We start from the raw sequence: 47,271 nt of genomic DNA, 5'->3' as shown, positions 1-47,271 counted from the left end.
GGCGCCATCTACGCCGTCACCAGAGGGCGGCTCAGAAACGAATACCGCCAGATTCTGAAGGAATACGGTCAATCGACAGACGTCAGGGAAGATGTCGACAAGCTGAGCCTTGTGACGACGTTGATATTCTATTTTTTCCTCGCCGGCGAGAGCGAGGAGGCGATCGCTCGTTCACAAAAAAACGAAGACGAAGATCGTGCCCGGCCTTTCGGCCAATCCAATTCCCGACCATCGGTAGTCGTTGTGCAAAGCGAGTCGTTTTTCGATGCTCGCCGTATCATGGAACAGGCGCCGCCTGGATTTCTGAAACACTTTGATCGCATGGTCGGCGCCGCGCGTTATAGTGGACGGTTGCGCGTTCCCGCCTGGGGCGCCAACACACTCAGAACCGAGTTTGCCTTTCTCTCAGGCATACCGGACGAGGCTATGGGCGTCGATAGGTTCAATCCCTATCTCGGTTATTGCGCCAAGCCCGTATGGACGATCGCATCCTATCTGCGCAGCATCGGTTACCGCACCATTTGTATTCATCCCTTCCACAAATCTTTTTTCCGGCGGGACAAGGCTTATCCCCATCTCGGTTTTGACGAATTCGTCGATATTGCGTCGTTCGAAGAATCTGACCGCATAGGGCCCTATATGTCGGATGCGGCGGTGGCGACAAAAATCGAAATACTGCTCAGGGAAACGAAGCAACCGCTCTTTGTTTTCGCGATTACAATGGAAAATCACGGCCCGTGGTCGAAGCCGCGTATTGAGGTGCCGGCGACAATCCGCGCTGCGACGCCCGTCAGATCAAGATCGGTTCAGCAATACCTCAGCCACGTTCAGAATGCAGACAAAATGATCGGGCGAATTCGCAAAGTCTTGCAAGAGATAAAAGGGGATGCGGTTTTTTGCTTCTACGGGGATCATTTGCCCAGCCTGCCAAAGGCGTTCCGGGCAATTGGGTATGATGACCCGCGGACAGATTATTTTATCTGGTGCAAAAAAGCACGGAGCGACGCGCGTGCCGTAAATGTCAGCGCCGATGCACTGAATCGCCTCCTTCTCGAAACTGTGACGGCGGCGCTGACCGATGCCGACGCGAGAGCACATGACAAAGACGAGGGCAGCGTGCTGGGTCTTGGCGGTGACGGCTGGAGCGATGAAAGGCGTACAGGAGAGTCTCGATGAGCCGTGCCTTTCTCTTTCTTCAAGGAAACAGCAGTCACTTCTTTCCTGCGCTCGGCCGTGAGATGGCCGAGCGCGGTTACCGGGTGAAACGAATCAACGTATGTGGTGGAGATCGCTTCTTTTGGGGAACATGGAATGCGGTCGACTATCGCGGTGCTGCGGATGATTTCGGCACTTTCGTGCGCAATCTTGTCGTGTCGGAGGAGATATCCGACATCGTAATGCACAATGATTGCCGCCCTCTCCATCGAGCGGCGATCGATGCAATTCGTAACATTGCATGCCGCGTCTGGGTATTCGAGGAAGGCTATATCCGGCCGCACTGGCTCACCCTGGAAGAGGGCGGGATCAATGGTCATTCGCCTTTGCTGGACGACTCGCTTCTGCTGTCTGACACCGGTGAGGGCGGAACATCGGAGGAGGCGGACTTTGTGTCCGTCAGACCTGCCATGCGTCGCCGTGTCATCTATGACTTTCAATGGCAGATTTGGAACTATCTAAGGTGGTTGCGCTATCCGAAGTATCGGACGCATCGCCCTTTTCCGATCTGGGCGGAATATGCGACATGGATGCGGCGGCTCGCGACGTTGCCTCTTCGTGGCCGCCAGGCAGGCAGAATTGTCAGACGCCTTGCTGCGATGGGGGAGGATTTCTTTGTCTTCCCGATGCAGCTCGACAGCGACTCGCAAGTGCGCTTGCATTCGTCCCATAGCAGCATGACCGCAGCCCTCGAATACGTGATAAGAAATTTTGCGGCGCATGCACCCGGAACTGTGCGGCTTGTCGTCAAGGCGCATCCCCTCGATAATGGCTGGACGAACTTTCGACATCGCGCCCGGCTTCTTGCCGATCGATATGGGGTATCTGGCCGGGTCGATTATATCGACGGAGGCGATCTGCAAACGCTCATTCGCAGTTCGCGTGGCGTTGTAACGCTGAACAGTACGGTCGGGCTGATCGCACTTGACCTCGGACGGCCTCTGATCTGTCTTGGCAGGGCGATTTTCGATAGACCGGGGCTGACCTTCCAGGGTGAACTGGAAGATTTCTGGCTGAATGCGGCGGCGCCCGACAAAGCCCTCTTTGCAGAATTTCGACGTCAGCTTTTGAAGCGGAGTATGATTAATGGTGACTACTATACTCCCGTCGGAATTCGCCTTGCTGTTACAAATGCCATCGCTAGATTTGAAGATGTCAGCCGAAGAAATGTCGAAGTAGCGTCGTCGAAATCTATAGTGGCGCCAAAGTCGAAACATAATGAGCGACGGGCTGTTGCCGACCGAGCTCAGGACGCCACTACAGTGGTCGTCTCGCAGCAGCCGAGCGTTTCGGCAGGCCGTCTCTGACCGGGTTCGCGCCCGAATCGCGCGTGTCCGGTAGGATCGGAGCGAAGGGTGCGCCCTGTATGTTTATTTGGATGTATTGTGAGCGCAGGCTTGGAGTTCTGCGGCGCTCGCTAAAGACAGGCGGATTTATCCGGTGAGCTTGAGCGTTGTCGAACCTGAGCAGCCTTCCGGCCGAACGGAGGAATTCTCGCGCGCTTATGGCGCCGGCGACGAGGTCGCGGCCGTCAAAATTGCCATTGAGGCACTTGAATCGAGATCGTCGTTCGTGCCTCCGTTCGAAAGCCTGTGGTGGCTGTGCGGCGAATTGCTGGCGCGACGGCGCTATGGACTCGGTCTTGATCTGACGGAGCGAGTCTGGAAGCGTGGATATCGCGGCTGGCGGGCGATGTATCTTCGCGGTGTTTTTCTCGCGCTGAATCGCGACATTGAAGCCGCAGCGGAAACATTGGCAAGCGCGCGGGAACTTGCGCCAGCAGACAAGAAGCGGGAGATCTCCCTGTTGGAGGCGAGACTGCGCGCGCTGCTTGGGCAAGACAATGCGGCGTTGAAGTTATTTACTGAAAATCTGAAATTTGACCGGGAGAGTGCCCGCTATATCGATGCTGCACTGCGTGTAGCGCAACGCTCAGAGAAGAAGGCGCTTATCGCCCGTTGGCTCACAAAGGCGAACAGCGCGCTGGGGCCCAGCATTGCGCGCATGGCATTGCTCGCGAAGCTGCACTACGAACGTGGCGAATGGACAGAAGCTCACAAGGCTGCCACTGCTGGCATTCGTCTGGCACCCGAAGACAAGCGGTTTGGACGAATTGCAGCCCGAAGCGCCTATCGAGGAGCTCGTCTGGTCCAGGCCATCAGTCAGCTTGAGCAGCAGGTGGCTCGGGATGCCGAATGGACCGAGGGAAAAATTCTTCTCAGCAGGGGACTGCTCGCCGGTGGCCGTGAATCGGAAGCGCGGCGTGTTCTGAGATCAATCGAGCCGGGGACTAAATATGAGGAAGAGCGGCGGGAGATGCTCACGCGGCTCGGTGAAAGAACGGAGGATGACGTCCCGGTCGATGCGCAGGCGACGGGGAAGGCCACGGGGGCGGAGACGAAGCACCGCCGGAAAAAAACGAACCCTCTGGATGACCCCGAGGTCAAAAAAATCATGTCGGATATTCCAGCGGATTTTGCGCCGTGCTGGACGCCTGCAACACTTGCGGAACGTGGAAATCTCTTTGTAGCAATTGGACGACTCTTTCATTCGGTGCGAACGCTTATGTTGCGCGAGACGATGGCGCGTTTCGGACGCCACGAACTTGGTTACCTATGGGCGGTTATCGAGCCCATGATTCATGTAATGGTTTTTTCCTTCGTCTTCTCCTACATCCGGATGCGAGATTCGCTCGGCATGAACGTCATTCTCTTTGTGACGACCGGCGTGGTGCCGCTCTTCTTCTATCTGAAGACTTACAACCACCTGACCAATGCGCTGAAACAAAACCGCCCGCTTCTAAACCATTCGAGTGTTCAGCCGATGGACATATTTTTCGCGAGAAGCATACTCGAATTCTTCACGCAGATGTTCGTATTGATTTTGTTTGTTTCCTTCATCTATGTCTTTGTCGAAAAGTATGCGTTCGGCGATGCGCTATCGGTGTTGGCAAATGTGTTCGGTCTCTGGATGGTCGGAGTTGGTATGGGACTCGCGATGGGTTCGCTGACGACCTTAGCCGAGTCGCTCAAGAATGTGATGGACGGCTTCAACCGGATAATTTACCTCACATCCGGCGTATTCTTCACGCTGGATATGATGCCCGCCTCTGTCGCCAAATATGCTTCCTACAATCCCTTGCTGCATTTCGTTGACGGTGTGCGGGGTAATTTCAGCCCGCTCATGGGCGGCAGCCGTGTAGACATTACATACGGCTATTCTTGGGCGGTCGGAATTTTCGTATTCGGTCTCGTCGCCGATCGCGCGCTTCGAAGGCGAGTACTAGATCGATGATCCATCTGATTGGTATTGAAAAACATTTCGATACGGATGTCGGCGTACGTCAGGTGCTGAACGAAACCAATCTGTCAATACCGACTGACAAGCGTGTCGGCGTGTTGGGCAGAAACGGCGCGGGAAAGTCGACGCTACTCAATATGATTGCCGGCGTCGATCAGCCGAGCAAAGGCATGATCGTGAGAAGCGGACGGTTGTCTTGGCCGCTGGGCTACGCGGGCGGGTTTCATGGCGATCTTACCGCGCGAGAAAACATTTCATTTGTCGCCCGGCTATACGGTGTCGACTACAAGAAGACGTTCGAGTTGACAGAGGAGTTTGCAGAAATCGGCAGTTATGTCGATATGCCGGTGAGAACCTACAGTGCCGGCATGAGATCGCGGTTGGCCTTCGGCCTCAGCCTCGCCATCAAGTTCGACTGCTATCTGATCGACGAAAGTATTGGCGCCGGAGACAGGTTCTTCCGCGCAAAATCACGCAAGGTATTCCTCGAGCAATCGAAGGGCGCAGGCATGCTGCTTGTTTCGCATAGCGACAATACAATTCGCGAGTACTGCGAAATCGCGCTGGTTCTCTTCGAGGGCATTCTGGTGCCATTTGCCGATATCGAAGATGCAATCGATTTTTATATGAGAAGGTGCGCGCCATGAATTCATCGTTCGGCAAGGAGCGTTTCGAGCGGTTGGTTCGGCCTGGTGGGCCCTACGATCGTTTTCGGGCATTCGTTAGGGAAAGGGCGCGGCCGTTTGTTGAACAGGAACTGGCGGAGGTCGTGAAGCTCGGCGTATCGAAGATATTGTTTGTTTGTCTTGTGATCGCCCCGACCTTTGTTGCATTTATCTATTATGGCTTCTGGGCCTCGGATCGTTACGTGTCGCAAACGTTGATGACGGTGAGGACCGCCGACTCGCAGATCGCCACAGCCGTCGGCGGGTTGCTGGGGTCGATCGGTGCCACCCCGGGGGTTGTCGATGGCCATGTCGTTGAGGAATATATTCAATCCCGCGAAATCGTCCGGAAGCTTCAGGAAGCGGTTGATCTGCGTACAATCTACGTGGCGCCGGAAGCTGACGTGTGGTCCCGGTTAAGCTCTGATGCCGGCTTCGACGACCTCTTTCAGTATTATCTGAACCGTATCGATGTCTACTTTGACAGCACCGCGAATGTCGTCCATCTCGACGTTCAGGCATATCGCCCCGAAGACGCAATGCGGATCGCGGCAGCGGTCGTCGAAATCAGTGACGATATGGTCAACCGGATTTCGCAGGAGTCGAGGTCCGATGCGCTTCAGTTTGCGGTCGACGAGGTGAAGCTGGCGGAAAACAGATTGAGGGACAATCGGATGTCTCTCTACAGGTTCCGCGAGGAACACGGCGATCTCGACCCTGTTCGTTCTGCCGAAGCCATTGGCGGAATCGTTGCAAGCCTCGAAGGCGAACTGTCGCGGTACAAGACTGAGTTGGCGTCGCTCAGGAGCTACATGCGTGAGGACAGTGCGCAAATCGCGGGCGTCAAAGCCCGAATTGCCGCTATCGAGCAGCAGATGCAAGCGGAGAGGGGCCGTTTGACCAGAAACGAAGACCGGCCGGGAATGACTTATTCGGATTTGCTGGCTGATTATGAGCGGCTGCTAATCGAGGAAGAATTCGCCAAGGCGGCTTACACTTCCACAGTGTCCGCGCTGGAGTTGGCGCGCGCCGATGCCGGCCGCAAGCAGGCCTATCTGGTTGCTTTCGTCGAGCCGTCCTTACCGGATGATCCTTCCAAGCCAGAGAGATTGTTGATTATCGTGTCGTTTCTCGTCTGCGGCCTGTTAGCATACGGGCTGCTGATGTTGATCGGGGCCGCTATCAGGGAGCACGCGCGTATATGAGAACTTGGGGGGCGATTTTTATCGTTGTGCTGCTGACGGCGCTTGGCGCCGAGGCACTCCATGCACAGGGGTCGACGAGTGGGCAGGGGAACAACGCTCCGTTGCGCGCGCCATCGACCTTGGCTGAGCCGGAGCCGCTGGGCGACATCTTCGACGACCCGGGCGGTTACGAGCAGCCGCAACCGGTGCAGACGAGTCCTTCGGGGGGTGATTTGCTTTTGCGTGAGCAGAGCGGTTCGCGCACGGATATACCAAATGCCGTTCCTCCGATTACGACTCAGGGTCTGTTGCCCTTCGGCTCTCAGATTTTTACCAATTCCGGTCTGGTCGATCGCAGCGTTGGTGTGAACCCCGACTACCGGATCGCACAAGGTGACCGCATCGCTGTCAGAATGTGGGGGGCGAGAACGTTTGACGGCATTCTTGTGGTCGACATTCAAGGCAACATCTTTCTCCCGGAAATCGGGCCCGTCAAAGTAGAAGGTGTCACCAACGCACAGCTCGCGCAGAGAGTACGAAGCAGTGTTGCGAGCGTTTTCACCGACAACGTGAAGGTCTATACAAATCTCCTCGGTACACAGCCGCTCGGTGTTTTCGTTACGGGGTCCGTTCCGTTTCCCGGACGTTACCCGGGCTCGAAAGACGACAGCGTCCTCTACTATCTGGCGCGCGCCGGCGGTATCGATCTCGACAGCGGCAGCTTCCGGAACATCAGGGTGGTCAGACGCGGCGCGACGGTCGCGACAATTGATCTCTACAAGTTCCTGAAGGACGGCGAGATGCCGCCGGTGCGTTTCTCTGACAACGACTCGATTGTTGTCGGATCGCAAATGCCGACCGTCGCAATTTCGGGCGATGTGAGAAGCGAGTATCGTTACGAATTCGACCCCGGTCGCTCGACCGGCGGCGAGCTGATTGCATTGGCGCAGCCCAGGCCGTCAGCCAGCCATGCATTGATCCGCGGCATTCGCGCGGGAAAGCAATTCAACACATATGTTCCGCTGAGTCAGATGACGGCCTACAAGCCGATTGATGGAGACTCCATCACCGTCGAGGCCGACCGGGAAAGCGAGACGATTGTCGTCACAGTCGACGGCAATGACATGGGACCGTCTGCATTTGCGGTTCCGCGCGCGACCAGATTGGGCGCCGTGGCACAACTGGTTGAGATCGATCCAACGCTTGCGGATATCGATTCAATCTATCTTCGCCGCCAATCGGTGGCGCTGCGGCAGCAACAAGCGATTGATCGGGCTCTCTATGAGCTGCAACGATCTGTTTTGACCGATAGCTCCATAAGCTCGACGGAGTCGGCAATGCGTGTGCAGGAAGCGGCATTGGTCGAGCGTTTTGTGTCGCAGGTTCGTACGGTTCGGCCGGAAGGGCGCGTTGTGTTGGCCGGCAACGACTGGCGGGAAATGCTGTTGGAGGACGGCGACGAAATAGTGATTCCGAAAAAGAGCGATGTTGTGGTGATTTCCGGTGAGGTAAAGCTTCCGCAGACCGTTCTTTGGCAATCACGCCGGTCGGTGCGCGCATATATCGAGGATGCCGGTGGCGTAAGCAACAGGGGTGATGCAGGACGCATTCTGGTCATGCGAAGCGACGGGTCGGTGCATGACGGTGGCGAGCCGATTCGTCAAGGCGACCACATCATGGTACTTCCCGCCGCCAACCAGAAGACCTTCGCGGTGTTCAGGGATATTGTTGAAGTCGTCTTCCGCGTGGCGCTGGCCGCCGCCGTCGTCCTCGACGCAAACTGATCGCGACGATGAATTCGGCTATGGACGATTATCGTCCGCTCATCTCCGCGTCGTCTTTTCGCTGCCGCGGCGAGTATACGCGTGCTCCGGAGCGCATCGTCGTGCTCACATGGGAGCACTCGCCCACTTGCGACATATATCTACGCGATCGACTTCGGCACGCCACTTTGCCCGTACACTATTGGATATTGGGAAAAGCACCACCCGTCGCCCTGGACAACGCGTTTGTAATCGTAGTGCGATATGTCGATACCGCATCGCTGGCGGCGCTTGAGCGCGCAAGGAGCGGTCTCGGGGGCGTCGCATATCTGCTTGACGACGATCTGGTCGGGGCGATCGGTGACAGCAGCCTCCCGCTCCATTACCGGTTCTACATGGCGCATTTCTGGTTCCGCTATGCGCGGCGTATAGGAGCGCTTGCAAGCGAAATGTGGGTTTCCTCCGGCGTTCTGGCGCGTCGCTATGCCGAGGCAGGCGTCGTCTATCGCATTGATCCCGCACCTGCCCGATTCGCATTGCCCAGCGCACGTCCGCCAAATGAAAGGCCCGACATCAGTATCTTTTATCACGGGCAGAAGACGCACCGGGCGGACCGGCGATGGCTCAGGGATGTGATGATCCCGGTCCTCGATGATTGTCCGACTTGCGGATTCGAGATTGTCGGCGGTCGGGAGGCGCGGCGATCCTACGCTGGCTTGCCGAGGGTTACAGTTCTGCCGCCGATGCTTTGGCCCGAATACTGGCGGAGGAGTCAAACGACACGCCTCGATATCGGTCTCGCACCACTGGTGCCGACACCCTTCAATGCCGCCAGGTCATGGGTAAAATATCTCGACATCGCTCGCTTCGGAGCTGTTGGAGTCTTTGCGGCAGGCGAGCCATACGAAAGCGTCGTTCGGGACGGTCACAACGGCGTTGTGCGGCCGGCTGACAACAAGGCCTCTTGGTCGGAGGCTTTGATCGCTCTCGTACGGGATGCCGCATTGCGGAACAGGCTGACGACCGCGATCGATTGGCCGACCAACGTGGAAACGCCACCGACGCTTCGGCGGTTCATGTCCATGGATCATGCGAGGAGCCCGACATGACAATCGATTTTTCTATGTTAGGATCAGCTAACGGCGTCGCCAAGAAGGGCGTCTTTGCCTATGCGAGAGAAGGTGGGGTATGCGGGGTTTCTTGATCGTTTTGGTCTTGTCGGTCGGACTTGCGGCCTGTGAGACCACGTCGACGTCAAACGAGCATAGCCCCGCAAGCGAGGTCGCCAGTAGCGGTCTGACAGGAGATCCGATTGCTCTTTACGCTGTCAATGCGGCGCCCGGCACCTCAGGGCCCGTCGTCGCACCCTCCGGAAACAGCATGTTGGTGCATGTCGGGTCCGACTATGTTTCCGCGACTGGAGACCGTTGCCGCCGCGTTATCCTGGCAGACGGCAATGGGCGGTCGCAAGTGAGCGCTGTCTGTCTGACCGAACAATCATGGAAAACGGTTGTTGGCCTCTAGGGGCTATAGCGGCGCAGTTTCAAGATGTTTCTTCTGGCTGGCCACCTCCGCAATTGTATAGCGTATTTGATCTTCGCTATGGGCGCTGGAAAGGAAGAAACGTAGCCGAGCGATCCGCTCCTCGACGGCCGGATAGATGATCGGTGGCGCGTTGATGCCGCGCTCAAAAAGGGCGCGCGACAAACGCACTGCCAGAAGCGAACTGCCGGTGATAACGGGCAGAACCGTGGAGCCGATTGCGTAGCCCGTGTTGAGCCCCGCCCCGTGGGCAAGATCGAGCATTAGCTTGCCGTTTTGCTGAAGCTTCTGCACTCGCTCCGGCTCCTCCTCCATGATCCGCAAAGCCTCCAGCGATGCTGCCGCCATGGGAGGCGGCATTCCGACGGAATATAGAAATCCCGAGGCTGTGTGCTTGAGCAGCATGATCAACGCTTCGGAGCCGGCCACATAGCCGCCACAGCCCGCAAGCGTTTTGGAGAGCGTTCCCATCCAGATATCGACATCTCCGGGCTTTAAACCGAAATGCTCGCCGATGCCGCGGCCCCGCGCACCGAGAGCGCCGAAGGAATGTGCCTCATCGACCATCGTCAGCGCTTTGTGCTTGCGCGCGATCTCGATAATCTCGGGCATCGGCGGAATGTCTCCGTCCATCGAGTAGACACCTTCGACGCAAATCAGGACTTTCTCGAATTTTCGGCGCGATCTGGTCAACAGGTCATCCAGACCGCGCCAGTCGTTGTGGTCGAACGGTTGCCGCTGTGCGCCGGAGAGAAGCGCTCCCTGCAGCACCGAATTGTGAATTAGCCTGTCATGGAGAATAAGATCGCGCTTTCCGAGAAGTGTGCCGATCGTCGTAACATTCGTCGCATGGCCCGACACGAACGTCAAAGCAGCGGCTGTGCCGTGGAGTTCGGCGATCTTGGCTTCGAGTTCCCGGTGGGGTCGTCGTTCGCCTGAGACGAGCCGGCTTGCCGAAGCTGACGTGCCATACTCGACCATAGCCTGATATGCCGCTTCGTTGACACGCGGATGCCCGTTCAAATCCAGATAATTATATGTTCCGAAGTTTATGAACTCCTTGCCGCCGATAATCGTCGTATCGCGCGCCAGAATGTCGTGTTCCTGAAAATACGGGCTTTCAAGATTAACTTTCTTTGCCAAGCTTTGCTGCAGCATTAGCGTTTGGTAGTCGGCGAATTTTTCGATTCGGTAGTGGGACTCAGGAATGCTGGAGGAATCGCGCATGGCGACGCCGTTCATCTCTCCAGAGATATCGTGGCGCTTCTTTAGGATGCGCCGTAGCGCCTCCTCCTTGGACTCCTTGGAGAGCCTGCGCGGTTCGTTGGGATCTGATGTTGTCACGTGCCGAACTGATCTTCGCTTGTTGAAATATCGCGAGTGTCGTCCGTTCTGCGGATACTTTCAACATCATCGTCATTGATATGACGAGAGATAATGGATTGCACGTCGCCGGTAAATTGGTCCTCCAGATTGTCGCCGCGAATTTGGGCGACAATCTGGGCGGAGAGGGATACGACGCTGCCGCCTTCAGAAAGTGCCATGATCGGAATCTCAATTCCGAAGCGATCCTCGATTCCAAGTTTCAATTCGAGAGCCATAAGCGAGTCCATACCCAGGTCGAATACCGACTTGCCAAGATCGATTTTATCGGGAGTCAGACGCAGAACCTGTCCGATTTCTTCCGCCAGAGCACCGGATACCAGGCCAATGGCCTCTTCCGGCGAAACTGTCAACAATTTCGATAGAATATCGTCTGCGCTGTCGCCCTCAGTCTTTCGTTCTATCTTCGATGTCAGCTCTCCAAAGACTCGCGCTTGCAAAACCGGTAGTCCTGCGCGCAAGCGCTGCCAGTTTATGCCGGCCGCGTAGAAATTGGATTCGTCGCGAGCGACGAACCCCTCGAGAAACGTCATCGCGTCGCTGGTGCTGAGCGGATCGGCGCCAAGTCTTGAGGCAAGTTGATCCCGCATATCTTCGTTGCGGGCGAGATAGCCCGCATCTCCGATAGCGCCCCAGCCGATTGCCTGAGCTGGCAGTCCGGTGGCCCGGCGATGTTGGGCCAGGGCTTCGAGAAAGGCATTCGCGGCAACGTAATTGGCCTGACCAGGATTGCCGAACGCGGTGGTTATCGACGAATAGAGCACGAAGAAATCGATTTCGCGTCCAAGGCTGACTTCGTGCAAGACCAGGGCGCCATGAATCTTCGGCTCAACAACGCGCTGGTATTGGCGTTGATCGAGCGTCTCCATTGTTGCATCGTCGAATACTGCCGCCGCGTGAACGATGCCGCGTATTGGATAGCCCGCCAGCTCCGCTTCGTCGAAAAGAGCGCCAACGGCTCCGACGTCCGTCACATCGCACGCGCGGGCAATAACGTGTACGCCGAGCTTCTCAAATTCCGCAATTGCTGCGCGTGCATCTTCGCTCGTGGCGCCGGAACGTCCAATGAGAACGAGGCTACCAGCCCCTTTTTGTGCGAGCCACCGTGCCGTCGCAAGCCCGAATCCCGAAAGGCCGCCGGTCACGAGGCAGGCAGCGTCGCGCCGGACCGGGAAGGCAGCGCTCTTGCGCTTTGGTATTTCCGCACCGGCCGAGGGCGGGCGGATGAGTATTTTGCCGGTATGACCGGATTTCTGCATCAGACGAAAAGCGTCCGATACGCGGTTCGCGTCGAACACTCGATAAGGCAGGGGTGTATAGGTACCTTTCTCGAAAAGGTCGATTAGTTCGTCGAATATTTCACGCGCCAATGCCGGCCGCTCGATCATCAGTTGGTCGGCATCGATACCGAAATAGCTGAGGTTGTTCCGAAAAAACTTCAGTCCGATCCGGTTGTTCTCATAAAAGTCGCGCTTGCCGAGCTCCATGAAACGGCCGAATGGCCGAAGCAGCCCCAGATTCCGATGTATTGCCTCTCCTGCGAGTGAATTGAGAACAACGTCCACGCCTTCACCGTTGGTCGCCTTCATGATCTCATCGGCAAAAAGCAGAGATCTCGAGTCGAATATCCGATTTTCCGGAATACCAAGCATCCGCATAAACCGCCGCTTCTCCGGCGTTCCAACGGTCACGAAAATCTCGGCACCGACACGACGTGCGACCTGAATGGCAGCCAGGCCGACACCGCCGGCCGCACCATGAATCACGACGCGTTCGCTTTTTCTCAGACGTGCCAGATGATCGAGCGCGTACTGTGCCGTGAAAAAGGCAGTCGGAATTGTGGCGGCTTCTTCGAAGCTCAGGCGGGCAGGTTTGAGCGCCGCAGCTGTCGCCGGCGTCACGATATGGCTATCGAAGCAATGTGGCGCGAAACACAACACTTCGTCGCCCGGGCGAAATCCTGCAACGCCTTCGCCGACATCGGTCACGATGCCTGCGGCTTCCATGCCCACGCTTGGTCCGGCAAATCCCGCTTCCAGCGCTTCCTCCGGCAACACACCCAGTACGTACATCACGTCGCGGAAATTGAGACCGGCGGCTTGCGGTGCAACAACAATCTCATGCGCCTTTGGCTTCGGTATGGCGGAGGGCCGCCATGCCAGCGAATTGAGGCGACCGGTGGCGAAAGTCAGTTTCCTTGCTATTCGGCCTGTTTCCACTAGCTCTTCATTCGGCACAACGCGCAGGCGCGGCGCGAACGAACCTTCTGTGCTGAGCACAAGTTCAGATTCTGGATCGGTGTCGAGAAGCGACGCACAGAGTGCCGCAATGAGCTCCGTTTGCGTTGGGTCATCGCCTTGCAAGTCGATCATGCGCAAGCGTGTTTTCGGCACCTCGTTGGCAATGACTCGGCCAACGCCCCAAAGCGGCGCCTGTGTGAGATTCATTTTGTCCGTCGCCCGGAAGCTCGATGCATTGCGCGTGACGATATGCAGGCGTGGCATCGCCTTGAACTCGGCATGCGACATGGCGCGCGCCGCGAGCAACGCGCTCCAGCCGGGACGAGCGTCGGCCGACATGTCGCCGAAGAGAACAATGCCATGAAGGTCGATGCCGGTTCCGGCGAGGGCCAGATAGGTCTCCAGCCATTGCATCTCGACGTCCGGGTCGAGCGGAAAGGCATCGTCGTCATGCATGGGGTTCTCACCGGCATGAGCTTGTATTGTGATCGCGCCGGCCCGCTCCAGCTCATTACATAGCGCCCGCGCGCTATTGGCCTCCGCCTTGGATGGATCGTAAACGATCAACCAGCCCGATCCCGTGGCGTCGACGCTGGAACGCGCGGGAGCGGTTCGGTAGTCGCCGGGACGGGGCGCATCGGCGATCAGTACTGTCGTATCTCCGGCGGCGACGGTGTGAATGTTGCAAAACCCGTCGCTTGCGAAGAAACGGACAAGCGTTTCAGCGTCCATCTGGTCGCTTTGCGCTTCTGCCTGCAAAATCGAGGTGCCAGCCGCAAAGACGGTGTCAATCCAGAGAGCAGACCTGGGCTCCGAGAGGAGCAACAGTCCGCCCGGAGCGAGAAGATCGTTGATATTCCCTCTAAGCGCTGGCGTCAGGCCGCCGACCGCCGAAGGCAACGGACAAACAATAACGTCGAACTCGCCGAGTTTCTTCATGTCACTCTCGGAAAGAAGCCCCGCGGGATCTGCGTGTAGAAACCGCACATTCGGAGCCTCAATGTCCATTTCGAGGTTCGAGAGCTTCGTTTCATCGTCCGAAACAATCGTGAAGTCGACAGCGCCCGCTGTGGAAATGGATGCGGCATCGCGCACAAGGCCATTCGCTGTGCCGACTTCCAGTATCCGAAGTCGGCGGTTTGTCGGCCAGAGCGCCGCGACCTTGATCAACGCTTCCGCGAGAAAATCTCGTGCTGGCGAGAAGCTCGGCGAACTTTCCAGCAAGTGATCTCGGCTGACTGCGCTCGGCTTTCCTGGCGCTTTGTCATACGGAGTTGCTCCATCACACAGCATCAGAGCGTTGAGTTCAGCCAGATATGCCGGGTATCGTGCCAATGAATCTTGCCACAATTTTTGCCCGTTCTGGCCTGGCGGCATATCCATGGTGCGAATATCGTCGCGGCTCTTACCATTCACTTTCGACGGTGCCGCCGTCGTGTCGGCGTGCCCGTTCAAACCGCCGTCGGCGCTTAGTTGTTCGATGCTGTCACGGATAAGCATGCCGCGGGCAATCGCGTCGAGGTCGGGGCCATCGCTCGCGGACGAAATCGCATCGTTTCGTTCGGCAAAACCCAGCGCGGCGGCGAGCGTCGCTGCATCAGGAGTTTCGCACTCGGCAGAAACGTAATCGAGTGGCAGTGTTTCAAACCGGAAGCGTCGTGTGCCGACGCTGGCGTTTTGAAGTTCAGTTCGCAAAAATCGCAATCCGGTTACGGCCGCGACGCAAGCATCATCCGCGTCGAACAGCGCAAAGTCGGCAACCAGTGATTTTTCGCTGCGCACACGCAATCTTGTGTGGCATCTGACAGCAAGGGTGTGTGGCTGGAATATGCTGACGCCATTGAACTGATACGGCAGATAGGCATTGTTCTCCCTCACGCCTGCTTCGAACAGAATGGCAAGCAGCGTTTGAAGGCAGCTATCGAGAAGGGCTGGGTGCAGAACGAATTTATCGATTTCTCCGACAACATCGTCTGGTGCTTTCAGCTCGGCGATTGATTCATTTCCCGATACATGGACCTGTTCAACTGCCCGGAAAGCCGGGCCGTAATTGAGCCCAAGCGCTGCGGCAATTCGGTGGTGGTCGTCTCGCGAGATATGACCCGCGGCTGCTCCTTTTTCGGGCAAAGTAGGAGCGTCGTGTTCACCAACAAGAGGCTCCGTCAAGCGACCCACGGCGTTCAGTGTCCATGGGTCGTTGCTTCCACGCTTCAATGTCTCGATTCGGAAAGCTTTGTCATCTTCGTCATAGGTGAGCCGAATATTGAGCATCTGCCCACGCGCGAGCACAATCGGGCGACGAATTTCGAGCGTCTCGATATCGTGACGTACACCACCGAATAAGGCGGCGGAGGCTTCCAACACGCATTCGACATAACCCGACGCCGGGAAGACGATCGAACCGCCGACATTATGGTCGGCAAGGAAGGGAAACATTTCTGCGTCGATCTGGTTTTCCCAAAGTGCATGGCCGCGCTGCGGCCGGCTGCCGAGTAGGGGGCCGTCGACATGCGCATACATGCGTCCATCGACTTCGGCAGTCACCGGCGTCCAATGATCTTCACGCTGCCACGGGTATCTCGGTAGTTCGACGCAATGTCCGTGCACGGGAAACGATTTATGGAAATCGGGCTCGGCGCCGGCGCAGAACACAGCATCGGCAACGCGATGCAACATCGACGCGCTATGCGAAGTGCGGGTCATGCTGGTGATTGGTGCGTCGCTTTTTCCTTTTTCGCGCAGTATCTGGCGCAGATAAGGTTGAAGGACGTTGTGCGGACCGATCTCGATCAGCACATCGATGCCGCTGTCGATCATCGTGACGATGGCGTCGCGGAACCGCACGGGTCGGCGCATGTTGTTCCACCAGTATTCGGTATCGAGATGCGCGCCAGGTATTTCGTCTCCGAGGACCGCCGAATAATAGGGAATATTCGTCGCGCCCGCCGTCACCGAGCCCACCCGATTCAGGAAGTGGCTGCGAACGGGATCGAGCGCGCGACTATGAAAAGCGTAGTCGAGATCCAGCATACGAAAGAAGACCTTGTCGGCGGCCAAACGGTCTCCCAAACAGATCAATGTTGCTTCGTCGCCCGCCAGCGTTACCGAGGTCGACGTGTTGATCGCGGCGAGTTCAACCTTGCCGCCGAACTCTTCCTCGATTTCCAGCGCCTGTTCCGGCGAAATGCCTGCCGCCGCCATGCGTCCATCGCCGCGCGTGCGCCCTTGTGCCTCGGATCGAGCGACGATCAGCCGCGTGGCTTGGGCAAGATCGAAAGCGCCGGCGAAATAAGCGGCAGCGACCTCGCCGACACTGTGCCCGGCGACGGCATAGGGCGTCAGTCCTTCAATCTCAAGGCAGCGGGCCAGACCGACCTGCAGCGCGAACAAGGTGGGCTGCGCGATTTCTGTTCGCTGCAGTCGTTGCTCGACGTCTTCAGCGTGCAACGCTTCGACAAGCGACCATCCCGCGATCTCACTGATGAGCGCATCGACAGCGTCGACTTCGCGACGGAACGCATCGCTCTCGGCATACAGCTGACGCCCCATGCCAGGCCATTGTGCACCGTTGCCGTTGAAGACGAAGCCGACCTTTCCACGGGAAACGGTTGTCTCGTTTGACACGACCGGGCTGTCTGCCTCTTCTGCAAAGGCGGAAAGATGTTCGATGATCTCCTCGACCGTGTCGCCTCGAATGACGGCGCGATTTGTCAGGTGCGCGCGCCGGAACGCCGCCGTGAACGCGGCATCGTAATAATCGTCCCGGTTGGCCGGCCGCAGGAACTCTGCCCAGTCTCGAGCCATGGCGCGCAGTGCCATTGGTGACTTGGCGGAGAGGAAAAGCGGCGGTGGCGCCAGCGGGACCTCGCGTGCGGTCGCAGGTGCAGCGACATGTTCGCGCAGCAACACCGTCGCGTTGGCGCCGCCGAAGCCGAATGAATTGACACCCGCGCGGATGGGGCGCCCAGTGACGTTCAGCGGTGTCAGTTTCTGCACCGGCGCAATACGAAGACTGTCGAAATCGATGTCGGGGTTGAGCGTCTCGGAATGAAGCGACGGCGGCACAGACCGGTGGCGGATAGCCATGATCGTTTTGATGAGCCCGGCCATGCCCGACGCTGGCTCCAGGTGGCCAATATTTGTTTTTGCCGATCCGATAGGAAGGGGTCCGCTATCCGCTTTGCGCTTTTGCCCGATTGCTTCACCGAGGGTCCGGCTTTCGGCGGGATCGCCGACCGTGGTGCCTGTGCCGTGCGCTTCGAAGAAGTCGATTTCGGCCGGATCCACTTTGAACCTGGTCATCGTCTGCTCGATGAGGAGACGCTGCGTCTCGTGCGACGGCAACGCGATGCCGTTTGTGTGTCCGTCTGCATTGACGCCCGCGCCCTCGATGACCGCGTGGATCGGGTCGCCGTCGCGAAGTGCATCGGTCAGGGGTTTGATGACGACGACACCACCGCCTTCGCCCCGCACATAGCCGCCAGGTTTCTCGCCGAATGCCCTGCACTGACCATAGGTCGAGAGCATGGTTGCTTTCGAAAATCCGATATAAGGCAAGGGGCTGAGAAGCAGACTTATACCGCCGACAAGCGCCATGTCGCAACGCCCGCTCCACAACGCGTTGAGCGCCTCATTGAGTGCGACGAGCGATGACGAGCAGGCGGTGTCGACGGCCATGCTCGGTCCGCGCAAATCGAACTGATAGGAAAGTCGATTGGCGGCGATCGAAAGTGTGGAGCCGAGCATCGTGTAGGCGTTGATGCCATCGCCGTTGCCCTGTTGGATCGAGCCATATTCGGTGGAGGAAATGCCGACATAGACAGCGCAATTTCTGCCGACGAAATGATTGGGAATCTGTCCGGCGGATTCGAGCGCCTCCCAGCCCATCTCCAGCAGCAACCGCTGCTGGGGATCCATCATGTCGGCCTCGCGCGCCGAGATGCCGAAAAAGGCGGCATCGAAACCCCGAATGTCGCCCAGTGTCCCAGCCGCGAAAGTATAGGTTCGCCCTGGCGCCTTTCGATTCGGGTGCTTGAAGAGCGTATGATCCCAGCGGTCGGCCGGCACTTCGGTAACGACGTCGCGGCCGGCTGCGAGCAAGTCCCAATACGCTTCGGGCGTGTTGCAACCGCCGGGGAACCGACAAGCCATACCTACAACGGCCATGTCGGTCTTTTTCATGTTCCCACTCTCATTAACACACGCCCCCAAGCGCTACGCCCTCAATAACCCCGATCCAATGGCCGGCTGCTGCCCCGGTCCACAACCTCTTCCTCGGAATTGAGCTGAACAACTCCGGACTATAATGGAGTTGTCGGCGTGGAAGCTACAAGCCCGAGCAGATTCCTGTGGTTAATTGCGGGCGGAGCCCCGATCAGGGTGCCCCGGCAATATTGCGTAGTTATAGTCCGTGATTTTAGAGCAAGGCTACCGGGAGCTCTATCGTAAATCCTCGGGCAAGCCACCAAGCCTGCTGATTTGATCGAATACTTCCAGGCAGAGCAGCATGATCGCGGCTGAACAGGGCGTTTCCGGCAGGCCGGGATGAACAAAGTCGCGAATATTCATGACGATGGCTGGTACAAAGTCGATTTCACAAATAAAATCATCTCCAATAAAGTAAAGTAATTTCATATATTTATTTTAATAAATATAGTAATTGACCTCATTTTCAGAGAAAAATATATGAATTGAGCTCCTGATTATTATCGGTCAGAAGTAAAATCTCTCGGGTCTTTCCCCGATGGAGATTGCGGCGGTCTTCGTGATCGCGGTTTGCGTCGGTCCGTTAACGGCCATCTGGATGCCGACCGGCTCGTGCTCGGCCACAAGACCGGGTTCCCGGTTGATCAATTGATCAGGATCAACGTCGTCGTGACAATCAGACGTCATAATTTCAAACAACAAATAGATCGCGGCTTTTGGAGAGATATGAACCAATGGAATATGCGTCGCCAAAACGGAACCGCCTGATGCCATGGTATATTGGCATTGGGATCATTTTAGCCTCGGTGATCTTCATCGGCTTTCGTATGTGGGCTGGGAACTGCCCGGCGCCTGCCGTTGTTGAGTTGGGTGTGTTGATACTTATTCCCCTCGTGTATCTCGTCCTGATGTACCTGACGCTCACCAGCCAGGATTGAGGATGGTCGGCCCACACGGACACAAGGTCGATCAGTCTCATTCATTCTCACCTGTTTCAATTCCGATCGGGTCAACGAAGACAATAAACAATTATGGCCGATTACCGCACCGCGCACGAGCACCGAAAGTCGCATCAACCGGCGCTCACCGGTGTGCTGCGCGCGCATGCGGAACCTCTGCCGCCACCTCAGAAGGCGGAAGAATTCGGCGGATTTTTCGCACGATTTGCCGACGCGCGCGTCGTGTTGCTCGGCGAGGCGTCACATGGAACCGCCGAATTCTATAACGCGCGCGCCGCCATCACCCGCGAACTCATCCAGCACCACGGCTTCAATATCGTGGCCGTCGAGGCGGATTGGCCAGACGCGGCACATATTGACCGCTATGTGCGCCATCATGCGGCGCGGCCGGGCAGGGGCGAAGCTTTTTCCCGTTTTCCCGTCTGGATGTGGCGCAACCGGGAAGTCATGTCTTTCGCCGACTGGCTGCGCGCCCACAACGAAACGTTGCAGTCCGCCGCGCGGGTTTCGTTCAACGGCCTCGACGTCTACAGCCTTGGCGAATCCATACACGCCGTCCTCGCCTATCTCGACCGTGTCGATCCCGAAGCGGCGAACCTCGCGCGGCGACGTTATGGATGTCTCACCCCATGGCAGGAAGAGCCCGCGCAATACGGCCGCGCGGTTCTCTACCAGGGCAAGGAAACCTGCGAGGGGGAAGTCGTCAGGCAGCTAAACGACATGCTCGCGCGCCGTCTCGACTATATGCGCGAAGACGGCGAGGCCTGGTTCGATGCGACGCAGAACGCACGCGTCGTGAGAGCGGCGGAACATTACTACCGGATCATGTATCGCGGTTCGACGGAATCCTGGAACCTGCGGGATCGGCATATGTTCGACACATTGTCGGCGCTTCTCGCGGCGCGAGGCCCCGACGCCCGCGTCGTGGTGTGGGCGCACAACTCGCATATCGGCAATGCCGCGGCGACTTCCATGGGCTGGCAGGGCGAGTTCAACGTCGGAGAACTCTGTCGCACGACATTCGGAGACGGCGCGGTTGCGATCGGATTCGGAACGGATCGCGGAACCGTGGCCGCCGCCAGCGATTGGGGTGGCGCCATGGAACTCAAATCCGTTCTCCCTGCGCGGACCGACAGCTATGAATATGCATTCAGGAAGACAGGCGTCTCCCGCTCGTTGACGGATTGGCGCGGCACCGCGCGCCGCGAACTTGCCGAAGCCCTGCGCGAGTCGATGTTGGAGCGCGCGATCGGCGTCATATACCGGCCGGAGACGGAATTCCTCAGCCACTATTTCGAAGCTGTGCTCGCCGATCAGTTCGACGCCTATGTCTGGTTTGAGGAAACGACGGCGGTGACGCCGCTAGCCTCCGGGCGCCCGCATGGCGCGCCCGACACTTATCCATTTGGACTCTGAAAAATGGTGGTCATCCACGAACCCCTTGTCGTCGAGATAGGCCCGCAGAAACTCCAAGGGTATCTTGCTCTCCCGGGTGATCCGAAAGGCTTGGTGATTTTCGCACATGGCAGCGGCAGTGGACGCATGAGTCCGCGCAACAATTATGTCGCTGCCGCCTTGCGGAAAGCGGGGTTCGCGACGCTGCTTCTCGATCTGCTTACGCCGCTCGAAGAGAAAGACAGGCGCAACGTCTTCGACATCGAGCTTCTGGCAAGCCGGCTGTCGCTCGCAACACGGTGGGCGGCGGAGCGCGCCGACACCGGCAATCTGAATGTCGGCTATTTCGGCGCTAGCACGGGCGGCGGGGCGGCGCTGATGGCTGCAGCGGAGCCGGATGCACGGGTCGCTGCCGTCGTGTCGCGCGGCGGACGGCCGGATCTGGCGGGGCCGGCGCTGGTGCATGTGCATGCACCGGTGCTGCTCATCGTCGGCGGACTGGACGGCCCGGTAATCGGCATGAACCGCGACGCCTTCGGGCAACTGCGCGTGGAGAAGGAGCTCGTCATCATCCCCGGCGCGGGCCATCTGTTCGAAGAGCCGGGAACGCTCGATCAGGTCGTGCATCACGCGATCCGCTGGTTCCTGACCCATCTGCCGAATGCAGAGGAGTGCTGACGTGGTGAAGGCACAAACGAGCCTTACGGGCCGCATGTTTCAGGATCGCCGCGATGCGGGGCGACAGCTTGCCGCCGCCTTGCGCGGATATTCAAAAGACAATCCGGTTATCCTCGCGCTGCCGCGCGGCGGTGTGCCGGTCGCGTTCGAGGTTGCGAAGGCATTGGACGCGGAGCTCGATCTCCTGTTCGTGCGCAAGATCGGCGCGCCGGGTCATGACGAACTCGGCATCGGCGCGGTGGTGGACGGGCTGCACCCGCAGCTCGTGCTGAACGAGGACCTCGCGCGCCGCACCGGCGCGAGCAAGGACTATGTCGAGGCGCGGATGGCACGCGAACTCGACGAGATCGAGCGGCGGCGAGACGCCTACAAGAAGGGTAACCCGCCGGCCGATCTCGGCGGACGTGTCGTCATCGTGGTCGATGACGGTATTGCGACAGGCAGTACGGTGAAGGCGGCACTTCTAGGTATAAGCCGCAACGGTCCTGCACGGCTCGTGCTCGCCGTGCCGGTCGCGCCCACGGAAGCGATAGAGGAAATGAATGTGCTGGCCGACGAGGTGATCTGCCTTGCGACGCCGGAGCCGTTCCAGGCGGTCGGCCTTCACTATGTCGATTTCAGTCAGACTGCCGACGACGAAGTCGTGGCGTTACTGGAAATGGCAAAGACCTGGCGGCAATGAGGGAACGCGGGCAGCGATAGCTCCGTTGCAATTCGCCCGATCTCGACCAACGAGGTGAGCGTGCCCTGTTGGCGTTGCCCGGCCTTGAAGGACAGCGACGGCGGTGGGACGAGCCGGGCGAGGGTGATTTCGGCGATCAGGAGCCGGGCGCGATGCAGCTGGGTGACAAGCCTCGGTCTGCAGGACCCAAATATGACTGAGATCAATGACGAGTGCCTGCCGAAGCGCCACGCTGCTTGGCATGGGCCGATGCGGCTCGTGCACAGGAGAATCGATATGAATGCTCGATTGACCGCTCTTCTTCCCGCATTTGCCACCGTCGGCGCCTCTGGACCCGCATATCGCGAAAATAGCAGCGCACCGACGCAGCGTAGGGTCGAAGGTCCCGGTGTACCCTTTCTGGTCCCTTTGTGGGTTGCAATGGGGATCGTTGGAACGGCAACGATATTGCCTTTCTATGGCCCGGTGATGTGGGCTCTGCCGGCACTCGCCTTCCTTGTCGCTTGCCCGCTACTTGTCGCTTGGGTGCTTTTTGTGGAAGGCGGAAACGGACCCGCAACCTAGTCCGAGAGGTGGTGTTTGCCGATCGGAACGACACTGCTTGCTTGTGCGCCGTGTTCGCTCTCATCTTCAGCGATCGACAGTCTAACCTCGCTACCAACCGTTAGCGCATCGAAGGCTCCGCGTATCACGCTGTTCCGATGAAAGTAGATTTCTTCACCCTCGCTGGTCTCAATAAAACCATACCCTTTGGAAGGTAGAATTTTCGTCACTGTTCCATGTGGTGATGTTTCATGTGACTTCACGTCGCCGCGCATGCGGCGGGCACGATCTTCAAGCCGCCTTGCAATGGCATCGAAAGCATCACGTACGGCGACGTATATGTCCTCATGAGCGTGGTTCTTCGGGCCCGGACCTCTCACAGCGATTTCGCCGGTCGGGATTCTGACGGTGACACCCACACGATAGAGTTTTCCTTTGTGATGACGGTCTCCTGATACGTCCACGGTAACCTGACAGCTGACAATTCGGTGAAACAAATGTTCCAGTTTCGCTGCGTGCTCACGAATTCGATCCTCAACAGCGGGCGAGGGATCCATGTTGCGAAAGATGATCGAAACCGGTCGTTGCATGGGGAATCTCTCTATCGTCGATTGGAAGAGTCTCGTCGTGTTCTTGCTCTTAGAACACTTCGCCGGTCCTCCGAGCATTGATCCTGGTCAAGGAGTCGCGCGGTTTTTCGGCGCATGATGCTTTTGCTGTCGAAGGTCAAAACCCGTTGGCAGGTGATATGGAGAAATGGCGATGCTGACCATCAACCCAAATAAAGTCTGCCACGTCATCGTCAAGGCGCGCACTTTCGATGTGAAGGAGGGTGTCAGCGATCCGTCGCCGGGCTCCAATCCCACGGATGATGGCAGCACCGACATTCTGGAGGATTTTGCGGACGATCCGACGCGCCAGGAACTCATCGAGTTCATTCGCGGCATGGATGAAGACGAACAGGTCGAGCTTGTCGCTCTTTCATGGCTCGGACGCGGTACCTATGAATTTTCGGAATGGAACGAAGCCCTCGACGAGGCGCGTGCGGCGCACAACGAGCGTACCGCCGAGTATCTGATCGGTCTGCCGCTGCTTGGCGACTATCTGGAAGAGGGGCTCGCAGCCTTCGATGAGAGCTGCGAGGACTTCGAAAAGAATCGATTGTGATGCAGATCAATGCCACCCCATCTCAGCCGGGTTTTGATTGGCAACGGCAATATCTCGGTGTGCCGGAACTCACCGCTCACCGCCATCAGGGAGATAGGACAATGAAGGTCAAGGAAATCATGCACAGCAACGTGACATGGGTAGCGCCGGACACGACCCTGTCCAAGATCGCGAAGAAAATGCGGGACGAGGATATCGGTGCAGTTCCAGTGGGTGAGAACGACCGCCTGATCGGCATGGTGACGGATCGCGACATTACATGTCGTGCGGCCGCCAATGGCGGAGACATGAAGAAGCTGACGGCGCGCAAAGTCATGACCAAGAATGTCGTATGGTGCCGTGATACTGACGATGTCAAGGTTGCGGCCCGTCTCATGGAGAGCAAGAAAATCCGCCGTCTCCCGGTCATCGATGAAAACAAGCGGATGGTCGGCATGCTGAGCCTCGGCGATTTCTCGGGCCAGACTCCGAAAAGTCTTTCAGGCGAAATCGCTTCGGCGGTGGCGGCCCATCACGGCTGAAATGCGCAGGCGGGGGCCGTCATCCGGCCCCCGCCTGTATTTCTCCGCCTATGCGCCGTGGAACGATTCTGGCCAAAGCTTGCGCATGTCGCGTGGCAATTGGCGAACGACCTTGGCGATCTCGCCGGCATCGAGCCGATCAGCCATGACGGCAAACGCCGCGACTACTGCTGCTTCAGGATCGACGTCGAGCCCTGCGGGGAGCGTTTCGTCGACGCGGTCGATAAAGTCATCCGCATGCTTTTCGTTTGTCGGCGTATCGGACGGCCGCCAGCCCTCGTAGTAAAACCCGCGTACGAGCATCGGCAATTGTGCGCCGAAATGGACAGCGCTTTCGGGCGTCAGGCGATCGCGTAACGCATGGAGCGTGCAGCGCAGCGTCGAATAAGCAAGGCGCCGATTATCGCTTTTCAATCGCTCCATAATATCTTTGAGCCAAGCATTGGTCTCGTGAATGGTCGTATCGAATGTATCGAGTCCAGTCGTGGTCATTGTGGGCGTCCTCGGTAGAAAGCTTCAGCATAAGATCGGCAAGAAGCAGCGCCTTGATCCAGAGCAACGCGAGATGGATTTTCTCGATCGTTGATTGTGATCAAGGCGACGCCTCGGAAATTCAGCTGTCCTGTCTGAACAGACTGGCAATCCTGATCTTCGAAAATGATTCAGCACGGGAGACAATGATCATGACGCTGCAGAGATTTACGCGCGAGCACGGAACAGGGAACGGCGAGGTGGACATTTTTCGGCGGCTGCGCGGCGATGTAGAACGGCTCTTCGACGATTTCTCGCATGGACTTGGCTGGCACCTGGATCCGTCGATATTCGGGACACTTTCGCCGCATCTTGACGTGACGGAATCCGACGACGGCATGACGGTGACTGCCGAATTGCCGGGTATGGACGAAAAGGACGTCGAGGTGACATTGACCGGCGATTTGCTCTCGATAAAAGGCGAGAAGAAAGAGGAACATGAGGAAAAGAAGAAGGATTACTATTTGAAGGAACGGTCATGGGGATCGTTCGAGCGTACTGTTCGTATGCCGTTTCAGGCCGAATCCGACGCCGTCAAGGCGTCGTTCTCCAAGGGTGTGCTGAAGGTCGAAGTGCCAAAGCCGGCCGACCTCAAGAAGGCATGCAAGAAGATCGCGGTGAAGGCAGCCTGATCGTCGTCAGACCTTGTCCTTGGCAAGCCAATGGCCTTCCATTTTTCGGTACTTCTTCTTGACCGCGGCCCAGGCAACACGGTGGGCGATCTCCTCGCGGCGGTCGCCCTCGAACTGGTAGTGTTTCCAGGCGTTATTGTAAGCGTTGCGGAAAATATCCTGGGCGTGCGTCGGAAGATGTTCGCGGATGGCGGCAGGGAGGTCGACATTGGTGCGGTAGGGCATCGCCGATGTCCTTCTGTTCGCGCTTCGGCGCGTATCTAGTGGAAAGTGAAAATCGGCAGCGACGCGCCTCGGAGAACCTCGCGTGTGAAACCGCCAAAGACAAACTCCCTGAGCCGGCTATGGCCATAGCAACCCATGATCATGAAATCCGCGCCGGTCGCTGCTGCCTCGAGCATCACGGTATCGGGCGCCGAACGGCCTGCCGGCGTGACGGTCCGGCCTTCCACGTCGAGGCCGTGCCAGCCTAGCTGCCGAACAAGCCTCTCTGGATGGCGCGGTGTTGTATCACCGGCTTCGACGGCTGAAATCACGACGATCTTTTTCGCTTTTTCTAGAAACGGCATGGCGGCGGTGACGGCCCTGGCGGCCTCTGGCGTATCCTTCCAGGCAACGGCAAGCGTGCCTGTCGCCGGTCTTGCCGGTTTTGTCGACTCGATCGGACCGGGAAGAAATACGGGACGACCGCAGCCGAGGAGAATGGATCCGGTCGAAAACAGGTCGAAACCGCCCTCCGGCAACTGGGGCCTCAGGATCAGAGCGTCCCGCGTTCGCGCCCAGGCAGTGAGAAGATCGGCCTCCGCGCCCGTCGCCTCGTGCCACGCGGCCGAAATGCGCCCCGGACCCGGCGGGGTGTCGCAGATCGATATGTCCTGAAGCCCGCAAAAATCGTCGAAATGAGCGCGTGCGGCTTTGGCCTTCTCTTCTTCCTCTTGCCGCAACGCATCGACCACGCCGCCAACGACCATACCGGCGCCCATTGGAAAGGTTGCACCAGATGTGAGGAGTTGCGCAGGGTCTGACCGGATGTGGAGGAAATCGAGATGAGCGTCGAAATGCAACGCCAGCTCCCGAGCCATACGGAGTGTTGTCACATCGTTTTTTTGGCCCGCAACAGGCACGAGAATTGACTTGATCATCGGAAATTGCCTTCGCTCGTCTCGATACTTTCGATATTGCAGAGGCGAGCGGCCTCAAGCCTTGATCGAGGTCAACTCCGGCGGCCCCGATTGTGAGTTTTGACGCAGGGGGATCGTGGATCTGGGAATGTCTCGAACTTGAACAGCCCGCGCGGCCCACGCGGCAATCTGCGTGATTCAGTGGTGGCCTCAAAAACAGCATGGTAGTGTGAAACCTTAGTTCCCATTGACTGGGCGGCGGACGATGAAAACCGGCATGGATGCGCCGTTTAAGGACGCGGAAAACGCTGCGCTTTTCCAGGTGCTCATCAACACGGCAGTGGACGGCATCATCGTCATTGATGCCGTCGGCAATGTGCGTCTCTACAACAAGGCCTGTGAGCGCCTTTTTGGTTACGTGCCGGAAGAGGTGCTCGGCCGCAACATCAAGATGCTGATGCCGTCGCCATACCGCGAGCAACACGACGGCTACATTGATGCATATCGGACGACCGGCGAGCGCAAGATCATCGGCATTGGCCGTGAGGTGTTAGGCCAGAACAAGGACGGCTCGACCTTCCCGATGTACCTTTCGGTCGGCGAGGGCCGGCTCGAAAATGAGCGCATCTTTGTAGGAATCATTCACGACATAACGGAACGGCACAATGCAGCAAGCCGTCTGCAGGAAGTGCAGTCCGAACTTGCGCATGTTTCGCGACTGAACGAGATGGGGCAGATGACGTCGGCGCTCGCCCATGAGCTCAACCAGCCCCTTACAGCTATTATGAATTATTTGCGTGCGGCGCAGCGAACTGTCACCGCGCTTGACGACCCGGCCGTTGTTCGGGCGCGAGAAATGATGGACAAGGCCGCCGGTCAGACCACACGTGCCGGAGAAATCATCCGGCGTCTGCGCGATTTCGTCGAGAAACGGGATGCGCGTCACGCGCATGAAGATGTGAACAAAACGATCGAGGAAGCGATCTCCCTTGCTCTTGTCGGGGCATCGGATGCGAACATCGGCGTTACCCTGAATTTCGACCGGAGTATTCCCCCGGTGCTCATGGACCGCATACAGATACAACAGGTAGTCCTGAATCTCGTACGGAACGCTGTTGAAGCCTTGCAGGAGGTAAGCGTTCGCGAGTTGACGATAAAAACCGGCCTTGAGGAGAACGGTTATGTTTATGCTTCCTTTTCCGACACGGGACCGGGTTTGCCGGATGAGGTGGCAAGCCGGCTATTCCAACCCTTTGTCACGACGAAGGAGAAAGGAATGGGCATAGGCCTGTCGATCTGCCAGTCCATCGTCAACGGTCACGGCGGCCTCCTGTCGGCGACACCGAACGAGAGCGGCGGTACGACTTTCTGCTTTCGGTTGCCTGCCATGGATGCATAGAACAGAACGATGAAACCGGGGGAAACAGTTTTTGTCGTCGACGACGATGATGCAGTGCGCGAGTCTCTTCGCGCATTGCTGGAAGCGGCCGCGTTTCACGTCGATGATTTCGGTTCGGCCGCCGCATTTCTCGATGCCTATAAGCCGTCACGGCCGGGTTGCCTCGTCGCGGATATCCGAATGCCGGATATGGACGGGCTTGGGCTTCAGGAAGAGCTGGTCCGCCGGCGCATCGAACTGCCGGTTGTCGTCATAACCGGTCATGGCGATGTGCCACTCGCTGTGCGCGCGATGAAGGCCGGGGCCGTCGATTTTATTGAGAAACCCTTTGACGATCAGTTGCTGCTCGACAGTGTGGAGCGTGCGCTTGAATCCGGTCGAAAATTAAAAAGCCATGCGAATTTCTCGCAGATGGCGATTGATCGGGTGGCCAGCCTTACCCGACGCGAAAGACAGGTTCTGGAAGGCCTTATCGCGGGCCACCCCAACAAAGTCATCGCTTATGAACTGGGCATTTCGCCCCGAACGGTTGAAGTGCATCGCGCGAACCTGACGGAGAAAATGCAGGCACGGAATTTATCCGACCTCGTACGTATGGCACTGGAGGCCGGTGTCTCTCCCGCCGGTGAAACCTAGGCAAACTACGTATTTCGCGAACCATGCTTCTCCTCTATCTTTCGTCGCGGCCAAGGCGATCGTCTGGAGACGGTAGTGAAGAATCTCGGTACGGTAACAATCTACGTCGTGGACGATGACGACGCTGTACGGGATTCCACCCGCGCTCTTTTCGAGTCATATGGTCTGACCGTGCGGGACTATCCATCCGCACATCATTTTCTCGACGATGACCGGTCGCGCGAACGCGATGGCCTTTCCTGCTGTCTGTTGCTCGACCTGCATATGCCGGGCATGAGCGGCGCCGAATTGCTGGAACATCTGAGGGAGTCGGAAATTTCCTTGCCCACGATCGTTCTCACGGGGCGGGCCGATCCGCAGTTGCGGGAGCGGGTAATGCGCGCCGGTGCGCGGGCTCTTCTCGAGAAGCCGGTGAACGACGAGGATCTGGCGCAAACGATAAGGCAGGCCCTTATGGATCGTGCGGCCGACTGAGCCGATCGATTGTCGCGCTACGTAGATTCCCTAATTTTTCGCAAAAAAAAATCGTGACATGGTTACTCAATTGCAGAAGCACGAGGCCGTTGGGCTGAGTGCCATGTGAAAAGGGGTCCCGAATGTCCGTCACGGTCAACGCTACCCATCCCGCATATCTCTCCTACATTCCTCCGCGCACAAGCGGGCGTCGCGGAAATACATCTCAGCATCTTGAATCGCTTGGCCATGACGAAGCCACGGCTCGCAGCGATATCTCCTCGCTGCAGGGCGTCGGTGCGGCCCTGAAATTCAGTCGTAACGAGACGATTTTCAACGACGGCGATTGCGCGATGTTCTCCTATCGAGTGGCGAGCGGCGCCGTGCGGCTGTGCAAGCTGTTTTCCGACGGTCGTCGGCAGATTGCGGATTTTTGCCTTCCGAACGATTATTTCGGTTTCGCATGGACCGATGAGTATGCGTTGACCGCGGAAGCGGTGAGCGACGTGGTTCTCGTTCGTTATCCTCGGAAGCAAATTGAGCGTCTGGAGCAGGTTTCATCGAGCCTCCGGGAGCATCTGACAGCGCTGCTCCATCGAAATCTCTCGTCCGCGCAGGATCACATCCTGATGCTTGGCCGGCAAACGGTCAGGGAGCGTGTTGCGTCCTTTCTCCTCCTGATGCTGAAACGGCAGGGATATGAAGGAAGCAACGGCGATCGTCTGGACCTTCCGATGGGACGGCAGGACATTGCGGACTATCTCGGTCTCACAATTGAGACGGTTTGCCGGGCGCTTAGCGATCTGAAGCGCGCCGGTATCATTGTCGCGCCGACCACACGCGAGATTGTTGTCGAAAATGCCGCTGTCCTTCACGCCATGGCTTCAGGCAAGACGTAGTTGCCGGCTAATGGGATGACATTGCCGCTGCCCTCCCCCCCCGGGCGCCCCCCCGAACGGCGGCAGTAAAGGGGAGTTCCGTTTCGGCGGAACTCTCCGATCCCATCCACTGCGATTGACCATGGAGCACACCATGAATCTCATTAAAGGACTTCTCGTCGGTATCGTTTCTCTGTCGGTTCTTGCAGCTTGTGATCAGAATATGTATGGCGGCGCGGGCCCGAAACAGAGCGTTGGAACGCTGGGTGGCGCGGTGGCTGGCGGTTTGCTCGGCTCTCAGGTCGGTGGCGGTTCCGGCCGCCTCTGGGCAACGGGTGCAGGTGTCCTGTTGGGTGCCATCGTCGGCAGCGAGATCGGCAAATCCCTCGATCGCGCGGACCGGGCTTATATGGCGCAGACGACGTACCGCGCGCTGGAATCGGGTCCCTCCGGACATCCCGCGCGCTGGATTAACCCGGACACGGGCCACTATGGCGCTGTCGTTCCTCAGCCGGCCTATCAGCAGGGTGGGCTGCAGTGCCGCGAATACACCCAGACGATCAATGTCGGCGGAAGAAGCGAGCAGGCATATGGTACGGCATGCCGCCAGCAGGACGGCTCTTGGCAGATTCGCAACTAATCGACCATTGGCGGCCCGGGTGTGTTCGAAATTCGATGCGTTATTGATCCGTATCAAGGTAGCGCTCGGGGCGTGCCGTTAACCTCCGTGCATCGAACGCGATCCACATTGATGCGCTCGCGCGACGTGGGCGAAAGGAAGGTAAGCCATGTCTGCATCTTCCGTAAATCCGGAACGAAGCTCACCTGAACATGCCGTTGCAGCAGCTTCGGGTGCGCAAACTTCTTTTGCGCGTGTCGTGGCTTGCGTGGACAGGTCTGAATTCACGCCCAAGGTTTTGTCGCACGGGCTCGCCGTTGCGAGCGCACTGGATGCGCCTTTCATACTGCTGCGCGTGCTGGAGGTTAGGTCCCCGGAAAACAACGGTCCGTCTGATCCGGTCGAGCGGAAGATCCGCCGGCGCGAGGCTCAAGGGCAGACCGCGCGTCTTGCACAGGCTTGCGCGCGCGACGGCGGGCGTGTCGATATCGAGGTTATCGAAGGCGGCGCGGCGGAGCAGATTGCGCTCTGGACGCATGAGCACAGGTCGGATCTCACCGTGCTTGGTACGCATGGTGAGGGCGGGGCAACGGGATGGAGTTTAGGCAGCACGGTCCGTCGGGTCATGGAGAGAGGCGCCGGATCTATCCTTCTCGTGCCTTCTTCGGCCCGTTCGGACACTATTCCCTACCGGCGACTGCTTGTGCCCGTCGACGGCTCCTGCCGGGCGGAAAGCGTTCTTCCGCTGGCCGTTCGCATAGCGAAGGCGAATGGCGCCGAACTTGTCCTGGCGCACGTCGTCCCCGTGCCGGAATTGACCGAAACTGGACCGCTCGACAAGGAGGATATCGACCTGCAGGAGCGGCTGGCCGCGCGAAACGAGCGCGTTGCCCGAGACTATCTTGACCGATTGCGAATGCGTCTCGCCGCAAGCGGTGTTCCGACCAGGGCGGTTCTCAAGCGAGGCGACGTTCGGGGCAATCTATCTCACCTGATCGCCAACAATGCCGATCTGGTTGTCCTCTCGGCGCAAGGCCATGCGGCCCGTGCCGACGTTCCTTATGGCCGCGTGACCGCCCATCTTGTAAATCATACCGCTGCGCCGCTTTTGATCGTGCAAAGTGAAACTCGCGCATCGAGGACAGGTGATATGGGTCTTCGCGACGTCGACACGCGGCTGTCTCGTCACACCGGACATTGACCGTGCCCGATATGGAGGTCCAGCGCGGCCCGCTCGATCTGGCGGCATCGGAGCTTGGGCAACGCCATGTGATTTCGGGTCGACCTGCGGCTCCGCTCGCGGTCTGGACGCATGCCGGATCGATGACCGCGTGGCTTGCTGAAGCGCGACGTCTCTGCGCCGATCCGCCCCCGGACGCGACGAAAGCGGCCGAGTGGTTGCTCGATAACGATTATCAGGTACAGCGCGCTATCTCTCAGGTGCAAAGGGACCTGCCGGCGCAATTCTACAGACGACTGCCGAGCCTTGTGAACGCCGGCGAGGAGAAGCACCCGCGCGTCTTTGCTCTGGCGCATGGCTTTTTGAAGGCATCACACCTTCAGCTTTCGTTGCCGGCCCTCAATCAGTTCGCGAAGGCATACCAGCTACGAAGCGCACTGACGACCGCGGAGCTCTGGGCTTTCCCAACGATGCTCCGCTTGGCTTGCCTTGAGATTTTGGTTGTTGCGTTCGGCAGGTTGTTGCCGGAACTTGAAACACCTCTCGAGCCCAGCGGGTATGCCGATGACTGCGGCGAGTTCGAGGACACGGAATGTGTATCGCGCGCACTGGCCAATCTGTCTGTAATTTCCTCGCTTCCATGGAAAGAGTTTTTCGAACGAAACAGTCTGGTTGAAGCCGCGCTCGCCGGAGATCCGGCCGACGTCTATACGCACATGGACTTCGAGACGCGGGATGCATATCGAAAAGCGGCAGAAGACCTGGCTTTTGGCGCCCATCGGCCTGAAGTGGATGTGACCGACTTCGTGCTGGAGTGCGCACGCAAGAACGGTTCTATTCGATCACGCAATCATGTCGGTTACTGGCTGGTCGGAGAGGGACGGCGGGAAACAGAACTGGCCATCGGATATCGCCGCACGCCGCTCGCGGCCTTCGGCAACTGGCTCCATCGCAATGCTGGACGCGCCTATGCCAGTGCCCTCGTTCTGGCCGTGTCTGTGGCGCTGGTCGTGCCCGCTCTCTACCTCGCAGTCGTCGGGGCGGGGCTTGCAGACTGGCTGCTCGGTGTAGTGCTTGCGCTGCTGCCGGCCTCTGTGTTGAGCGTGACGCTGGTGCATTGGGCCGTTACCTCGATGGTGCCGCCGCGTGTTCTTCCGAAAATGGACTACGAGAAGGCCATTTCACCAACTTGCGCAACCGCCGTGGCTGTTCCCGTTCTGGTTGCGGGCCCGGCAGAAGTAGTGCGGTTGATCGAGCAACTCGAGATGCATCGCCTTGCCAATCCGGATCCGATGTTGCGGTTTGTGTTGTTGAGCGATCATGCGGATGCGCTCGAGGAGCACTTGCCCGGCGATACAGATGTGGAGGAAGAGCTGATTGCCGGAATACGTCGGCTCAACAGCCGCTACGGAAACGAGGGAAACGGACCGTTCCATGTGCTTCATCGGCCACGCCGCCACAATGCGTGTCAGGGGTGCTGGATGGGCTGGGAACGGAAGCGGGGAAAGCTCGAGGACTTCAACCGGCTTGTGTTGGGGGAGGGGGAGTCCGGTTTCTCGATCGAGGAAGGCGACCGCGCGGCGTTGCGGCGCGTCCGCTTTGTTGTCACGGTGGACGCGGATACCACACTGCCGCCTGGCTCTGTTGCTCGTCTTGTCGGAACCCTCGCACACCCGCTGAACGGCGCTGAATTCGATGCCGAAACCGGGCGCATTCGCACGGGCTACACCATCGTTCAACCGCGCGTGGAAATCGCACCCGAGCGAGGCAATCGCTCTCTTTTTGCTCGTCTCTATACTGGCGACACATCGATAGACATATATTCGCGTGCTGTATCGGACGTCTATCAGGACCTGTTCGGCTCGGGCATCTATGTCGGCAAGGGAATATATGAGGTCGAGCCTTTTCATCGCAGCCTCGAGATGCGCGTGCCGGAGAACGCGCTTGTAAGCCATGATCTCTTCGAAGGCGCACATGGACGCGTGGCGCTTGCGACCGATATCGTTTTGTATGAGGGATTTCCCGCCGACTATGTCGAGTATATGCGTCGGTGGCATCGTTGGGTCCGCGGCGATTGGCAACTTCTACCGTGGCTCGCAAGACAGGTGCCGGGCGCGGGCGATCGGCGCTTCGCGAACAAGTTGTCGATCCTCGACCGCTGGAAGATATTCGACAATCTTCGTCGAAGCCTGATCCCCGTCTCACTTCTTGCGCTTGCGACGGCCGGGTGGCTCGTGCTGCCCGGTAGCTCATGGGTATGGACGATCCTCACAGTCGCTGTTCCGGGTGCCTATCTCTTCGCCGACCTCGTAACCGGACTTGCGGGCGGACGTCGGCGGGGCGCAGTGCGGAGCTTGATGCGGCGCCTTGTCGACCACGCGGGGCGTTGGTTTCTCGCTCTGGCATTCCTCGTCAGCGATGCCGCAACAGCGATCGATGCAATTGCCCGAACGCTTTGGCGGTTAGCCGTTTCGCGGCGCGGTCTCCTGGAATGGACGTCGGCGGCCCACGTGGCCGCGCATCTGGCTACAAACGATACGCGGGCCAAAACCTGGCTGCACATGGCAAGCGCGCCGGTCTTCGCCGTCACGCTCTTCATATTGCTTGCCGCGGCAAACCCGTCGGCTTTGCCGGCCGCCGCACCGCTGCTGCTGCTCTGGCTGGTGGCACCCGAGATAGCGATCTGGGTTCGCCGCCCGCGGCGCGCGCCAGTTGGGAGGATCGATGAAGCAGAGAAAATCTTCCTGCGGCGGCTCGCGCGGAGAACATGGTTCTACTTCGAGACGTTCGTCGGGCCCGAAGACAATTGGTTGCCGCCGGATAATTACCAGGAAGAACCGCATGCGGAGATAGCGCATCGCACGTCGCCGACCAACATCGGCATGATGTTTCTCTCGACACTCACCGCTGCCGATCTCGGATATATTGGCCTGATCGACTTCTCGACGCGCATGCAGAACGCCCTCGATACGCTCGCCCGGCTCGAACGTTGTCACGGGCATATTTTCAACTGGTACGACACCAGGTTTTTGACCCCGCTCGAGCCCCGGTATGTGTCGACCGTGGATAGCGGGAATCTGGCCGTCTGTCTGCTGGCATTGAAGGAGGGATGTCTGGAAGCTGCGAGGGGTGCGGCGCTTCCGGTCGCGCTCTGGGACGGGCTTGGCGACACGCTCGACCTTCTCTCGGAAGCGGGAAGGAAATTCAAGAATCCGGATGGTGGAAAACTTTGTTCAAGGATCGAGTCTCTCATTGCTCAGATTTCTTGCGCCCGCGGAAATCCACGGGCGTGGAGGGCGGCTCTGATGGATATAAGCGGCCGCGCGTGGCCCGAGATAGAGGAGATCGTCGACGAACTTGTTACAACCTCGAAAGCGCCGTCCGTTGAGGCTCTGAGGGAGATGAACATCTGGCTTGAGCGTGGGCGCCACCATTTGGCTGGTATGCAGCGTGACATCGATGCACTCACGCCTTGGCTCGCTCTCATCGCCGCGCCGCCCGTCGGTTGCGAGGCGTTCGCGCGTCACATTGAAGAAAACCTGCCACCTTCCATGTCGCTCGCGGGAACCGACGATGCCCATACCCGCATCGCCGAAATAGTGGCAACGGCCGCGCCGCATGAAGAGAGCGATACGGTGATCGGCTGGTTCTCGGAATTGAGTGTGGTATTCGCGCGAGGCGCGCGCGCACAACATGAGTTGCGCGAGAGCCTGCTGGACGCCGCAAGGCGATCGGAGCGCATGGCGGACGAGATGGACTTCCGGCCACTCTTCGACCAGGAACAGCGGCTTTTTTTCATCGGATACAATCACAGCGCGGATCACGTCGACGCCCATCACTACGATCTCATGGCGACGGAAGCGCGGCTGGCAAGCTTCTTTGCTATAGCGAAAGGTGATGTGCCACTCGAGCACTGGTTTTTCCTTGGCCGCCCGCTAGCACAGACCCAACACGGAATGTCGCTGGTGTCGTGGAATGGATCGATGTTCGAGTATCTCATGCCGCCGCTCCTGCTGCGGAGCGATTCCGGCACGCTTCTCGGTCAAAGCGAGCGGGCGGCGGTGCATGTTCAGCAACAATATGGCGAAGCGCACGGCATTCCATGGGGTGTGTCGGAATCGGCCTATGCATCGCGCGATGCTGACCACCGCTATCAGTATAGGGCTTTTGGCGTGCCGGGGCTTGGTTTGCGCCGTGGGCTTGCAGACGATCACGTCGTCGCTCCCTATGCGACGGTGTTGGCGCTTGCCGTGGATGCTGGTGCGGCAATAAGGAACCTGCGCGAGCTGGTACGGCTCGGGCTTGTGGGCGCGTTTGGCCTGTTTGAAGCAGCCGACTTCACGCCTGAGCGGGTGCCTGCGGGCCAACGCTTTTTGCCTGTTCGCGCTTACATGGCGCATCACCAGGGCATGATTCTGGGTGCCTTGGGCAACGCGCTCTGCGAGGACGCTCATGTCCGCAGGTTCCATGAAGACCGCCGAATGCGGGTCATGGAGCTTTTGTTGCACGAACGCATCCCGAGAGAGCTTCCGTCGGAGCCGGGTCGGGAGGAAGAACTCTTGCGTCCGTCATCACGTCAGACGGCGGTCCCGGTGCTCGATGCCTGGCAACCGGCGGCCATGCCGGTGGTTCCGCAAATACACATGCTTGCCAATGGCCGTATGGCGAGCTGGATATCGCAAGCGGGCGGCGGCAGGCTTCTTTGGCACGGTCAGGCGCTCACCCGCTGGCTGCCCGATGCCTGCGATCGGGACGGCTTGTGGATCTATGTTCGCGACGTAGACAGCGGTGCAATCTGGTCTGTCGGGCGGCAACCGACCGGCATTCAGCCGGAGGAGGCGCAAACCGTCTTTCATCCGCACATGGCCGAGTTTCATCGGCGGGATCACGGGATCGGACTGCGGATGGAGGTCGGGGTCGCGGCGGGCGACGATGTTGAAATCCGGCGTCTCACCGTCGTCAATGAAAGCGACGAGGTGAGGACACTCGAATTCACAAGTTACGGAGAGGTCGTCTTGGCGCCGCCGCTCGAGGACGAGCGTCATCCCGCTTTCAGCAAGCTTTTTGTCGGCAGTGAGCACATACCGGATCTGGACGGATTACTTTTCACGCGCCGGACACGTCACCCCGGCGAAAAGCCACCCGTCTTGCTTCATCGGATTGTCTCGAATGGCACCGGTCCCGGTCCGATCGGATTTGAAACGGACCGCGCCGCCTTTCTCGGGCGGAATGGAACGTCGCGGCATCCGCGTGGCGTGGTTGGTGGGCTTTTGGGCGGTGCGGGCTGGACGCTCGACCCCGCGATGGCGCTTCAGGTGCGCGTCGAGTTGCAGCCCGGTGAAAGGCGTGAACTCGCATTCCTGACATTCGCCGCCGGCTCGCGTGAGTCCGTTCTGGAACTCGCCGAGCGCTACGCAACACCTGCCTCTCTGGACTGGGCTTTCTCCGATGCTGCGGCTGGGGTGGCACATGAGACCCAACGGCTTGCTCTCGAGTCACCGCGATTGCCCGAATTGCAGCAACTCGCCTCGCTTCTCCTTTATCCCCACCATGATCTGAGAGCCCGCCCCGCCGTGATCGCCGCAAATCGGCTCGGTCAGCCGAGGCTCTGGGGCCTGGGTATTTCCGGCGATCTGCCCATCCTCTTGCTCCGGGCAGCCGACGCCGAGACGACCGATCTCCTGCAACTGCTGGCCGCTGCCCATTGTCTCTGGCACCGGCGTGGCTTCCCTGTCGACCTCGTTGTGCTTCGCACAGGGCCGTCCGGATATATGGACCAGTCGCGCGAACGACTCTCATCTATGTTGCGGGAATTCGCCAAGGGACACGGAACCTCCGGTCATCATCAAGACGTCCATTTGCTTTTCGCCGACCACATGGGTGAAGAAGACATACGTCTGCTGGAAAGCGTCGCTTGTGTCATTCTCGACGAGTCGGAAGGCAGCCTTGAGAGCCAACTCGCGAAAGCTGTGCGGTTGCGGCCAATCGTTCCGCTCTTCGGCGGCTCTGGCGAGGCAATTCCAACGGAAGAAATTCCGCCGGTGACCCGCCCGGCCGATCTTCTGTTCGACAACGGCATTGGCGGTTTCACGCCAGATGGACGCGAGTATGTGATCCAGCCGGAAGCGGGCGGAGGCACGCCTGCCCCTTGGTCGAATGTTCTTTCAAACGAGGTGTTCGGCACGCTCGTCACGGAGTCCGGGGGCGGGTTTACCTGGGCCGTCAACAGCGGTGAGAACCGTCTGACGCCTTGGACCAATGATCCCGTCTCCGATCCTCAGGGAGAAGTGCTCTACTTGCGTGACGAGGAAAGCGCCAGGGTCTGGTCGCCCACGCCCGTGCCGGCCGGCGAGGGAGCGGCTTGCCAAATCCGGCATGGCGCGGGCTACACGGTATGGCGTCAGAACAACCACGGACTGGAGCAGGAATTGCTCGTCTTCGTACCGTCGGACGAACCGGTCAAGATCATACGGCTCCGCTTGCGCAATCCCGCCGCACGGGCCCGGCGCATTACCGCGACATATTACGCGGAATGGGTGCTCGGCGCGTTGCGTAGTACGGCCCGGCTGCATGTGGTCTGTGAATACGACAGTGGCAGCCATTCGCTTCTGGCGCGCAACCCGTGGAACCCTGACTTCGGCGAGCGCGTCGCATTCCTGACATCCAGCCATGCGCCGCACAGCCTGACCACCGACAGACAGGATTTTCTGGGCTTCGAAGGCGATGCGGAAAATCCGGCGGCGTTGCGGCGGTGGGATCTCGGTGGCCATATAGGAGCGGGTGTCGATCCGTGTGCGGCGTATCAGGTACATCTGGATATCGAAGGTGGTGAAACGGTTGAAGTCGTTTTTGTCCTCGGCCAGGGCGATAACAGGACGCATGCGGCGGAACTTGCACGGCGGTGGCAGGAACCCGCTTGCTCCGATCGCGCATTTGAAGCTTTGACACGTCAATGGGATTGCCGGTTGGGTGCCGTGACCGTCCGAACACCGGATCCGGCTTTCGATCTGATGATCAATCGCTGGCTGCTATATCAGACCCTTTCTTCACGCGTTCTTGCCAGAGCGGGTTTCTATCAGGCAGGCGGCGCATTCGGCTTCCGCGATCAGCTTCAGGACGTTCTGGCGCTGCTCCATGCCGATCCCGCACGTGTCCGCGCGCATATCCTCGCCTGTGCCGCACATCAGTTCGAGGAGGGCGACGTACTTCACTGGTGGCACCCGCCGCACGACAGAGGCGTACGGACGCACTGCTCCGACGATCTGCTGTGGCTCCCCTACGCGGTAAGTCACTATGTCGAGGCGACCGACGATCGCTCCATCTTGGCCGAGGAAGTGCCTTTCCTTCATGCGCCGATGCTGGCACCGAAGGAACATGATCGCTACGCGCGTTTCGACACGCCGGGCGAGACACGGATGATTTTCGAGCACTGCCGGCGGGCGCTGGAACGTGGTGTCACGCAAGGAGCGCATGGTTTGCCGCTGATCGGCTCGGGCGACTGGAACGACGGCATGGATCGCGTCGGTTCTCAGGGGCGGGGTGAGAGCATCTGGCTTGCATGGTTTGCGATTGCCGCGATGAACGGCTTTGTCAGGTTGGCCGGGTATATGGATCGTGACGATCTCGCGGGCTACTGGAACGACCGGGCGCACGAAATGGTGCGTGCCGTCGAAGACGAGGGGTGGGATGGCAACTGGTACATGCGGGCGCTCGACGACAATGGACGGCCCTGGGGTTCGGACAGCAGCGACGAATGCCGGATCGATTCCATAGCTCAATCCTGGGCGGCCCTTTCCGGCGCCGGCGCGCCGGATCGCGTCGACAAGGCCCTCGATAGCGCGGAGCGGGATTTGGTAAGCGAAGAAGACCGGGTGATCCGGCTCCTCTGGCCACCCTTCGACAAGACGCCGCGCGATCCGGGTTACATCAAGGCCTATCCGCCGGGCATTCGCGAGAACGGGGGGCAATATTCCCACGCAGCGGCATGGCTCGGGCTTGCATTTGCAAAGCGCGGAGAGGGGGATCGCGCATGGCGCATCTTCGAAATTTTGAACCCGATCAACCGGACGCGAAACGCCGCCGACATCATGCGGTATCGTGATGAACCCTATGTGTTGGCGGCAGATGTGGGCGGTGTCGCGCCGCATGTCGGTCGCGGCGGCTGGAGTTGGTATACCGGCGCTGCCGCATGGACATGGCGCCTTGGCGTCGAAGCGATCCTCGGATTGAAACTTTCCGATGGCGGGCTCGTTATCGACCCGTGCTTGCCGTCGCATTGGGAGTCGTTCGAAGCCGAGCTTCGGCGCGACAAGGGTTCCCTGCTCATCCGCGTCGAAAACCCGGAGCACCTCCAGACGGGAACGGTCGAGATGATCGTGGACGGCAAGGCTTGTGAGGGACAGACCGTCACATTTCCCGAAGACGGCATGCAGCGGAAAGTCACGATACGCCTGCGGGCAGTTGATGAAGACGCGAGTCGATAAGGCATGCGCCGATCCATGTCCTGAGCTGAAGTAACGCTTGCGGGACGACAATGAGGGCGGCCGCTGATCCCGAAATTTTTCATGTGCCAGTAGGCGGATCGGGAGGTACAACAGCGTAAACTTGGCCGCTTGAACGCTCCCTGGGCTTGAGTAAGCTATTGAATACACGAGGAAAAAAGATCGCCATCGCGCCCATGATGGACTGGACGGATCGGCACGACCGGTTCTTCCTGCGCCTTATCACGCGTCATGCGCTGCTCTATACCGAGATGGTGACGACGGGCGCGGTGCTGCATGGGGATCGCGAGCGCCTGCTTGGATATAACCCTGCCGAGCATCCGGTGGCGCTGCAGCTTGGCGGGTCGGACCCGGCCGAACTCGCCGAAGCTGCTGGAATTGCTGAAGATTTTGGCTATGACGAGGTCAACCTCAATGTCGGTTGTCCCTCCGATCGGGTGCAGTCCGGCCGCTTCGGCGCCTGCCTGATGCGCGAACCGGAGCTTGTCGCGCGCTGTGTCGAGGCGATGCGGGCCCGTGTGGCCGTGCCGGTGACGGTCAAATGCCGCCTCGGCGTCGACGAGCAGGATCCGGAAAAGTCTTTGCCGGCAATGGCTTCGGCGGTGCGCGCATCCGGTTGCAGAACATTGATCGTTCATGCCCGCAAGGCCTGGCTCGACGGGTTGTCGCCGAAGGAAAACCGCGACGTGCCGCCGCTCGACTATGAACTGGTCTATGCGCTGAAACGGTCCATGCCGGACATGGAAATCATCATCAATGGCGGCATCGAGCATGTTTCCGGCATGGTTGAGCATGTTGCTCATGTCGATGGTGTCATGCTCGGCCGCGCCGCCTATCAGAACCCGTGGATTCTGGTTGAACTGGACCGGCTTTTCTACGGCGACGACCATCCGCTGCCGACCCGGCATGAGGTGATCGAAAACTTTATCCCCTATGTCGAAAGCGAACTGGCGAGGGGCGTCCACCTCCATGCGATGACGCGCCATATCCTCGGTCTCTTTCAGGGCTGTCCCGGCGCGCGCGCCTTCCGCCGCCACATCTCCGAAAATGCGCCGCGCCCCGGTGCCGGTGTCGACGTTATCCGCGAAGCGCTGGTGCCGATCCGCGACCCCGCCCTTGAAACCCTCTCCGCCGCCGAATAGCGGTCCTGCCCGCCCGGTTTCGGGTCAACGCGAAAGTACACGGACGAATGAACATCGAAGCCATGTCGCTCATGGAACTCGCGCCGTTCGCGGCCGGTCTTGTCGTCACGGGGCTGATCGCCGGCGTGTTGGCCGGCCTGCTCGGCGTTGGCGGCGGCATCGTCATCGTTCCGGTTCTCTATCATGTGTTCACGCTGCTTGGCATCGACGAGGCGGTGCGCATGCATCTCGCCGTCGGCACTTCGCTCGGCACGATCATCCTGACCTCGATCCGCTCCGTCCGCGCGCATGCGAAAAAGGGCGCAGTCGATTGGGAGATGCTGCGGAGCTGGGCCGTTCCCATCCTTGTCGGTGTTGTCGGCGGTACCCTGATCGCGGCTTATGTGAACGGCAATGCCCTGACGGCCATCTTCGCCAGCATCGCGCTGCTCGTCGCGGCCAATCTCGCCTTCGGCAAGGAGAGCTGGCGCCTCGGCTCGAAACTTCCAGGCAAGCCCGTGCAATATTCCGTTGCCGGCGTCATCGGTGCGCTCTCCGCCCTGATGGGCATCGGTGGCGGCACCTTCGCGGTGAGCTTCATGACGCTTTACGGCAAGAACCCGCGCGAAGCCGTGGCGACGTCGTCGGGTCTCGGCGTGCTGATTGCCGTGCCCGCCGTTCTGGGTTTCATGTGGGCGGGCTGGAACGATCCGCGGCTGCCGCCCTTCAGCATCGGTTATGTCAACCTGATCGGCATGGCGCTGATCGCGCCGCTCTCCGTCCTCGCCGCACCATGGGGCGCCACCATCGCACATGCGATCAGCCACAAGGCGCTGGTCCGCGCCTTCGCGCTCTTTCTCGCGCTGACATCGCTGCAGATGTTTTACCGCCTGTTCGGCTGATCGCGCCTCAGGCGAGGAACCATTCCAGAATTCGCGCATTCTCCTCGCGCGGATAGGTGTGCGACAGGTCGGCGATCTCGCGATAGGTGACATCGGCGCCCGCCGCCGAAAGTTCGCTGTTGGCAAGCCGCGCCATGTCGGCGGCGAACATCCAGTCGCGCGCGCCATGCACGATATAGACGGGCAGCCTCGCGATCCGCGCCGGGTCGCTCATACCGAGCAGCATCGGATGCCAGGCGGATGACATCGGCGCCAGATGCGTAAAGGGTCCGCCGGCAAGACCCGCGAGATAGGTGAAGGTGCCGCCGTCGCTCATCCCGGTCAGCAATATGCGCGATGGTTCGACGTTCCAGCGCTCGCCCACATGCGCCATCATCCGCGCGAGCGACGTCCGGTCCTGCTCCGGTTCCATCAACGACCATGTGGCATCGAGCGATGTCGGCGACAGAAGGATCGCACCCGCCGAGCGCGCATCGCTGAGCCAGCTCCACAGGAAGCTGCGGCCATGCCCGCTGCCGCCATGGCAGGCGACGATGAGCGGATGGGGTCGGGCGGCGTCATATGTCTCCGGCACATAAAGCGAAAAGCCGCCGCGTTGTCCTTTCTCGTTGCCGAAATGATGAACGCCGGTTCCCTCCCGCGTCGCCCCTTCGGCAAGCGCGGCGACGAGCGTATCGTCGTCGCGCTTCGCCTCGTTGAGAAAGAAGCGGCTGACCGGCGGCAGCATGACGCTGACCGGATAGAGGCTCTCCATCGCGCGCGGCAGATAGCGCAGCGCGCGGTAGGCGCCGAACACCGGGCCGCCCGCTTCGGGCGGTGCTTCGTTTGTGGCCCTGAGCGCGGCGAAAGCCGAACGCGCCGCCTCCGCCGCCCCATGCACATGGTCGCGGAAGGGAGCGAGATGTTCCGGCCACACCACCGCATCGAAAACCGCCCGTGTCTCGGCAAGTTTCGCCTCGACAGGCCCCATCTGCTCGACAAGCTCGCCGATCAACGGCGGGTGCAGGTGCCGCGCGATAAAGCCCAGTGCCTCCAGCGCCTGCAACAAAGCCGGCAGCAGCGCGTCGACGGCGTCGATCAGGTCATCGCTTGTTGTCTCGCCCATGGTTCCGCGTCTCCCGCCTTTCTCGTTCGAGCGAGAGTGGTCGCCGTGGCGCACGAGGGCAAGCGCGAAGCCTGTTCGAATTTTCCACTCATCCAGCCAAATTTGTTCACACGGCTATTGCAGGGCGGCTCGAATCTTCTCGTCCCGCAGCATGGTGTCCACTGCCCGTTGAAAGACATCCGCAATCGCCTGTCCGCCTTTGTAGAGGGCGGCTGTGTCGATGGCTTCATCGCCCTGCACGCGGTTCTCGGCAAGCGGTTGCCCGTCCCTGTCGAACACTTGGGCTGTAATGTCATAGACGATCGAGGTGCGCATGAGCGAGTCGCTCCGCCATTCCCGGACGGACACGTAGACTTGACGATCGGTGCCCGGCGCGGCCAGCGCCGACTGCACCTGTTCGCGCCCCATCGTCGGTGCAAGCCCGACCGGCGTGATGGTTCCGCCGCCTCTGGACAGAGAGTTCTGTATCAGGTCGTTCACCTCATCGGCGAGCGGACGTCCGGACCCGGTCCTTACGTCGAAGGGGATGCCCCAGCCGTCGCGTTGCTTGCCGACATAGTCCGGAGATTTTTCACCCGAAACCACCGCAGACCGAAGATCCTGCACGCCAAGGGCAATCGTTGTGCCCGGTTTGACGGGCGTGGCCGCGGAGTATCTGCCGCTATAGTCGATCTTGTTGCCGGCCGCACATGCGGTCAGACCCGCCACGAAGACGAGTGCGAATAATTTTCTCAGCATGGATCGTTCCCCCTTGTTGCCCTGACATCAGGCCAGCGCAATCCCCACCGGCCATTGGAGAGAAATGATCCTTGCACGTCAATTGGAGATGCGCCGCGGGCACTTCCGGGTATCGGTGAGCGCCGCTAGATCTTCTGGTCGTATTCGCCAACTTCCGGCTGTGCCGAAAGCTGCCCGTCGATCTCGGCGAACATGGCGCGCATATTGGCTTCCGACGCGGGGCTTTCCACCACGACCACAAGCCCCGGCTTGTTCGACGAGGCGCGCACAAGGCCCCAGGTGCCGTCTTCCACCGTCACGCGAACGCCGTTCACCGTCACCACGTCGCGGATTTTTTGGCCGAGCAGTTTCTCGCCTTTTTCGGCCATGCCGGAAAAGAGTTTCACCATCCGCTCCACGACTTCATATTTCTTGTCGTCCGGGCAATGCGGCGACATGGTGGGCGAACCCCATGTCTTCGGCAGGTCCTCGCGCAGGTCGGACATCTTCTTTCCCGGATTGCGGTCCAGCATGTCGCAGATCGCGATCGCCGAGACGAGCCCGTCATCATAGCCGCGCCCGATCGGCGGATTGAAGAAATAGTGGCCCGACTTCTCGAAGCCGACCAGCGCGTTCAGCTCATGCGCGCGCCGCTTGATATAGGAATGCCCGGTTTTCCAGTAATCCGTCTTGGCGCCATTGGCGATCAGCACCGGGTCGGTGAGGAAAAGCCCGGTCGATTTGACGTCGACCACGAATTGCGCGTTCGGATACTGCGCGGAAAGATCCCGCGCCAGCATCACGCCGACCTTGTCGGCAAAAATCTCCTCGCCCGTATCGTCGACGACGCCGCAGCGGTCACCGTCGCCGTCGAAGCCGAGGCCGACATCGGCGCCCGTTTCGAGAACCTTGTCCCTGAGCGCATGGAGCATTTCCATGTCTTCAGGGTTCGGGTTGTAGCGTGGAAACGTGTAGTCGAGTTCGCAATCGAGCGGGATCACTTCGACGCCGATCCCTTCGAGAACCTTGGGCGCGAAAGCACCCGCCGTGCCGTTGCCGCAGGCCGCGACCACGCGAAGTTTGCGTTTGATCTTCGGCCGGTTGGTGAGGTCCGCGATATAGCGCTCCGCCATGTCGGGCACGCGAATATAGCGTCCGCCGTCGCGCGTCTTGCCACCGCCTGAAAGGACGATCTCCTTCAGCCGCGTCATCTCGTCGGGCCCGAAGGTCAGCGGCCGCTGCGCGCCCATCTTGACGCCGGTCCAGCCGTTTTCGTTGTGGCTTGCCGTCACCATCGCGACGCAGGGCAGGTCGAGTTCGAATTGCGAGAAATAGGCGGTGGGCGAGAGGGCCAGGCCGATATCGTGCACCTCGCAGCCGGCATTCATCAGCCCGATGATCAGCGCCTGCTTGATCGATGCCGAATAGGAGCGGTAGTCGTGACCGACCGCGATCTTCGGCGCCACGCCCATTTCGTGGATCAGCGTCCCGAGCCCGAGCCCCAGCGCCTGAATGCCGACGAGATTGATTTCCTTCTCGAACAGCCAGCGCGCATCGTATTCGCGGAACCCGTTGGGCGAGATCAGCGCCAGGTTTTCGAAATCGGCGGTATTGGGTTTCAAATCGGCGCGGGGCTTCTGCGTCATGGGCTCTCCAGGGAACGGCTTTTGAAAGGCTTGTAGCGCAAGGATTCGGGATCGGAAATGGGGCAGGCGCCTACGCAGTAATGACCAAAGCAGTGTGGCCGGAAAATGGCGCGGGCGGCCCTATTCGCGCAGGATCAGCCGTTCGCCCCGGACCTCGACGGATGAAAGCCGCCCGAGAAAACTCATGCCGAGAAGCGATTGCCCGAGCCCCTCGCGCGACACCGAGGCGGTCACATCCTCAAGCCGGATGTCGCCGATGCTGACTTCATCCAGTGTGAGGCGAGCGGCATAGATGGTGCCGTTGGCTGTTTGGTAGGGTGTGGTGTAGCGCAGGCTGTCGAGATCGAGGCCGATACGCCGCGCGTCCGACGCGCTGAGCGCGATATCGCTGGCGCCGGTATCGACCATGAACTGCACATGGGTGCCGTTGACGAGGCCGTCGGCATGAAAATGGCCCGAGAGATTGCGCGAAAGCCAGGCCGTGCCCGGTTCGCTGCTGATCGGTGCCGAGGGAATCAGCGCCGTGCGCGTGCGGCTGCCCATGTCGGAAAAGACGTCGCTGTAGCTGTAGCCGACGACCAGCGCCAGCGCGATGGCGATCCAGGCGAGCGCCTGCTTGAGGGCGAGCCCGGCCCGCTCGCGCCAGCCCAGCACCACGCTGCCGCCCACCAGCGCCAGCAGCAACAGGCTGTGGACAAGGCGCATCTGCGCGTCCTCGCCCTGCAACGCGCCCGGAAAGCGGTTGTTGAGGAAGAGCAGCAGCGCCACCAAAGCCAGAAGCAGCAGCGCCGCCCATGTCCAGTTGTTCTGTCTCATGGTGTGAATGTAAGGCGGATTGTGTGAGAAATCTGTAAGTCCGGACTTGGCGCGGGTGAGACAGCCCCTTATTTACATGATATGATTGCTTTGACCTATAAATAACGAATAAAAATAGTGAAATGACCGAACGAAAAGTCATATCCCTGACCGGGGACAGGAAAGCGAAGCCGGCGCCGCATATCGCGGACGACGCGGCCACGCGCCTCGGTCTGCCTGAATTCGAACCGGGCTGGGTGTGGCTGGTCGGCGCGGGGCCGGGCGATCCGGGCCTGCTGACGCTCCATGCGCTCAACGCGCTGAAGCAGGCCGATGTCGTCGTCTATGACGCGCTGGTCGACGAGACCGTGCTCCAATTCGCAAGCCCGCGCGCAAAACTCGAATATTCCGGAAAGCGCGGCGGCAAGCCGAGCCCGAAACAGCGCGACATCTCGGCCCGTCTGATCGAGCTGGCGCGACAGGGCAGGCGCGTGCTGCGCCTCAAGGGTGGCGACCCCTTTGTTTTCGGCCGTGGCGGCGAGGAAGCGCTGGCGCTGGTCGATGCGGGCATCCCCTTCCGCCTGGTGCCCGGC

36 protein-coding genes are annotated in these 47,271 nt (G+C 59.5%); 24 read left to right on the top strand and 12 right to left on the bottom strand.

Annotated features, from left to right (window positions below; all coding sequences use genetic code 11):
- The 7 genes from WEB61_RS00975 to WEB61_RS00945 all read left to right on the top strand — a co-directional run.
- Positions 1-1,176 (top strand): LTA synthase family protein (locus WEB61_RS00975; RefSeq protein WP_368062457.1); only part of this gene is annotated, 1,176 nt, incomplete at its 5' end.
- Entirely contained in the window at positions 1,173-2,522 is a 1,350-nt protein-coding gene (locus WEB61_RS00970) for a capsule biosynthesis protein (RefSeq protein ID WP_368062456.1), read from the top strand. The genes WEB61_RS00975 and WEB61_RS00970, both read left to right, overlap by 4 nt.
- A 139-nt stretch (positions 2,523-2,661) precedes the next feature.
- Positions 2,662-4,509 carry an ABC transporter permease gene (locus WEB61_RS00965; protein ID WP_368062455.1) on the top strand — a complete coding sequence of 616 codons (1,848 nt, stop codon included), beginning with the start codon at positions 2,662-2,664 and terminating at the stop codon, positions 4,507-4,509.
- A complete protein-coding gene (locus WEB61_RS00960; protein ID WP_368062454.1) occupies positions 4,506-5,162 on the top strand; it encodes an ABC transporter ATP-binding protein in 657 nt (218 codons plus the stop codon). Before WEB61_RS00965 ends, WEB61_RS00960 begins: the two co-directional genes overlap by 4 nt.
- Complete coding sequence (locus WEB61_RS00955) at positions 5,159-6,385, top strand: hypothetical protein (RefSeq protein WP_368062453.1); 1,227 nt, start codon at positions 5,159-5,161, stop codon at positions 6,383-6,385. The genes WEB61_RS00960 and WEB61_RS00955 overlap by 4 nt, the downstream gene beginning before the upstream one ends.
- On the top strand, positions 6,382-8,148 hold the full coding sequence (locus WEB61_RS00950; RefSeq protein ID WP_368062452.1) for a polysaccharide biosynthesis/export family protein: 1,767 nt from the start codon (positions 6,382-6,384) through the stop codon (positions 8,146-8,148). The genes WEB61_RS00955 and WEB61_RS00950 overlap by 4 nt, the downstream gene beginning before the upstream one ends.
- A 236-nt stretch (positions 8,149-8,384) precedes the next feature.
- A complete protein-coding gene (locus WEB61_RS00945; protein WP_368062451.1) occupies positions 8,385-9,236 on the top strand; it encodes a hypothetical protein in 852 nt (283 codons plus the stop codon).
- Between the two features lie 418 nt (positions 9,237-9,654).
- On the opposite strand, the gene WEB61_RS00940 is transcribed toward WEB61_RS00945, so the two are convergent.
- The 4 genes from WEB61_RS00940 to WEB61_RS00925 form a co-directional block, all read right to left on the bottom strand.
- Positions 9,655-11,013 carry an aminotransferase class I/II-fold pyridoxal phosphate-dependent enzyme gene (locus WEB61_RS00940; RefSeq protein ID WP_368062450.1) on the bottom strand — a complete coding sequence of 453 codons (1,359 nt, stop codon included), beginning with the start codon at positions 11,011-11,013 and terminating at the stop codon, positions 9,655-9,657.
- A complete protein-coding gene (locus WEB61_RS00935; protein WP_368062449.1) occupies positions 11,010-18,473 on the bottom strand; it encodes an SDR family NAD(P)-dependent oxidoreductase in 7,464 nt (2,487 codons plus the stop codon). The genes WEB61_RS00940 and WEB61_RS00935 overlap by 4 nt, the downstream gene beginning before the upstream one ends.
- Positions 18,474-18,731: 258 nt before the next feature.
- On the bottom strand, positions 18,732-18,926 hold the full coding sequence (locus WEB61_RS00930) for a hypothetical protein (protein ID WP_368062448.1): 195 nt from the start codon (positions 18,924-18,926) through the stop codon (positions 18,732-18,734).
- A 78-nt stretch (positions 18,927-19,004) separates the two neighbouring features.
- On the bottom strand, positions 19,005-19,250 hold the full coding sequence (locus WEB61_RS00925; RefSeq protein ID WP_368062447.1) for a hypothetical protein: 246 nt from the start codon (positions 19,248-19,250) through the stop codon (positions 19,005-19,007).
- 14 nt (positions 19,251-19,264) lie between these two features.
- Between WEB61_RS00925 and WEB61_RS00920 the strand changes: the two genes are divergently transcribed.
- The 4 genes from WEB61_RS00920 to WEB61_RS00905 all read left to right on the top strand — a co-directional run bounded on the left by WEB61_RS00920 (position 19,265) and on the right by WEB61_RS00905 (position 22,211).
- On the top strand, positions 19,265-19,435 hold the full coding sequence (locus WEB61_RS00920; RefSeq protein WP_368062446.1) for a hypothetical protein: 171 nt from the start codon (positions 19,265-19,267) through the stop codon (positions 19,433-19,435).
- A gap of 93 nt (positions 19,436-19,528) precedes the next feature.
- On the top strand, positions 19,529-20,872 hold the full coding sequence (locus tag WEB61_RS00915; RefSeq protein WP_368062445.1) for an erythromycin esterase family protein: 1,344 nt from the start codon (positions 19,529-19,531) through the stop codon (positions 20,870-20,872).
- Positions 20,873-20,875: 3 nt separating this feature from the next.
- Positions 20,876-21,529, top strand: coding sequence for a dienelactone hydrolase family protein (locus WEB61_RS00910; protein ID WP_368062444.1), 654 nt, complete (start codon positions 20,876-20,878; stop codon positions 21,527-21,529).
- A 1-nt stretch (position 21,530) separates the two neighbouring features.
- Entirely contained in the window at positions 21,531-22,211 is a 681-nt protein-coding gene (locus WEB61_RS00905; protein WP_368062443.1) for a phosphoribosyltransferase, read from the top strand.
- 560 nt (positions 22,212-22,771) lie between these two features.
- On the opposite strand, the gene WEB61_RS00900 is transcribed toward WEB61_RS00905, so the two are convergent.
- Positions 22,772-23,344, bottom strand: a complete 573-nt coding sequence (locus tag WEB61_RS00900) for an HPF/RaiA family ribosome-associated protein (protein ID WP_368062442.1) — start codon at positions 23,342-23,344, stop codon at positions 22,772-22,774.
- Between the two features lie 172 nt (positions 23,345-23,516).
- Between WEB61_RS00900 and WEB61_RS00895 the strand changes: the two genes are divergently transcribed.
- Both WEB61_RS00895 and WEB61_RS00890 read left to right on the top strand, forming a co-directional pair.
- Positions 23,517-23,921, top strand: coding sequence for a DUF3775 domain-containing protein (locus WEB61_RS00895; protein WP_368062441.1), 405 nt, complete (start codon positions 23,517-23,519; stop codon positions 23,919-23,921).
- A 101-nt stretch (positions 23,922-24,022) separates the two neighbouring features.
- Positions 24,023-24,442, top strand: coding sequence for a CBS domain-containing protein (locus WEB61_RS00890; RefSeq protein WP_368062459.1), 420 nt, complete (start codon positions 24,023-24,025; stop codon positions 24,440-24,442).
- A 48-nt stretch (positions 24,443-24,490) separates the two neighbouring features.
- Here WEB61_RS00890 and WEB61_RS00885 read toward each other — a convergent pair whose 3' ends face one another.
- Complete coding sequence (locus WEB61_RS00885) at positions 24,491-24,934, bottom strand: DUF2267 domain-containing protein (protein WP_368062440.1); 444 nt, start codon at positions 24,932-24,934, stop codon at positions 24,491-24,493.
- A gap of 53 nt (positions 24,935-24,987) precedes the next feature.
- Between WEB61_RS00885 and WEB61_RS00880 the strand changes: the two genes are divergently transcribed.
- On the top strand, positions 24,988-25,605 hold the full coding sequence (locus tag WEB61_RS00880) for an Hsp20/alpha crystallin family protein (protein WP_368062439.1): 618 nt from the start codon (positions 24,988-24,990) through the stop codon (positions 25,603-25,605).
- Between the two features lie 6 nt (positions 25,606-25,611).
- Here WEB61_RS00880 and WEB61_RS00875 read toward each other — a convergent pair whose 3' ends face one another.
- Together WEB61_RS00875 and WEB61_RS00870 are read right to left on the bottom strand one after the other, a co-directional pair.
- Positions 25,612-25,830: a ChaB family protein gene (locus WEB61_RS00875; protein ID WP_368062438.1), complete on the bottom strand. Its 219-nt coding sequence runs from the start codon at positions 25,828-25,830 to the stop codon at positions 25,612-25,614.
- A 35-nt stretch (positions 25,831-25,865) separates the two neighbouring features.
- Positions 25,866-26,702 carry a universal stress protein gene (locus WEB61_RS00870; RefSeq protein WP_368062437.1) on the bottom strand — a complete coding sequence of 279 codons (837 nt, stop codon included), beginning with the start codon at positions 26,700-26,702 and terminating at the stop codon, positions 25,866-25,868.
- A 289-nt stretch (positions 26,703-26,991) separates the two neighbouring features.
- On the opposite strand from WEB61_RS00870, the gene WEB61_RS00865 reads away from it, so the two are divergent.
- The 9 genes from WEB61_RS00865 (at position 26,992) to WEB61_RS00825 (ending at position 42,415) form a co-directional block, all read left to right on the top strand.
- On the top strand, positions 26,992-28,125 hold the full coding sequence (locus tag WEB61_RS00865; RefSeq protein ID WP_368062436.1) for a sensor histidine kinase: 1,134 nt from the start codon (positions 26,992-26,994) through the stop codon (positions 28,123-28,125).
- Between the two features lie 9 nt (positions 28,126-28,134).
- Positions 28,135-28,761, top strand: coding sequence for a response regulator FixJ (fixJ, locus tag WEB61_RS00860; RefSeq protein ID WP_368062435.1), 627 nt, complete (start codon positions 28,135-28,137; stop codon positions 28,759-28,761).
- Positions 28,762-28,836: 75 nt separating this feature from the next.
- Positions 28,837-29,235, top strand: coding sequence for a response regulator transcription factor (locus tag WEB61_RS00855; RefSeq protein ID WP_368062434.1), 399 nt, complete (start codon positions 28,837-28,839; stop codon positions 29,233-29,235).
- A gap of 122 nt (positions 29,236-29,357) precedes the next feature.
- Positions 29,358-30,113, top strand: coding sequence for a helix-turn-helix domain-containing protein (locus WEB61_RS00850; RefSeq protein WP_368062433.1), 756 nt, complete (start codon positions 29,358-29,360; stop codon positions 30,111-30,113).
- Between the two features lie 133 nt (positions 30,114-30,246).
- Positions 30,247-30,732 carry an RT0821/Lpp0805 family surface protein gene (locus WEB61_RS00845; protein ID WP_368062432.1) on the top strand — a complete coding sequence of 162 codons (486 nt, stop codon included), beginning with the start codon at positions 30,247-30,249 and terminating at the stop codon, positions 30,730-30,732.
- 148 nt (positions 30,733-30,880) lie between these two features.
- Positions 30,881-31,912 carry a universal stress protein gene (locus tag WEB61_RS00840; protein WP_368062431.1) on the top strand — a complete coding sequence of 344 codons (1,032 nt, stop codon included), beginning with the start codon at positions 30,881-30,883 and terminating at the stop codon, positions 31,910-31,912.
- An 11-nt stretch (positions 31,913-31,923) separates the two neighbouring features.
- The gene (locus tag WEB61_RS00835; RefSeq protein WP_368062458.1) at positions 31,924-40,374 is read left to right on the top strand and encodes a glucoamylase family protein; all 8,451 of its coding nucleotides are present in this window, start codon (positions 31,924-31,926) and stop codon (positions 40,372-40,374) included.
- Between the two features lie 158 nt (positions 40,375-40,532).
- Positions 40,533-41,534, top strand: a complete 1,002-nt coding sequence (dusA, locus tag WEB61_RS00830) for a tRNA dihydrouridine(20/20a) synthase DusA (protein ID WP_368062430.1) — start codon at positions 40,533-40,535, stop codon at positions 41,532-41,534.
- A gap of 47 nt (positions 41,535-41,581) precedes the next feature.
- Positions 41,582-42,415: a sulfite exporter TauE/SafE family protein gene (locus WEB61_RS00825; RefSeq protein WP_368062429.1), complete on the top strand. Its 834-nt coding sequence runs from the start codon at positions 41,582-41,584 to the stop codon at positions 42,413-42,415.
- A 7-nt stretch (positions 42,416-42,422) separates the two neighbouring features.
- Here WEB61_RS00825 and WEB61_RS00820 read toward each other — a convergent pair whose 3' ends face one another.
- The 4 genes from WEB61_RS00820 to WEB61_RS00805 form a co-directional block, all read right to left on the bottom strand.
- Complete coding sequence (locus WEB61_RS00820; protein ID WP_368062428.1) at positions 42,423-43,520, bottom strand: phospholipase; 1,098 nt, start codon at positions 43,518-43,520, stop codon at positions 42,423-42,425.
- Positions 43,521-43,634: 114 nt separating this feature from the next.
- Positions 43,635-44,258 (bottom strand): hypothetical protein, encoded by a 624-nt coding sequence (locus tag WEB61_RS00815; protein ID WP_368062427.1) that lies wholly within the window; start codon positions 44,256-44,258, stop codon positions 43,635-43,637.
- A 125-nt stretch (positions 44,259-44,383) separates the two neighbouring features.
- Positions 44,384-45,883, bottom strand: coding sequence for a phosphomannomutase/phosphoglucomutase (locus WEB61_RS00810; RefSeq protein WP_368062426.1), 1,500 nt, complete (start codon positions 45,881-45,883; stop codon positions 44,384-44,386).
- Positions 45,884-46,003: 120 nt separating this feature from the next.
- A complete protein-coding gene (locus WEB61_RS00805; protein ID WP_368062425.1) occupies positions 46,004-46,699 on the bottom strand; it encodes a TIGR02281 family clan AA aspartic protease in 696 nt (231 codons plus the stop codon).
- 122 nt (positions 46,700-46,821) lie between these two features.
- Here WEB61_RS00805 and WEB61_RS00800 point away from each other — a divergent pair.
- Positions 46,822-47,271, top strand: a 450-nt coding sequence (locus WEB61_RS00800) for a uroporphyrinogen-III C-methyltransferase (RefSeq protein ID WP_368062424.1), incomplete at its 3' end; no start/stop codon positions are given.

Origin of the sequence: Parvibaculum sp., from assembly GCF_040882025.1 — a bacterium.
GTDB lineage: Bacteria > Pseudomonadota > Alphaproteobacteria > Parvibaculales > Parvibaculaceae > Parvibaculum.
The sequence above is the reverse complement of the archived record's forward strand: the minus strand, read 5'-3'. Positions and strand labels throughout refer to the sequence as shown.

What these genes read in the sequence shown, in the direction of transcription:
- WEB61_RS00890 (WP_368062459.1), top strand. Translation starts at nt 24,023, where the DNA reads ATGAAGGTCAAGGAAATCATGCACAGCAACGTGACATGGGTAGCGCCG.
- WEB61_RS00920 (WP_368062446.1), top strand. Translation starts at nt 19,265, where the DNA reads ATGCCATGGTATATTGGCATTGGGATCATTTTAGCCTCGGTGATCTTC.
- WEB61_RS00805 (WP_368062425.1), bottom strand. Translation starts at nt 46,699, where the DNA reads ATGAGACAGAACAACTGGACATGGGCGGCGCTGCTGCTTCTGGCTTTG.
- WEB61_RS00840 (WP_368062431.1), top strand. Translation starts at nt 30,881, where the DNA reads ATGTCTGCATCTTCCGTAAATCCGGAACGAAGCTCACCTGAACATGCC.
- WEB61_RS00810 (WP_368062426.1), bottom strand. Translation starts at nt 45,883, where the DNA reads ATGACGCAGAAGCCCCGCGCCGATTTGAAACCCAATACCGCCGATTTC.
- WEB61_RS00815 (WP_368062427.1), bottom strand. Translation starts at nt 44,258, where the DNA reads ATGCTGAGAAAATTATTCGCACTCGTCTTCGTGGCGGGTCTGACCGCA.
- WEB61_RS00935 (WP_368062449.1), bottom strand. Translation starts at nt 18,473, where the DNA reads ATGAAAAAGACCGACATGGCCGTTGTAGGTATGGCTTGTCGGTTCCCC.
- WEB61_RS00845 (WP_368062432.1), top strand. Translation starts at nt 30,247, where the DNA reads ATGAATCTCATTAAAGGACTTCTCGTCGGTATCGTTTCTCTGTCGGTT.
- WEB61_RS00915 (WP_368062445.1), top strand. Translation starts at nt 19,529, where the DNA reads ATGGCCGATTACCGCACCGCGCACGAGCACCGAAAGTCGCATCAACCG.
- WEB61_RS00930 (WP_368062448.1), bottom strand. Translation starts at nt 18,926, where the DNA reads ATGAAATTACTTTACTTTATTGGAGATGATTTTATTTGTGAAATCGAC.
- WEB61_RS00885 (WP_368062440.1), bottom strand. Translation starts at nt 24,934, where the DNA reads ATGACCACGACTGGACTCGATACATTCGATACGACCATTCACGAGACC.
- WEB61_RS00835 (WP_368062458.1), top strand. Translation starts at nt 31,924, where the DNA reads ATGGAGGTCCAGCGCGGCCCGCTCGATCTGGCGGCATCGGAGCTTGGG.
- WEB61_RS00955 (WP_368062453.1), top strand. Translation starts at nt 5,159, where the DNA reads ATGAATTCATCGTTCGGCAAGGAGCGTTTCGAGCGGTTGGTTCGGCCT.
- WEB61_RS00900 (WP_368062442.1), bottom strand. Translation starts at nt 23,344, where the DNA reads ATGCAACGACCGGTTTCGATCATCTTTCGCAACATGGATCCCTCGCCC.
- WEB61_RS00895 (WP_368062441.1), top strand. Translation starts at nt 23,517, where the DNA reads ATGCTGACCATCAACCCAAATAAAGTCTGCCACGTCATCGTCAAGGCG.
- WEB61_RS00875 (WP_368062438.1), bottom strand. Translation starts at nt 25,830, where the DNA reads ATGCCCTACCGCACCAATGTCGACCTCCCTGCCGCCATCCGCGAACAT.
- fixJ (WP_368062435.1), top strand. Translation starts at nt 28,135, where the DNA reads ATGAAACCGGGGGAAACAGTTTTTGTCGTCGACGACGATGATGCAGTG.
- WEB61_RS00910 (WP_368062444.1), top strand. Translation starts at nt 20,876, where the DNA reads ATGGTGGTCATCCACGAACCCCTTGTCGTCGAGATAGGCCCGCAGAAA.
- WEB61_RS00825 (WP_368062429.1), top strand. Translation starts at nt 41,582, where the DNA reads ATGAACATCGAAGCCATGTCGCTCATGGAACTCGCGCCGTTCGCGGCC.
- WEB61_RS00820 (WP_368062428.1), bottom strand. Translation starts at nt 43,520, where the DNA reads ATGGGCGAGACAACAAGCGATGACCTGATCGACGCCGTCGACGCGCTG.
- WEB61_RS00970 (WP_368062456.1), top strand. Translation starts at nt 1,173, where the DNA reads ATGAGCCGTGCCTTTCTCTTTCTTCAAGGAAACAGCAGTCACTTCTTT.
- WEB61_RS00850 (WP_368062433.1), top strand. Translation starts at nt 29,358, where the DNA reads ATGTCCGTCACGGTCAACGCTACCCATCCCGCATATCTCTCCTACATT.
- WEB61_RS00960 (WP_368062454.1), top strand. Translation starts at nt 4,506, where the DNA reads ATGATCCATCTGATTGGTATTGAAAAACATTTCGATACGGATGTCGGC.
- WEB61_RS00950 (WP_368062452.1), top strand. Translation starts at nt 6,382, where the DNA reads ATGAGAACTTGGGGGGCGATTTTTATCGTTGTGCTGCTGACGGCGCTT.
- WEB61_RS00865 (WP_368062436.1), top strand. Translation starts at nt 26,992, where the DNA reads ATGAAAACCGGCATGGATGCGCCGTTTAAGGACGCGGAAAACGCTGCG.